Genomic DNA, 57372 nt, shown 5'->3' with positions numbered 1-57372 from the left:
GATCGGCAGCACAAAGTCACCGATATATTCCATGACGTCTGCATTGAAACCTTTCTTGAACTTGATGACCCCCGCATCTTCTGCCTCTTCACTGAAGTCACCGCTGATGCCGTAGAAGTTATAGCGGTTGATGCCATGATCAAGCGCGTAGTTGATCATCTTCCACTGTATAGCGTAGGAACCTGCGAAGTGTCTGAACTCATTCGCTGTCCCGCCTGCCAGGTATACGACTTCATATGGATTGATCAGGTAGAACGCGGCTGCTACAGGCAGTTCATCTCCGTGTTCAGCCTGCAGTTCTTTCGCTTCTGTCAGACGGTCTTCAATCGCTGCCAGCTGTTTCTCGAGATCTGCTTTTTTCTTGTCGTTCTTCTGGGTGTTCTCCGTCTGCAGGCTCCGTTTTACACCTTGCTTCTCCTCTTCTAGCTGAGGGATATATTCTGTAAAGTCTATATAGGCAAGTGGCATGAGCGCTCTGTCACCGAAATGACGCAGACGCAGCTTATAGAAGTTGTCATCACGGTCCTGGAACTCTTTCTTGGAGCTTGTATCTGCCATGAACTGTCTGAAGATAGGCATCTCATCCTCAGTCAGATAGCGGACTTTGATACCATTTTTGATGACTTTCTTGATATTCCGTTTACGCAGGCTGTCCATATCTTTCAAGACGGACTTGGCATCCTTGCCTTCAAGGTCCAGAACTGAGTGCCAGCGTATCTGGAAGTTGGTCTTCATACCCGTTGTATAGCCCTGATGGACATAACCGAGTGCTGCCATCTCTTCAATGACTGAAGCGGTCGGATATTTTTCCAGCACGTTACCGTCGTGATCCCGCTTCTGATAAGCAACATACGGATCAACACGTACATAGAGCGCTTTATGCTGTCTTAAATATTTCTTTAATTCTGTAAAGAAGAAGTGCAGCAGTTCTTTGTTGTTATAGTCCATCACTGGTCCACGGTTCGTGTAGAAATATTTAAAGACTTTCATGACGGGAATGGCCGTCAGAAGACAGGCTGCAATCACGTTTCCGTTCTCCTCTACCCCTACCAGGTGGACTTCAGCACCTTCTGCCTGTTTGACGTCATAGTTGACTGTCATCTGTGTGAAATGACTGCCTGTCTGATCACAGAATGTGCCGAATTGTTCTTTTGTCAGTGTAATAAACTTCATAGTTAACTCCTTCTTGTTCAGTAGATTAGTGATTATTTTATGCTATAATTCGCTTATATAAAAGAATTATTGAAAATTCGTTTATATAAGCGAACGGAGGGATAAAATGATCGGGTTATTCATTATGGACGTATCAGGAAGTACAGCCCATGGGAATACAGGTGAAATCAGCCAGAAACTCCGCCAGCTGGAGAGCGCAATCAACAGCTGGACACAGCCGCTGAATAGACGCTACGTCAATTTCAGAATGGGAGACGAACTGTTCTTTGTCTGCGATTCACCGGGTGATATGCTGATGCTAGCTTATTATATCAAATTATCATGGCCTTTAAAAAGTCAGACCCTTAAATTCGGGCTGTCGATTGGTGAAAGTGAACTGCCGGAAGCCGATTTTGAGCACTGGAATGCCCCTATCATCAAGGAAGCACGTCAGGCGCTGGAAAGCATCAAGACGAATGACCAGGTTGACCTCAGTCTCTCGGCAGAGAATGCATCGATGATCAATCATGTGCTCTTCTACTATATGACAGATATCCTGCGCCAGCATACAGATATCCAGCGGGAAATACTGCTGATGAGCCTCTCGATACCTGTACAGCGGGAACTAGCACTGGAGATGGATAAGAGCTTCTCTACAGTCTCCACCCATCTCAAAAAAGCACGCAGTAAGCAGCTTGACTTAATCGAGCAGGAACTGATTCATTACAGCTCAGGTATCAATGAAGCGATGAGAGCCGATATCAGACAGACACTGAAGGACCTCTACCGATGATGATGAATCTGACCCTCTATTTCCTGTGTATCGTACTTTATATCTTCAGCGGCCCTTTCATCCGGTCATTTCTGGCGTCCATGAGTTCAACTAAACTCCCGCAGACCGATAATGTCGGGCTTGTCATCGGCTACCTGGAAAGGTTTCTGATTATTATCTTTATCGTACTAAAGGAATATACCGCAATCGGGCTTGTCATCGCAAGTAAATCTATCTTAAGATTCAATGATGTGAAGCAGGACCCGGTTGATCATCAGCCTGATAAGATTGATAAACAGTCGGAGTATATCCTGCTTGGTACCATGCTTTCAATGACAGTCGGCATCTTGATCGGCCTGCTCGCTTCAATTGACTTCAGATAAAACAGAAAGTCCCGCTGAATGAGTTGCGGGACTTATCCTGTATTAGAACTGTTTATACCAGTGGACTCTGAACATAGGCGAGAAGAAGTGATTCAGTCGCCTGTATGGAGCGCTCATGTGTACGTTCCATCGCATGGGAAGACTCAATGCCGGCACCGAACAGCGCATGTTTGATATCATGACCTGCAGAGATGGCCGCACTGGCATCAGATCCGTAGTAAGGATAGATATCAATCTTATAGTCTATACCATTTTCTCGGCACAGTTCAACGAGATGCTGGCGGAGATGATAATGATACGGACCTGAGCTGTCTTTTGCACAGATAGAGACCGTATATTCATCTGACAGCTGACCGTCACCCAGTGCCCCCATATCTACCGCAAGATATTCTACGACTTCTGACGGGATATTGGAGTTACCACCGTAACCGATCTCTTCATTGTTGGAGAAGAAGAAATGGGTGGTATGCGGCAACTGAATCTCATTGTCCTTCAGATGTACAAGTAACTCCAGCATAATCGCGGCACTGACTTTATCATCAAGGTGACGTGATTTCACGAAGCCGCTCTCTGTATACTGGAAGCGGGGTTCAAAGCAGATGAAATCGCCGACGTTGATTCCGAGGGCATATGTTTCTTCTGCAGATGCCGTGATTTCATCGATACGGACCTCCATATGATCGTCATCGCGTTTGATGTCGTCATTGCCGCGATAGACATGGACACTGGTTTCATGAAGGCAGATAGTACCTGTAAAGACTTTACCGGCACTATGAATCTGACAGTATTCCCCTTCTGTCGCATGCCAGCTGAAACCCCCTATCTTCGTCATCTTCAGTCGTCCGCTTGGCAGAATATCCTTGACCATAGCGCCGAGCGTATCGACGTGCGCTGTGATGAAGCGGTGACGAGTATCATCAGCCCCCTTTACTGTGACACTGAGTCCCCCTTTATTGGTAAGAGTGCTGTCAATACCATGTGCCTGCAGGTAGTCCTGGCAGTACTGGATGGCAGCGTAGGCATAGCCGGACGGACCTGGAATATTCACTAGTGTCTCGACCTGCTTGATGGTTGCTTTTACATCTGGATAAGTCATTCTGTCCCCTTCTTTCTTGAATATTACATCTATTCAATCTTATACGATATCCGAAATTTTGACAATATGAGGGCATAGGGTCTCGCTAACTGAAAAAGATCTCGTCTTCTATCCCTTCAATCGTGTCACCTGGCTGATAATGTGCTTGATTGATACGGGTATCAACAGTGAGATCCTCAAATCCGATAGAAGATAATAAATTTCTAAACATCTGGCCCTCCTAAGAATAATTTTGTCTTTTGATTTAGGACTATCATCGCATATAATAGGGAAGAGAACAAACATATTAAAAAAAGGAGTTTATAATATGACAGGTTTGTTTAAATTACTCAAAAAAGGAAGCAAATCTTCCTTGATGGCTGCCATTGTTAACTTTGTTCTCGGTGCACTTAAATTCGGTGCCTACCTGATTACAGGAAACGTAGCGATGTTCGCTGAGATGATGCATTCTCTGGGTGATGCAGCCAATCAGCTGTTCGTCTGGGTCGGCTCTGCGGTATCTAAAAAAGACCCCAATGAGAAGTTTCCTTTCGGATACGGCCGTCTTGTTAATATTGTTTGTTTATTCGCGGTTATCATTGTAGCCATTCTTGCTTATGAAACGGTTCTTGAAGGGATTCATCATATCCAGCACCCTTCCCATGAAGCGCAGCCCTTTAATCATTTTCTGATCAATGCAGGCGTCCTGTTGATCGGTATTGTGCTTGAAGGTTCTGTTCTAGGAAAAGCCGGTAAAGAAGTACTGGAGGAAGCCCACTTACCTACAACAGGTCTTCATCCTTATACAACCAGCTACCTGAATCTGAACAAAGCTAAACCGGCTACTAAACTGGTATTCATGGAAGATACAGTGGCCACTTTAGGCGGTGCCTTGGCTTTGATCGCCATCATCATTGCGCGTCTCACTGGCTTCGGACAGATTGAAGGTATAGTGTCCGTTATCATCGGTCTGATGATGTTCTTCGTCGTAGCACGTGTCTTCCTTGAGAATGCAGCAGGCGCTATTGGTGTCTCTGATCAGGAGATGGAAGTCCAAGCTTCTCGTATCATTCTCGAAAACGAGCATATCACGGATATTAAACGTCTGACAGTGCTGAAAGAAGGAGAAGACCTTCACCTGGAAGCATTGCTCGAAACGCCGCGTGTGGATATGAATTTAAGACAACTGTCTGAAATCAAGAAACAGATTGCCCAGCGTCTTCTGGAGCAGCCCCATGTGGTCGATGTTAACTTAGAGTTTATGGAAGCGGATAATGTACATGACTGGAAAGATGGTCATGGTTCATCAACATATAGAATGTATACCAAGGAGGATAAATAATAATGCCATTTGTCACCATTGAATTGATTGAAGGCCGCACGGAAGAACAGCTCAAAGCGATGGTTGCTGAGGTCACTGAAGTGGTCAGCAGAACAACTCAGGCGCCTAAAGAGAACATCCATGTATTCGTAGAAGAATTGAAGAAAGAGCGCTACGCTGTTAACGGCAAACTTAAATCAGAAGAATAAAAAATAGACGTACTCGCGAAGAGTACGTCTATTTTATTCTGCTAAAAATTTCTTGATTGCCTGTTTGTTCGCTTCTTTATCGATATCCAGCACATTCCCTACTCCGTAGACGTCCTTGAAATTAAACGTTCCTTTGACAGGAATGACAAGCGTCTGAATATCCTTATTCCCTCTGATCGCGAAAGAGGCGCCTGTCTTGAAGATATCACTGTTTGTCATATTGGTGTCGACATATCCTCTGGCAATCCCGGCAAGCTTAGGCACTTTAGGTAACGTTGACAGAGAGACAAACTCATTTTCGAGTGCCTTAATGACCTGCTGCTGTCTTCTGACACGCCCGAAGTCAGATTCTTCATCATTTCTGAAACGCGCATAACCCAGAAGCTCTTTACCATTCAGATTATGCTGCCCTTTTTTCAGGGAAACGCCGATTTTTTCAGACATATCTTTTTCGACATTGATTGGAATGCCTTGAGGAGACAACTCATCCACCATCTGTTCAAAGCCTTTGAAGTCAATGATCGCATAATATTCAAGATCAATATCCAGGTTCTTCTTCAACGTCTGGCGCAGCAGTTCAGGTCCGCCGAGCGTATATGCTGTATTGATTTTATAGTTCTGATAGCCTGGAATCTCTGCATAGATATCACGCATCACAGACATCAGTTTCATTTTTTTGCTTAAATAATCATATTGCGCCACCATAATGGAGTCCGTACGTGCAGAACCATCAACGACCCGGTCCTGACCTAAGATTAGAATGTTGACTTTGGCATCCTTATTAATAGGTCCATTAAACTCATACTTTTTCTCCTGTTTGCCGTGATCTCTCGCAAACTGTATGCCATTATTATAGCTTGATTTCACCCAGAAACCGAGTAATACAAGTAGCGCTATAAGAGCCAGGATAATAAACGGCAGTTTGCGCAGTCTGGTTTTTTTCTTGCGTCTGTAAACATTTTTGGTACTCATGTCATCCCTCTTCCAATCTTCCGAAACTATAACTAACTTATCCAATAAACATCTAAAAAGCAAGGGATTTTAGAAAAGATACATCTCAAGCCTGATAACTTTATGGATGGGTTTCATATGGCCCAGAGTCCTCAGAGAAATAACGGTTATAACGTTTCTTAAACTTCTCAAACAGATGAGAGACCAGCACACGGATAATGGCATAGGTCGGAATCGCTAAGATCACGCCTAGTACACCTGCTAGATTACCTGCACAGAGCAGGACAAAGATAATGGTCAGCGGATGAATCTGCATCGTCTTGCCCATAATATTAGGAGAGATAAAATGGCCCTCCAGGAACTGCACAGCGACCCAGACGATAACGAGCTTTAATAAGGTGAATGGTGAGTCAACCAGTGCGATGACAATAGCGGGACTGATGGCAATGGTCGGACCTAGATACGGCACGACACTTGTGACAGCGGCTATAGAAGCGAGCACCAGCGCATATTCCAGACCGATAATATTGTAGCCGATATAAAGCAGTACACCGATACATAATGATACAATGAGCTGTCCCTGGATATAGGACCCCACCTGTAGATCCATTTTAAGCAGGATATCATGGACATCCTGTCGGTATTTGGGAGGCGTCAGCCTCAGCACATAATTCAGGAACTTATCGCCATCCTTCAACAAGAAGAAAAGAACAAATGGGAAAGTCCCTATCACGATGATGACACTCATCAAAGCATCGATAATAGAACGGACCTTAGAGGGCAGCTTATCCATATAGACATTCGCTTTGTCCTGCAGCGAAACAAGCTGCTGATTGAGCCAGTGCTGCATATCAGCCATATAAGGCTCGATAAACGAGTTCTTAGTCAATTTATTAAAAACATCCCCTAGATGGTCGACATAGGCTGGAAAATGATTAATAAACAGAACAAACTGCTCCTGGATTAAAGGCACAAGCAAAGTAACGATACCTACAAGTACACCGAGAATAATCAGTATAAGCAGGATAATGCCCCACAACCTTTTGATACGGTAGCGCTCCAGAAAATTGACAACCGGATTGAGCAGATAGAAAAAGATAAAAGCGACAATAATCGGACCGATAATAGTTTTAATAATGGTAATAACAGGCGTAAAAACAAAGGACACCTGCCGGGTAATAAAGATCAGAATACCAATCAAAATAGCCATAATCAGCGTATAAATAAGAGTTGACCCACCTAAGAAGGAAATAAACCGATTATTTTTGAACATTTGCAACACTCTCCTTAATGAAATTAATTGATAATATAACTTTATAAGTTGACATAATAAAGTTATATTATTAAAAACGATAAATTGAAGGCCCTGGTTTCCCAGAGCCTTCATTTTACTTGATTTCCATTAATTTGTCGCCATGATTAATGCGACCGTAGTGAACATCTATCATTTGCTTATTGCCGAGATTTGTGAAGACAAGCGGCGTGATATCGCTTTTAGCATGTTCTCTGATAAAGTTAAGGTCAGCTTTCAGTAACGGCTGTCCAATTACAATCGTATCACCTGGTTTAACCAGCACTTCAAATCCTTCACCTTTCAGACCGACTGTTTCAAGTCCAAAGTGAATCAGCATCTCAGTGCCAGCTTCAGATTCAAGACCGAGAGCATGTTTAGTCGGGAAGTCCATTTTCACCGTGCCATCGAATGGAGCGTAAACAACGCCTTCTGCAGGGATAACTGCGACCCCCTCACCCATCATTTTACCGGCAAATACTTCATCAGGCACTTTAGTAATATCTACCACTTCACCTGAAATCGGTGCAAACACTTCTGTCAGATCTTTATTTCCTGATGTCTCAATTACAACCTCATCAGGTGCATCTGCTGTTGCAGTCTGTTCAGGTCGCGTAATCTCGCCTGACATGATACGAGCCATATCATGCTTGATCTGGTCTGATTTAGGCCCGAATATCGCCTGCATGTTATTACCTACTTCAAGCACACCCGCTGCGCCTAAAGCTTTCAATTCATTCGTATCAACTTTAGATTTATCTTTAACTTCTACACGTAAACGTGTGATACAAGCATCCAGGTGCTTAATATTGTCTTTGCCACCCATCGCATCTAAAACGTTGAATGGTAATTCACTTGCTGTTGAAACTTTAGCAGTAGTTTCCTCTACTTCACGACCTGGCGTTTTTAAGTTGAACTTTTTAATCGCAAACGTAAACAGGAAGTAGTAGATCACTGCATAGACAAGACCTACCGGAATGACCATCAGTGCATTCGTACGATCCCAGTTCAGTAAACCGAATAATGTATAATCGATGAAACCGCCGGAGAACGTCATACCAATTTTAACATGCAGTAAATGCATGACCAGGAATGATGTACCCGCTAATAATACGTGGATCACATAGAGAATCGGTGCAACGAATAAGAATGAGAATTCAAGTGGTTCTGTAATACCCGTCAGGAATGACGTCAACGCAGCAGAAAGCATCAAGCCCCCTACTACTTTTTTACGTTCAGGACGTGCCTGGCGGTAGATAGCAAATGCGGCTGCAGGCAGACCGAACATCATAAATGGATATTTACCTGTTGTGAACATACCTGCTGTAAACGGAACGCCGTCTTTCATCTGTGCCATCCAGATTTTCTGGTCCCCACGAACCAGGTTACCGGCTGCATCTGTATAACTACCAAACTCGAACCAGAATGGTGCATAGAAAATGTGGTGCAGACCGAACGGAATTAATGCACGTTCAATGATACCGAAAATAAATGTCGTTAATACTAAGTTCTTATCGAGTAGGAACTGAGATAAACCATTCAGACCGTGCTGAATGAATGGCCATACTAACGCAAGGACGATACCTGTCAGAATTGCCATAACAGACGTGATGATAGGTACAAAACGTTTTCCTGCGAAGAAACCGAGGAATGCTGGCATCTGAATATTATAGAACTTATTGTAACACCATGCAGCAATGGCACCCATGATGATACCGCCGAATACACCCGTCTGCAGTGTCGGAATACCGAGCACTAATGCATAGGCCGGATCTTTTGCTGATTGACCCAGTGTTTTAGCCCCGTCCGCATATGAATAGATATCATCAATTGTAATGCCAAGATATTTACCCATTGTCGCATTCATAATTAAGAAGCCGACAAGTGCAGCCAGCGCAGCTACGCCGTCCCCACCTGCTAAACCAAGCGCCGTACCAATCGCAAATAATAAAGGCAGATTGTCAAAGATAACCTGACCGGCAGATTCCATAATACCTGATAGCATGACGAAGAAATCAGCTTTCAGCCAAGGTGCAAACTGCAGGAGCTGGTCATTGTGCATCGCATTACCAAAGGCCAGTAAGATACCTGCAGCCGGCAGGATCGCTACTGGCAGCATGAGCGCTTTACCGATTCGCTGCAGCTGACCGAACAACATTTTAAACATAGAAATACCCTCCTTTTATTGTTAAGACATTTTCAATGACGCAAAAAGGCATGAGTCTAGACTGGTCCCTATGTACCAGCCTTAGACTCATGCCTGCATAACCAGTTACACGTCTGTAGCTTCAGTATTGAACTGCTGTATATGCATTGTCAGATAAACCAGCTCAGATTCATAGACCGGTTTATTCAGCAATGTCTGCATCATTTTGACTATCTTAATAGCCACATTATAGCAGACAGGATACTGAATTTTCAATAGGTTTTCGAGATTTCTTTGTTCAGGCGCAGAATCATTGGCGATAACGCGTTGCACTGCAAAGCTGATATGTCTCACAAAGCGTGAATAGATGATCGAATTCTTATCCACCTGAATCTTCAGATCATGCTCAATAATCCTGACTGACCGCGTAATGACCTCAGCCATCAGGTTCATATCCCGGATACTCTGACGGCTGATTGAGGAATGGATATGTAGCGCAATAAAGCCGACCTCCGATTCCGGCAGCTTTACTTTCAGTCGTTCATTCAGCATATTGACGGCATTATAAGCGGCATTATACTCTCTTGGATAAAGGGCTTCTGTCTCATTGATGAATGGATTGGAAATAAAAATCTGGTCCTCTAAACGTTTGATGGCGAAGATAATATGATCAGTCAGTGAAAGAAGCAGACTATCATTGACGTCTTCTTCAATCAGATCTTTTATCTGGTCGACCACTTCTATGACGACTTTCATCACATCGTCATCGCCGATATCCATCAATGTCCGGTAACGCTGTTTATCCTGGAAGGTTTTCAGTTCATATATCTTTTCGATTTGATCGGTATCAATGACTTCTCCCGCCTTTTTGCCGAAACCGATACCCTTACCGATTAAAATCACTTCATCGCCGTAGTATGTGGCCACTAAAACATTGTTGTTAAGTGTCTTGTCTATAATGTAGTTGCCCATCTGTCACCTCGTACTTAAGTCTCATGGCAGAACGATTCTCGCATGCTATAATATTCGTAAGCTTATACATAGTATAGCGAATATCACTACAATTAAAAAGGAGATGACCCACTTGAAAAAGAAAATAAAATTACTTGCTGCTTTCCTGTCATTCATCATGATACTGACCTTCTCCAAACCTTCCTATGCTGTTACAGAGGAAGCCTGGCAGGAAGCTGTCACTGTATACGGTGCTGCCCTTCAGTCCAATGACAATCTGAGAAATACCACTCACGACCTGCTCGGTACGCAGGACAATGATAAAATCACTTATGTCACAGCAGCGGACCTCGGTAAATATTTAAACCTGCAGTCTTCTGATAATGTGCTTAAATCAAGTATCCGTATCACGAAGCTTGCCAAAGGTGCGGGCCTGACATTGACCATTGACCAATCCAAAGGGAAAATCACTAAAATCACTGAAGACACATATAAGAATGCGCTCTTGACTGCCGGTGTCACTGATGCTGACGTCAAGATTGCTGCTGCCGAAGACGTAACAGGTGAAAGTGCATTAGCGGGCGTCTATAAAGCCTTTGAAGCGCAAGGTGAGCCGATTGACCAGGCACAGACAAAAGCTGCACAGGACGAGCTCGATTCAATCACCAGCATCACGGAAGAAAATCAGAATAAAGACGGCTTCTCACAAGAGCAGCTGAATAAAGCAATTGCTGAAGCAAAAGCAGAAATCGCTAAACAAGGCGGCAACTTATCTGTGACTGAAATTAAAAATGTCGTGACTGAAAAAATCAATAACAACGGATTAAACAACGTCTTAAATGACAACCAGATCAATATTATCGTCAACTTCATCAATAACGCTCAGCAGCAAGGCGTCTTTACAGGTGAAAATGCCGATAAGATCATCAATAGTGCAACAGATTATGTCAATGACATCAAGAACTCCGATACTTTCAAGAACGCTGCCGAAAAAGCAAAAGAAGCCGGCAAAGATTTAAAGGATTCATTAGAAGAACAAGGCGTCTGGGATAAAATCGTCGAAGCAATCAAATCCTTCTTCACCGCTATCGGCAATTTCTTCAAGTCATTATTCGGATAGAAAAAAGACTATGCAGCTGCATAGTCTTTTCTATTTGTCTTCATGATGGTAAGGATTGTCGCCCCATGTCTCAACTGCTGATAAATCAGCCTTAACGTTCTTCGTTCTGAAGACCGGATTAAGGCCTTTCTTACGCTGTTCTGCATAGTCACCCGCAACTTCAAATACGACATGTGCGAGCCCGATGATCGCTGTTATGTTCAGGATAGCCATCAGACCCATGAACAAATCGGCTGTTGCCCAGACTGTCTCAACCTTGACAACTGCACCGAAGAATACCATGAATACCACGAGCAGACGGAAAATGAACATCACCGTCTTATTGGTCGTTAAATACTCAATGTTTGACTGCCCGTAATAGTAGTTACCGATAACAGACGAATAGGCGAACAGGAAGACAGCGACTGTCAGGAACATCCCACCGAACGCGCCGACATGGCTATTAAGTGCGGCCTGTGTCACCGCGACACCTTGAGGCGCTTTCTCTCCGAATTCTAGTCCCGAATAGAGCAGAATCATGATCGCTGTCGCTGTACATACGACCATCGTATCAAAGAATACGCCAAGAGACTGGATCAGCCCTTGTTTAACCGGGTGTGATACCGCAGCAGTAGCGGCCGCATTAGGGGCTGACCCCATCCCCGCTTCATTAGAGAAAAGACCCCGTTTGATTCCCTGCATGATAGTGAAACCGAGCGCCCCACTGAAGGCCTGTTCCATGCCGAATGCACCCTTCACGATAGAAGTCAGCATCGGGATGATCATATTCGCATGCGTGAGCAGAATGAACAGTACCAGTATAATATAAAAAATGGCCATGACAGGTACAATGGCAGAGGATATCCTAGCGATAGAACGCACGCCGCCGAAGATAACAATTGCTGTAATAACAGCAAGAATCAGACCGGTGATCCAAGGTGCTATTTTGTACTGTGCATTAAAGCTTTCAGCAATGGTATTCGACTGCACTGTGTTGAAGACAAAAGCAAACGTCACAGTGATGAGAATAGCAAACGTCACACCTAACCACTTCTGCCCGAGCCCTCTTTCCATGTAATAGGCAGGGCCGCCGCGGAAGCCGCCTTCTTTATCCGGTACTTTATAGACCTGTGCCAAAGTAGCCTCGAAGAATGCTGATGCTGCACCAAAAAACGCAATCACCCACATCCAGAAGACAGCACCGGGACCACCGAGCACAATCGCTGTTGCCACCCCGGCAATATTACCTGTGCCGACACGACTCGCCGCACTGATGGTAAATGCCTGGAATGAGGAAATCCCTTTCTGTCCATCATCAAGTGTCTCAGGTTTCTCCCCGATCACACGGAACATCTCACGCAGCCATCTCAGCTGGACAAAACGTGAGCTTAAACTGAAGAACAGTCCGGCCAGCAGTAACAGTCCGATCAGGAACTGCGTCCAGATTAAATCATTACCAGTCGATACAATGGTCTTGAACCAATCTGGTATCATAGCATCAAAATTTACTTTATTAAAATCCAACGAAAAATCCTCCTGTGAAAAATATACGTACATCATGTATATTATCACAAAAGGATTGCTCAAAGATATATTATTCCGTAATAAACATGTCCAGGACTTTGCCGAAGTCGCTTTCATCGACGACAAAGCTGCCGTTGGTATAGCGTTCTGTCAGACGGATGGATTTCACTGGCTGACTGACCGTCTGACCGGTGTCTGATAACAGATGGAAGTGCGCTTCAGGCTGGACTATCGCTGCTGCGACAATACGGTGAGGATTGGTTTTAAGTTCCTTGAGCAAGAGAAGCCCTCTGTTTGCTCTCTTAGCGACTTCGAAGTTCATCTTCATCCGCTTCACGGCCCCGCGCTGCGTCGCAATCAGCAGATCGCCGTCCGTCAGCATCATGGTCGCCGTCACTTCATCATCCTTCAGATTAATCGATTTAACACCCGCTGCCTTCAAGCCCTGCTCACTGACCTCAGCTAACGCATAGTTCAGTGCATAGCCATTCTGTGTCACAACTACGACCGTGCCATCATTAACCACATCGCTGTAGATGACTTCATCATCTGCCTTCAGCTTTATACCGACAATCGGACGGGTAAACCGTGATGTCTGATAATCTTTAAGCGGCGTCTTCTTAATCATACCGTGACGAGTCGCCGTCACCACAAAGCGCTCATCGAATGATTCCACTGCCACCAGGTTAAGGACGCGGTCCTGCTCTTTAAGCGGCACGATCTGCGAGATATGAGTCCCCAGGTCTTTCCACTTCACATCAGGCAGATTAACGACCGGAACGTAAAGGTAGTGACCCTGCGAGGTAAAGATGAGAAGCGTATGCTGCAGGTTGGTCTGCGTATGAATATGAAGTGCGTCGCCCTCTTTAACACCCACCTCACTCAGATCACTCGCGCCGTAACTTCTCAGTGAAGTCCGCTTGATATAACCGTCGCGGGTGATGCTGACCATTACCTCTTCATTCGGTACCGTGATGTCCTTGGAGATTTTCAGCTCGGCTACTTTCTCCTCAATCTGGCTGAGACGAGGCTCACCGTATTCCTTCTGCACCTGTTTCAGTTCTTTTCTGATGACCTGCTTCAGCTTTTTAGGATTTGCGAGAATCTCTGCAAGCTCCTTGATCTGTGCTTTCAGCTGGTCATGCTCCTTCTCAAGCGCCACGATATCCGTATTGGTCAGGCGGTACAGCTGAAGGCTGACAATGGCTTCTGCCTGTTCCATCGTGAAGTCAAATGAGTCGACGAGATTCTGTTTTGCATCCTGTTTATGGGCAGACTTTCTGATGACCGCAATGACATCGTCCAGAATAGAAACAGTCTTGATCAACCCTTCAACGATATGCATGCGGCGCTGTGCCTGCTGAAGCTGATAGTCACTGCGTCTCGTCACCACTTCATACTGATGTCGAATATAGCTGTTCAGCATCTCACGTACACCGAGCTGTTTAGGCCGGCGGTCACTGATAGCGACCATATTGAAATTATAGTTGATCTGCAGTTCTGTGTTCTTATACAGGTAATTCAGAATACCTTCTGCGTTGGCCTCTTTTTTTAGCTCGATTGCAATTCTCAGTCCTTCGCGGTCTGTCTCATCCCGGACTTCCAGTATACCGTCAACCTTCTTATCCGCACGGAGTTCATCGATCCGTTTGACCAGCACACCTTTATTGACTTCATAAGGAATCTCAGAGACGATGATCTGACTGCGACCGCCGCGCAGTGCTTCAATCGCCACCTTGCCCCGGACCACGATTTTCCCTTTACCTGTCTCATAGGCCTGTCTGATTCCCGCTTTCCCTTGGATGATGCCCCCGGTCGCGAAATCAGGACCCGGCATGACCGCCATGATACGGTCTAAATCTACGTTTTCGTTATCCATCACTAAAAGTGTGGCATCTATCACTTCTTTCAGGTTATGGGACGGGATATCTGTCGCGTAGCCCGCTGAAATACCCGTTGAGCCGTTGACCAGAAGGTTCGGATATTTAGCCGGGAGAACGACAGGTTCCATTGCTGTATCATCAAAGTTCTGGACATAGTCCACGGTCTGATACTGAATATCCTTCAGCAGAAGATCGGCTAACTTCGATAACTTGGCTTCTGTATAACGCATCGCTGCCGGTGGATCATTATCGATACTCCCGTTATTGCCGTGCATCTCAACCAGCACGTGGCGGAGCTTCCAGTCCTGACTCATACGGACCATTGCGTCATAGACTGATGTATCACCATGCGGATGGTAGTTACCGATCACATTACCGACAGTCTTCGCACTTTTTCTGAAGTTCTTATCAAATGTATTGCCTTCCTGATGCATCGCAAACAGGATACGACGTTGCACCGGCTTCAGACCGTCGCGCACATCCGGTATCGCCCGGTCCTGAATAATATATTTACTGTAGCGTGCAAAGCGGTCGCCAATGACATCTTCAAGCGGCAGTATCTGTATCTGTTCAGCCATTAAGCTTCATCTCCTAACTCGACATCTTCTATCACATGGATATCCTCTTCTTCTTTCATCAGCTGCACTTCATCATTCTCCAGGATGCCGACATCTTCCTGCATACCGAATTCAACGTGGCGTTCAATCCAGTCCCGACGCGGTTCAACCTTATCACCCATCAGGGTCGTCAGTCGTTTCGCGCTTCTCACCTCATCATTGATCTGCACACGGATCAGCGTCCGTGTCTCCGGATTCATGGTGGTCTCCCATAGTTGGTCAGGGTTCATTTCTCCTAGACCTTTGTACCGCTGCAGTGTAAAGCCTTTCCCGACTTTCTTCTGGACTGCCATGAGCTCATCATCTGTCCAGGCATACTCAATGACTTCTTTCTTTCCTTTTCCCTTAGAGACTTTATATAAAGGCGGCAGCGCGATGTAGACTCGTCCTGCTTCCAGCATCGGGCGCATATAGTTGAAGAAGAACGTCAGCAGCAGCACCTGGATATGGGCTCCGTCCGTATCAGCATCCGTCATAATAATGACTTTATTGTAGTTGCTGTCTTTCAAGTTGAAATCATTACCTACGCCGGCGCCGATGGTATGGATGATCGTATTGATTTCTTCGTTCTTGAAAATATCTTCAAGCTTCGCTTTCTCCGTATTGATGACTTTCCCTCTTAAAGGCAGAATCGCCTGAAACTTACGGTCACGACCTTGTTTAGCTGAACCGCCGGCAGAATCACCCTCCACAAGATAGAGTTCATTTTTCTCTGTATTCTTGCTCTGAGCAGGCGTGAGCTTACCTGATAAGAGTGTCTCCTTGCGCTTCTTCTTGCCATTACGGGCCTCTTCACGCGCCTTACGGGCAGCTTCACGTGCCTGTGATGCTTTGACGGCTTTTTTGACAAGACTCTGCGATAATTTCCCGTTTTCCTCCAGGAAGTAAGGCAGCTGATCAGCAATCACATTGTCCACAGCGCTCCGTGCCTCACTGGTACCGAGCTTCGATTTCGTCTGTCCTTCAAACTGCAGGAGCTCTTCAGGAATCTTGACCGATATGACGGCAGTCATGCCTTCACGGATATCATTGCCGTCGAGGTTCTTATCCTTCTGCTTCAGTTCCCCGGTCTTACGGGCATATTCGTTGAAGACACGGGTAAATGCGGTCTTCATGCCGACTTCATGTGTCCCGCCGTCCTTTGTACGGACATTGTTGACAAAGGACAGAATGGTCTCACTGTACTGGTCGTTATACTGAAAAGCAGCCTCTACTTCAATACCAGCTGACTCACCCTTGAACATGACGACATCGTGCAGCGTCTCCTTCCCCTCGTTGACGAAGGCGACAAATGCTTTCAGCCCCTCCTCAAAATGAAAGACATCCTGCTTCTCCTCGCTTCGTTTATCCGTCAACGTGATCTTCAGGTTCTGTAAGAGGAATGCCGATTCTCTGAGCCGTTCAGCCAGTGTGTCATAATTAAAATGGACGGTCTGCTTGAAAATCTTAGAATCCGGCATGAAGGTGACGGTCGTGCCCGTGCGTCTCGTCGTCCCCACTTCCTCGAGTGTCGTCACCGGCCGGCCGCCCTCTTCAAAACGCTGTTCATGAATCTTACCGTTGTTGTAGATCGTGACTTTCAGCCATGAACTCAGGGCATTGACGACTGAGGCACCGACACCGTGCAAACCGCCGCTCGTCTTATAGCCGCCCTGGCCGAACTTACCGCCTGCATGCAGGACAGTGAAAATGACCTCCGGCGTCGGTTTACCTGTCTTATGCAGACCGGTCGGCATACCGCGTCCATTATCTGCGACCGTCACGCTGCCGTCTTTATTCAGCGTGACATCTATCGCTGAACCATGGCCGTTCAGTGCTTCATCTATAGAGTTATCTAATATTTCATAGACGAGATGATGTAATCCCCGGCTGTCAGTCGAACCGATATACATACCCGGTCGTTTTCTTACAGCCTCAAGGCCTTCAAGCACCTGAATGGATTCATCATTATATTGAGTGTTTTGTACCAAATCGGACCCTCCCGCAAACATATGTTCGTTATTTTTTCATACAATCATTATTCTTCTACATTTTAATTAAAAAATCAAGTTTTATATTAGTTTACATAATAAATTTATATTAGTTAAATAAAATTGATAATAGCTACTTATCGATAATCAAGTGATATGGTAAACTATTAGTACCTGCTATTAAAAGGAGTGCTTGAATGACTATTATATGGATGTGTTTAATTGCTTATCTCGTCGGCAGCCTATCGCCCGGCCTACTGATCGGTAAAATATTTTTTCATAAAGATATCAGAAACTTCGGCAGCGGCAATCTGGGCGCTACCAATACATTCCGCGTACTCGGTCGCAATGCCGGTATCGTGGTGACACTGCTTGATATGGCAAAAGGCATTTTCGGTGCCCTGCTGCCCGTCCTGTTCCATAGTGAAGTGCACGGCATCATTGTCGGTCTCTTCGCGGTTTTAGGACATGTATTCTCCATCTTCCTGAAATTTAAAGGCGGCAAGGCTGTCGCGACATCAGCGGGCGTCGTTCTCGCAGTGAACCCTGTGCTGTTCACATTGACGGCTGTCGCTTTTTTCAGTGTCCTCTATGCATTTAAGTATGTCTCACTGGCAAGTATACTTGCCAGCATCATTAATTTTATTGCCGCCGTTCCTTTCGGCGACTGGATCATTACCGGTATCTCCTTTGTTATCATGGTGATTGTTATTGTTAGACATAAAGCCAACATCGGTCGTATAATGAATCACGAAGAGCCAAAAATTAAATGGATGTGATAAAATGAAAATCATTTTAGACGAAAACGCACAAACCTGGTTCAAAGAGGAACTTAATCTGTCAGATGACATGGCGGTCAAGTTCTATCCGAGATACGGGGGGGAATTCCAGCTGAAGCAAGGCTTTGGCATCGGCTTCACTGTTGAGCCATTACCCGCTGACAGTTATAACGAAACGATTAACGGCATCACGTACTTCGTTGATGCTAAAGATATCTGGTATTTTGAAGATGATACACTGCATGTGACCGTGCAGAACGACGAAGTCATATATACAAAGTAATACCACGTCCTCTGGACGTGGTATTTTTTATCGCTCGGAAAGCTCTATGTATTTGTCATGCCACTCCGGAAAATAGCGGTCAAGTCTGACAGGTCTGTCCGATCCTCTTTTCAGAAGGACATGCGTCGAGGTACCATCTGCGACCACCACTCCCGCCGCGTTAACGATTTCATAGCCGTAAATCGTTCTGAGCTTGCTGTAGGACTCAATCCAGCTCTTGACAATGACCTTCTCCGGATAGGTCACAGACTGTTTGTAGTTTAAGTTGATATTGATGACCGGTGAAATAATCCCTGCCGCTTCCATATCCGCATAATGAAACCCTGCCTTTTCTATGAAATCCGTCCGCGCGACTTCACACCATATCAGATAATTGGCATGATAGACCACACCCATCTTGTCTGTTTCAGCATATCTGACTGTTATTTCTGTCTCTGTCATAAACATATTCTCACTCCTTCGCTCCATTATATCAAAAAAACCGGCTATTCAGCCGGTTTTGCATTAAGCCAGTTTATTACGGAGCACCATTTGGAGAATGCCACCATGACGATAATAATCGATCTCGACTTCTGAATCGAAGCGTGCAAGCGCATCAAATGTCACTTGAGAGCCGTCTTCTTTAACAGCTGTCACTTTAACAATATCCCGAGGACGGATGCCTTCATGGATATCCACTGAAATCGCTTCGCGGCCAGTCAGGCCTAACGACTCTGCCGATTCGCCTTGCATGAACTGAAGCGGCAGCACACCCATCATGACAAGGTTCGAGCGGTGAATACGCTCATAACTCTGTGCGATGACTGTCTTAACGCCTAAAAGATTGGTTCCTTTAGCTGCCCAGTCACGTGATGAGCCCATACCGTAGTCATGGCCCGCCAGTACAGCGAGTCCGGTGCCGTCAGCTGCATACTTCATCGCAGCATCAAAAATCGGCATCACTTCGCCGGTCGGCCAGTAAGTTGTAAAGCCGCCTTCTGTGCCCGGGGCGATCTGGTTCTTGATACGGATATTGGCGAATGTACCGCGCATCATCACTTCATGGTTACCACGACGTGAACCATAAGAGTTGAAGTCACGGATATCAACACCGTGGTTTTTCAGATACAGGCCGGCTGGTGTATCTTTACCGATGGCGCCGGCTGGTGAGATATGGTCAGTTGTCACTGAATCACCGAACTTACCCATTACGCGTAAATCTTTAAGCGGCTGAATGATGCCAGGTTCCTTCGATAAGTTCTGGAAGAACGTCGGATTCTGGATGTAGGTTGAATTCGGATCAAAGTCATATAATGGCTGGTCTGTAGATTCAATCGCATTCCACAGGCTGTTTGAATCAAAGACGGATTCATATTCTTTACGGAATAATTCCGGCGTTACGACTGAGTGAACCGTATTTTTGACTTCCTCGATAGTCGGCCAGATATCTTTCAGGTAGACGTCCTGACCATCAGCCCCTTTACCGAGCGGGTCGTTCTGCAGGTCGATATTGACTGTACCGGCAAGCGCATATGCGACAACAAGCTGCGGAGAGGCTAAATAGTTCGCTTTAACAAGCGGATGAATACGTCCTTCAAAGTTACGGTTACCCGATAAGACGGATGTCACGAGAAGATCTTCACGCGAAATCGCTTCCTCTATTTCAGGCAATAAAGGTCCTGAGTTACCGATACATGTCGTACAGCCGTAGCCGACAGTGTTGAAGCCTAACTGATCTAAATAATCCTGAAGTCCGCTTGCTTCCAGGTAGCCTGTAACCACCTTAGAACCCGGCGCAAGTGAAGTCTTCACATACTCCGGCACATGCAGCCCCTTTTCGACAGCTTTCTTCGCGACGAGTCCTGCGCCGAGCATGACGTAAGGGTTGGACGTATTCGTACAAGACGTAATCGCCGCAATCGCGATATCACCTGTCTTGATCTCCCCTTGATGACCGTCGGCAAAGCTGATGACAGCTTTCTTATCAAACTCAGAGTCATCAAAGCCATGTCCCTGGTTACCGGCAGGTGCTGTGACAGATTGCACGAACTCTTTTTTCATGTCGCTCAGCTTGATCAAGTCCTGTGGACGTTTAGGACCTGATAGAGAAGCTTCAATTGTTGATAAGTCAAGGTTGACGATATCGGTATAAGTCGGTTCCGGCTTATCGACAGTGAAGAACATATCATTACGCACTAAATACTCTTTAACCACCTGAATATGCTGGTCGTCACGGCCTGTCAGACGTAGATATGCAAGAGATTCTTCATCAACCGGGAAGAAACCACAAGTTGCACCGTACTCAGGCGCCATATTGGCAATTGTTGCACGGTCAGCGAGCGGCAATTTTTCAACCCCCGGTCCGAAGAATTCAACAAATTTACCTACTACCCCTTTTTTGCGGAGTTCCTGCGTCACACGAAGAGCCAGGTCTGTCGCTGTCGCTCCTTCAGGCAGTTCACCTGTCAGTTTGACCCCGACGACTTCCGGAATCGGGAAGTACGAAGGCTGGCCGAGCATACCCGCTTCCGCTTCAATACCGCCGACGCCCCAGCCGAGCACACCGATACCATTGATCATCGTTGTATGAGAGTCAGTACCGACCAGTGTATCCGGGAACGCGACCTGCTCACCGTTGATTTCTCTTACATGAACCACATTCGCTAAGTATTCTAAGTTCACCTGGTGGACGATACCTGTTGCAGGCGGCACTGCACGATAATTATCAAATGCTTTCGTAGCCCAGTTCAGGAACTGGTAGCGCTCTTTATTACGAGCGAACTCAAGTTCGACATTGCGTTTAAGGGCTGACTCGTTCCCGTATTGATCGACCTGTACGGAATGGTCGATAACAAGGTCAACCGGTACTTCCGGATTGATCTTTGTGACGTCGCCACCGACATCATCCATCGCTTTACGCAGTGAAGCTAAATCAACGACAGCAGGTACCCCTGTGAAATCCTGCAGAATGACACGCGACGGCTTAAAAGGCACTTCTGCATTCGGATCATTTTTTTTACTCCATTTTGCTAAATGCTTGATGTGGTCCTCTGTAATCACTCGTCCGTCAAACTGTCGCAGGACTGATTCCAGTAACACACGGATAGAATAAGGTAATTGACTGATTTCACCGAGTCCGAGTTCTTCAAGTGATTTTAAGCTGTAAAATGTGTATGTCTTGCCGTTCAATTCAAATGTCTGCTTCGATGACTGCTGAAGATTTGAATTCATATGATTCCCCCCTATTAATTAAAAGCCCTTTCACTATCATTTTAATCAATTGCCAAAAAGAAGTAAACAGACTCTGATTTTGAATAACCAATAATAAATCATAAGTTTTGCTTATAAAAAAAAAGCCTGTTCGGCGTTTTTTAACCCGTCAGTATATCCTGTTTAGGGTAATGATAGAGTTGTTTCTTCGGTTTTGAGAAAGTGAAGACGATGGTCAGGACCCCGATTTTACCTATCATCATCATCAGGATGATCAACAGTTTGCCGGCAACAGACAGCTTCGCAGTAATACCCATCGTCAGTCCGACAGTCCCGAAGGCTGATACCACTTCAAAGAAGAGCGGCAGAAAAGGCAGGTCGGGTTCAACCTGGACGAGTAAAAAAGTGATCACAAATATAAGCGTGGAACTGAGAACCACAATCGCAAAGCTTCTCAGCAAGAACTTCATTTCAATTGCGCGTTCGAAAATGTTGATTTCCTCCCGCCCTCTGATATAGCTGATGGTACCAAAAATAATCATGGCTGCTGTTGTCAGCTTAATCCCTCCGGCAACCGAAGTGGAGCCTCCGCCGATGAACATCAGGAGCATCATCAGCAGCAGGGAATCCGTATTCATCGCTCCGATGTCGATGGAATTAAAGCCGGCAGTCCTTGTCGTCACAGCCTGAAAATAAGCCATCTGGAGCTGATCAAACCAGTGATAACCGCCTAAGGTCTTCTGGTTATGAATCTCCAGCAGAAAAATCACGGCAGTCGCGAAGAAGTTGACAAGGAGTGTTCCGATCAGCATGATTTTCGTATGCACGCGCAGGGCCTGGAAAGATTTCTTCTTGAAGAGGTCGATATAGACCGTAAAGCCCAGTCCGCCCATGATGATGAGTGATGTCACGATGAAGTTGATGACCGGATTTGTGCGATGTGACATCATATTGTCACTATGCAGTGCAAATCCTGCGTTGTTAAAGGCACTGATGGACGTGAACAGACTGCGATATAAGCCGTTCCAGAACCCATAGGCGGGAATCCACTTAAGCGCGAGCAGCAGCGTGCCGGCGAATTCAAAGCCAAGACTGATCAAGAGGACAAATTTGACGAGACGTAAGATGCCGCGATGCTCGTCTGATTGAGCGCCTCAGTAATCAGGAAGCGGTTCTTCAGACCGACCTTTCTGCCGATCAGGATAAAGATGACCATCCCGAGTGTGACAATACCGAGTCCACCGACCTGAATGAGCAGCATGATGACCGTCAGACCGAAATAAGTGTAGTCCGCTGTAATGTCTATTGTCGCAAGTCCTGTCACTGTAAAGGCGCTTGTCGCGATAAAGAAATGACCAATCAATGGCACCGGGTGCTTCTGTGCGATAGGCAGTGCCAGTAGCAATGTACCGAAACATAGTGTGATCAGAAAAGATAGCAGAATAATCGTATAGGGATTGGATTTCTTTTTGATAACGGCCCCCCTCCTCACTCATCTATTATCTGTTAAAACAGAAATTAATCAATAGAAAAAAGACGAATCGACCGATTCGTCTTTCATTTAATCCTTTTTCCTGAAACGTTTGTCCGGTTTCAAGGTCAGACCGAGATATAATCTTTCTTTATTCGCATCCTTGTACAAGGACACCATCATACCGATCAGAATGAACGAGAACGGGAAGGCCACAATGATAGCGGCACTCTGCAAGGCATTTAAACCGCCTGCATAGATCAGTACAAGTGCGATAAGAGATTGGGAGATTCCCCAGATGACTTTCACTGTATTCGGCGGATTCAATGAACCGTGTGTAGACTGCATACCCAGGACAAAAGTCGCGGAATCCGCAGAGGTGATGAAGAACGTACCGATCAGCAGTAACGCGAGAATCGATAAGCCGATACCGAGCGGCATCTCGTGGAAAATCCCGAATAACTGCGTCTCAACCGACATCTTACCGATGGCCGGGATTTTCTTGACGGCTTCTATTGCGGTAGTACCGAAGACACTGAACCAGAAGAAGCTTAACAGTGACGGCACAAGCAGGACCCCTAAAAGAAATTCTCTGATCGAACGGCCCTTAGAGACACGGGCAATAAAGATGCCGACGAACGGGCTCCAGCTCATCCACCAGCCCCAGTAATAGATGGTCCACGAACTCATCCATTCCCGTTTCGTTGCATTAAGCGGTGCTGCATCGAAACTCATAGAGATGAAATTCTGCAGCAGGTTACCGATAGACGTGGAGAACATATTCATGATCAGAATCGTCGGCCCGACAAAGAGAACTGCGAAGAGCAGCAGTGCCGCGAAAAAGATGTTTAAGTTACTCAAATACTGAATCCCTTTAGATAAGCCTGACCATGCACTCATCAGGAACAGAACTGTCACTATAATGACGATGATCACTTTCACGCCGAAGGTATTCGGCACGTTGAAAAGATAATGTAATCCACCATTGATCTGCTGAGCACCCATCCCTAAGGAAACTGCAACACCTACAATTGTCGCAAATACCGCAAGTACATCAATGATAGTACCTAATACACCTTCAACATGTTGTCCGAAAATAGGACGTAGCGTCCGTGATATAAGCCCCGGCTCTCCTTTTCGGAACTGAAAATAAGCAAGTCCAAGTGCAACAACCCCATAAATGGCCCACGCATGGAAGCCCCAGTGGAAGAACGTCATTCTGAGAGAATCTCTGAACGCCTGATCTGTACCGCTTTCGGCAGTAGGTGGCGTCAAGAAGTGACTGAGTGGTTCGGCAGCTCCGTAGAAGACCAGTCCAATACCCATGCCGGCACTGAATAGCATCGCAAACCATGAAACCAGGCTGAACTCAGGCTGATCTGACGGTTTGCCCAGCTTCAGTTTGCCGATCGGACTCAGAATGAGGAACACGCAGAAGATGACCATAACTGTCGAAATGATGACATAGTACCAGCTAAATTCCTTCGAGATCAGATTGTTGATGTGACCTGTCACCTTCTCAAAATGCGCCGGCCAGATGGCCCCGAGCAGCACCGTGATCAGTACAAGCACCATTGAGATATAAAATACTTTGGTAATTTTAGCTTTTTCCATTTTGCATCTCCTTTACTCTAGTATAAAAGCAATGTACATCATAACGCACTTAGAGTAAACTTTCAACTTTGCACGGTTGAGCAGTTGGATAGAGACGCTTTCATTAACTTCAATTAAGCGTTTATTTTATGTGCAATATCATATAAAATGTTCACACAGGAGGTGACTATACATGTCATTAATTAAAGAATTCAAAGAATTTGCTATTAAAGGTAACGTCCTTGAACTTGCAGTCGCTGTTGTCATCGGTGCTGCATTTGGTAAAATTGTTACAGCGTTAGTTGAAAGTGTCATCATGCCTATCATCGCACTCGTCTTCGGCGGCAAAACCGACTTCGCCAGCGACTGGGCATACATGGGTATCAAATACGGCGTATTCATTCAATCCATCATTGACTTCTTAATCGTTGCAATCTCCATCTTCTTATTTGTAAAGGTCTTCAATAAATTAACGAGAGCACAACCGAAAGAAGAAACGATTGAAGCGAATACTGCATTACTGACCGAGATCCGTGACTTACTGCGCAACAGAAATATCTAATTAAAAATACCGCCTGCACATCTGTGCAGCGCGGTATTATTTTTTATACGGTCCTTCTTTGATCATTGTCTTCACATCTTCTACAATTTCACCTTTCGGGAACTTCTGGTCGCCTGTATCTTTACCGATATAATCCTTGATGACGGTGCCATTTTGATCAATCAGATAGAAAGAAGTCCCGTGTGTAGCTTGATCATTTCCTGCGGTCGGCGGGACAGCGATGGTCTTGAAGTTCTCCTCACCGAACTGACGGATGAATTTTTCATCATAGCCAGTCATCAGTTTCCAGTTATCTGTCTTGGCGCCGTACTGCTCAGAATAGGCTTTCAGCTTGGCCGGCGTATCCCGTTTAGGGTCAACACTGAAACTGATGATACCGTAATCTTTGACGCCCTCTTTTTCGAGTTCATCCACGACTTGCGTCATGTTATAGGTCATCGGCGGACAGACAGTCTCACAGTTCGTGAAGATGAAATCCGCAAGCCAGACCTTGCCCTTCATATCCTGACTCGAGAACATTTTACCGTCTTCGTCTGTCGCCTTGAATTCTGAGACCTGATTGCCGTAACTCGGCTTAGGTTCGAGCCTCGAGTTACTGCAGGCCGCTAAAAATAAGATCATACCCATCAAAAAAACTAATTTCTTCATAACAGCATCCTCCTTGATATAAATAATATATCACAGAGTTTTTTAGTACATGATCAGAAATTTTGACTAAACTGTAACAATTTATTTGACCGCAAAACGTGTCGTGCTGATATAGCCGCTACTTTCAACATGAAGAATTGCCGGAATTCTTGACTTCAGCATCTCAACATGCGAGATCAGACCGACCATCTTACCGCTTCTTTCCAGCTCTATCAGTGATTCAATCGCCGTCTCGAGCGTCTCATTGTCCAGCGTGCCGAATCCTTCGTCAATGAAGACTGATTCCAGGCTGATGCCACCAGACAGCTGCGTCACATAGTCACTTAACCCAAGCGCCAGCGCGAGAGAGGCCAAAAACGTCTCGCCACCTGACAGTGTAGTGATATCCCTCACCTGATTGGAATAGCGATCAAATATCTCGATATCCAGTCCGCTATAGCCGAGCGACTTCTCCTTCTTACGTCTGAACTGATAACGATGATGGGTCATATCATTCAGCCTGACATTAGCGAGAAGAAGGGTCTGTTCCAAATAATAGGTCAGCACATAATTCTCCAATGTCAGGTTGTGCGGGTTCTTGCCGCTGAGGAGTCTCGACAGCTCAAGAGTATCCTGCTGCTTCAGCACCTTCGCCTCATATTCCTTCAGTCCTGCTTCAATCTGTTGCAGAAGTTTCTCATTGTCTTTCACTCTGATGAGCCGTGTATGCTTCTCTGCCTGGAGCATCGTCACTGTGTCCTCCAGATTTCTGACGGCCTCTTCCATCGGACGGATATCAGTGAAAGTACGCCCTGCAATCTGACCGTTCAGCTCATCTAGTTTGAACTGAACAGCCTGAACCGCTGACTGATACTCCTCAATCTCTGCCTGCAGAGTGTCCAGAAGGCTCATATCTACATTCAGTGCCAATGCTTCTTCCGTCAGCTTATTCTTCTCAAGGTCAGATTTGAGTTTTAACGTGAGTGCTTCATATTCTGTTTCACTGTCAGCCAGCAATGCCGTTAAATGGCTTACTTCATTTTCAAGCCGGGCTATGTCATGTTCTTTATCATGTACTTGACTGTTAAGTTCCGCTTCTGTTGTTTCATAGTCCTGAATCGCCTGATCGTATCGGTGCCAGGTTTCCTCAAACTGTCTGTAGTTCAGGGACCCTGTCCGCGACCTGAACTGATCATAGAGCTGTGTCTGCGTCAGTAATTCATGCTGCAGTTTTTCATCACGCTGCAGATGCGATTGATAAGTCTGCTCATTTTTCAGGTCTTCCTGATAACGAGCAGCTGATGCCTGGTAACGCATGTCACACTGATCTTTCGCCAGAGTAAGCGCTGATAACTCTGTCTGCAGGCTCTCAATACGCGCTGTCAGTTCAGCTGTCTCATGGAAACTGTATGCCTGTAAAGGTTCAATCAAGCTTTCCAGCCTGATCTTGCGGTGCTCTATTTTCCGGTAGGCTGCCAAGGCCTCTGGATCGGGTAACGGCGGCACTTCACTGACCTGCTGCAGACAGACGGGACATTCCTCACCACTATGCAGATGCTCTCTCATTTGAGCGATGGCAGCTATCAGCGGTTCTGTCTGGATAAGATTCAGCTCATTTAACTCTTTTTCATACGTCTCTTTGGCCATAGCCTGTTCATTCTGCTTGTCGTAGTCACTCTTTTCACGCTCAAGCTGTGAGATCATGAGCTGCTTGTCCTGTATCTGCTGGCTCAGCGCCTCACGTTCTTCCATCACTGTGGTCAGCTCGTTCAGAAGCGCCCCAGTATCGACTGGCCTGATGTTCTCCAGCTTCTGTCGATGCGCTTGAATCTCTTCGTCAATCAGCGCAATCCTTGATTCTAATTCTTGCCATTCTTCTTCAACGATATAATGCCGATGATGATCTCTGAAACGTCTCTTCTCATCAGCTGAAGACTTATCTTGTTCGAGTTGCGCTTGACTTTCCTTTAAGGATGCCAGCAGATTCTCCTCAGAGATTTTGTCGGCAGTCAACGCCTTCTGCTTGGCGTCCCACGCTGCACGTCTGTCCTGTAATTTGGCGAGCGCTTCCTTCTTCTCCTTCAGATAGTCCAGTACCTTCAGCTGGCTGACTTTGTCCCTCACTTCCTGAATATAGCCCTGCTTTGCTATTAAGTCACGCTGCTGTTCTTCTGTGGCCTTTAACTGCTGCAGCCAGTCATTGACTTGGGCGGCTTCTTCAAGTGTCCGCCGCTCAGCTGACAGCAGTTCGCTCTTCTCCTTCCAGTCAGCTTGTACGGCTTCAAGTGCCTGCTGCTGCCGCTGCACCTCTTCCTGGTAAGACAGGAACTGCTGTCTGACTGTCCCTTCAGACTTTGTTTCACTCTTGATCTGCTCCAGCAGAATGTACAGCCGTTCCTCCAATGAATGCACGCGTGCTTCCAGCGCTTTCGTCTCTGCTGTCAACTGATCTTCAAGCAATTTGAAGCGGACGGTGCCAAACAGCGTTCTTAAGACAGGCTGTTTTTCTTTACTCGATGATAGGAGGAAGCGCTTGAACTCCCCTTGCGGCAGGATAAGTATCTGTCTGAACTGATTCACATCCACTTTCATGATGTCATGCACGGCCTGTCTACCTTCTGCGGGTTTTGCTGCCAGTAATTTCTTGTTAGCCGTGATATCATGCAGCTGAAATTTAGTGTCTGTCATCGTCTTGTTGCCCGGCTTTCTGTAGGGCAGCTGGCGCTCAGCTACATAGATCGCGTCGTTTATCTTGAAGGTAAACGTCACGCTGGCAATGTCTTTGTCATCAGCAAACTGGCTGCGCAGCGCATTCTTGTCCCTGTCCTTAGTCGAGGCCTCACCGTACAATGCATAGGTCATCGCGTCAAACAGGATGGTTTTGCCTGACCCGGTCCGTCCGCTGATGAGAAAAAGCTGTTCTTCTTTCAGTTCATCAAAATGAACCGTTTCGTTGATAAAAGGGCCGAAGTTTTTCAGCTCCAGTTTAATAGGTTTCATCATTGACCTCCTTTAACAGACGCTCAAGTATCTGCTTCTGTTCAGCATTAACGCCGCCTTCAGAGACAGCCTCGATAAACTGTTCAATGATTTCAAGGTCATCCCGTTTATCGACCTCCGCTTTGAACGCTGTTGCAGGTGCAGTATCCTCAAGATAGCGCAGCTCCAGTACATGGGGAAAAACTGTTTTCAGGCGTGACATCGGATCCTTGATATGACGCATTTCACTCAGACGGAACTGATAGTAATCATCCTGCTTTAAAGCCAGTTCGTTATTCAGCACCTGGTCATAGCTGCTCTCAATCACGTGCATATCCCGGTACAGCTTAAGCGGCACAAAGACGCTGCGCACCTCGTCATCCACCGTCACCAGCCGGTAGCCTTTAGGCTGCTGCACTTCAGAAAAGGAATATTTCATCAGACTGCCACTGTAGAAGATGCGCTCGGACTGAATCGCAAAGGGATGATGAAGATGACCGAGTGCGACATAGTCGAAGTCATGGAAGACTTTCTCCGGCACGTATTCAACAGCACCGATAGATAAGGTGCGTTCAGAGTCACTTTCCTGTCCTCCCTGAATAAACAGATGACTGATTGCTATGGATTTTCGTTCGTGGTTCATGGTCCCTTTGATCTGCTCGACAATACGGCTGTAACTGTCACGATGGGACCGAATGTCGTCATCCTCAAAATACAGGCGGGCCTCAGCGGGCTCCACATAGGGAATCAGATAGAAATCTATATTCTGATAGGTCACCGGCTGAAAGCTGTCCGCAATATGAGTGCCGAGATGGAACTGATGCTGCCTGAACCATTCCTTGCCGTAGCCGAGCCGCGCAGCACCGTCATGGTTCCCGCTGACCGCCAGTACAGGGAGACCTCTCTCAATATTGACTTTATGAATGAATGATTCAAAGACCTGGACCGCTTCTTTCGATGGCAGCGCACGGTCGTAGATATCCCCTGCAATGATCACAAGCTCTATGCTTTCTTTGTCTATCTCAGCAATCAGCTGGTCGAGCATAAAAATCTGATCTTCAAGCAGGGGATGCTGATTTAACGTTCTGCCGATATGTAAGTCAGCAATATGCATGATTTTCATGACTTCACCTCAATGCTATTATACACAAAAAAGACATGCCCTTTTCGGGTCATGTCCTAGGTAGATGAAAAATTGATCAGTCTTTTTTAAGCAGGATATTCTCAACGCGGTCAACGATTTTTGCGCTTTTAATCGTCACTGGGCGGCCTGCCTTAGTTTCAAAGTACTGCTTATCAATAATCGTCTGCATCACATTTTCGACAGTCTGTGCATTCAGGTTCGCTTTAGGATTAGCAACTGAAAATTGATAGCTTTTACCGAAATCCGTCAGGAAAGTCATCTGAAGTGTTTTCATTATGGTATCCTCCTTTTTTTAATGGTCAGTTCTTTAGTTGACGACTTTCTGTTCTGTCAGTTCTGCAGTCACATAGGTCTCACCTGTCAGTTCACTGATCAATCCTTGCAGCTCAAGTGCCTGTGAATTCGTCAGATCAAGTCTGACCTGATTGAAACGCCGTGCTTTCTTGGTCTCTCTGCCATTTTCATCGACTGATGCAACGAATGTCAGGACTAAAGTCAGTTCTTTTAACATCTCTTCACCTCCTTTCACCCTATATATCGAATGAAGAGGGAGAAATAGACACAGCTCCATTTATTTTCTATAATGAGGCTTGAGGTGAAAGATTTGAACGACACGTTTATGTATTTAATCTTCTTATGGACACTTATTTTTATCGGTTTACTCGCAATCGGCGGCTTCTTCATGTTCCGGAAGTTCTTAAAGCGGATGCCAAAAGAAGACGGCAGAAGTGAACTGGACTGGCAGGATTATTATATCCGGCAGGCGCTGCCGCTCTGGCAGGAGGACAGCAGAGCCCTGCTCAATGAACTCGTCTCTCCTGTACCGGAACTCTTTCGGGATGTCGCTAAGGAAAGAATAGCAGGACGCATCTCAAAGATTGCGCTGGACGAGAAAGCAGAAAAAATTGAGCTCGATCATATGATGCGCGGCTATATTATTGCAACGCCTAAACGGGACCACGGCTTTATGAAGAAGAAGCTGAAGGAACTGAATATCGATTACAGCCCCTATATGAAATACTTTGAGTATGCAGATGATGAGAAGAAGAAGTTCTCCATCTTCGATCATTCAGAGCTGGCTCAAAAAAAATAAGACAGTCCATCAACGGACTGTCTTATTTATTTGCTGCTCGATTTTACGGTACTTCAGGTACATGGCAATACGCCAGGGTACGATCATGCTGAATGCCAGCAGGAAGAACATACCTGCGAGTTCGCCGGGATGAATCGTACTGCTGAGAAAGTATTTCATCACAGATCGTATCACCAGCAGCGTGATCAATATCACCGGAAACAGTTTTGAGCGCTTCATATAGATCTGCTTACCTTTTACCTCAAAATTAGAAGTATAGATCAGGAACAAGGAAAAGAACATCCCGACGACCACCGCTTCCAGCATCTCCATCGGTGTCAGTCTGAAATAAGGAAAGATATACATTAAAGCGCCTGTCGCCATAAAAAAGGGCGGTAAAATAATCTTCTTTACGTTGGTAGGATAGTTCTGAGCTTTCATTCTGACTACAATGACGATAAGCCCCATACATACCGCTACAACCATCGACAAAATGACATACATATTAAATCCCCCAGCTGAATAGTCTAGTAATTTCAACCAACAGGTCGAAGAAAAGCAGTATCCCCATCACCATCATAATGACACCGCCGATTTTCATCAGTACTTGGCTGTAAGTGCGAATGAACTTCAGCTTCGTAATGAAAAATGTCAGCAGGAAGAACGGAATGCAGAAACCAAGGACATAGAGAATCATATAAAACAGAGCAAGCGATTGATTCGAGAGAGCAAGCGAAATAATAGAGCCTACTATCGGTCCCATACACGGCGTCCAGCCGGCCGCAAATGCGATACCGATTACAAGAGAACCGATGTAACCTGACGGCCGGTTCTTGAAGTTGAACTTCCTGTCTGTCATGAGGAAGTCCGGTGTAAAGATGCCAAGCGTGATGAGTCCGAACACAATCATCAACAGACCGCCGACCATGCGTATCGTATCATCATAAGTCTGCAGCAATGTACTGACAAAACCTATTCCTATTCCAAATGAAATATAGACGATTGAAAAGCCGAGGAGGAATAACAGCGTATGCAGGATTGCCTTACGATTAATCTGCCCCTCCTGCAGATCATTGAACGATACCCCAGTTATATACGATAAAAATGCCGGATAGATCGGCAGTACACATGGTGAAATAAAGCTTAAAATACCTGCGCCGAACGCAAGCACCATTGTCACATCACCCATTTAGTCACCCCATTCTTTTCTATATTAGCAAAGAGACAGAGAGGATGAGCCATGATATTTTGAACACTTGATGACAAAAAAGCTCCTATCCAGCCAGGACAGGAACTCATCATTATTTCAGATTCTGATTCATGTTTTTGTTCATCATAGACATCATCTGATTGATTTTCTTCTGTGATGGTTTCTGACCCATCTGCATCATCATCATGCGTAACATTTCTTCGTTTATCGGCGGGTTCTTTTTAAGATAATCCATCATATATTGACGTGCGAAATAAAAACCAGCGGCTGCTCCAGCGGCTGCTGCAAGAATAATTAATAAAATCCAGATCCAAGTTGCCATTCTTTCACCCACTTTCTCATTCCTATCAAATTTTACTAAAATACAGTCCATTTTTCAACCATAAAAAAACTACCGGTCACCCGGTAGCTCTCTTAAAAATGACTCAGAATTTCCTGGACCACCTTTTCTTTCGTAAAGCCGTATTTCTCCATGACGATGTCTCCAGGCGCACTGGCACCGAAGCGGTCTATACCAATGACCAGACCATCCAGACCGACATATTTATACCAGCCGTCTGTCGCGCCCATCTCAATCGCCACCCGTTTAGTCAGATTGCGTGGCAGAACCTGTGCTCGGTAATCAGCGTCCTGCTGATCGAACATATTCAGGTTCGGCATAGAGACGACCTGAACCCCTTTACCTTGTGCTTCAAGCTGCTTTCCTGCCTCTAAAGCAAGCGAGACTTCTGAACCTGTCGCAATGATCAAGTATTCAGGTGTCTCAGACTGGTAGACGATGTAACCGCCTCGGCGCACCCCTTCTTCAAGGACCGATTCTTCTACATCGAGTACAGGCAGATTCTGACGAGTCAGCACCAATGCCGTCGGATCTTTCTTCGATTCCATCGCCACCTGCCATGCAACCCGCGTTTCGTTACCATCAGCCGGACGGAACAGATTCAGATACGGCATCGCACGCAGACCAGCCAGCTGTTCAATCGGTTCATGGGTAGGACCATCTTCACCGACAGCGATTGAATCATGGGTGAAGACATAAGTGGACGGCACACCCATTAACGCAGCTAAACGCAGCGCAGGTTTCAGGTAGTCACTGAAGACAAAGAATGTTGCACCGTAAGGTTTGACCCCGCCATGGGCAGCCATACCATTGATCATCGCTGCCATCGCAAATTCTCTGACCCCGAACCAGATATTACGTCCTTCAGGTGTATCAGCAGAGAAATCCGCCTCTTCCTTGATATTTGATTTATTAGAAGAAGCTAAGTCAGCAGAACCACCGAATAACTGCGGTACAGACTGAGATAATGCCTGAAGCACCTGACCGGAAGTACTCCGCGTTGCATCTGATGTCCCTACTTCAAATTTCGGCAGTGCAGCGGCATAATCTTCCGCGAGACGGTTCTCTATCGCTGCATCCAGCTCCTCACCGAGTTCAGGTAAAGCTTCTTTATATGCCTTGAATGCCTCATGCCAGGCAGCTTCTTTGTCATTCGCACGTTTCAGCATCGTATCCCGGAAGATTTCATAGACTTCTTCAGGTACGTTGAATGTCTGTTCCGGATCCAGGCCGTAGTTTTCAAAAACAAGCTTACGTTCGTCAGCGCCTAACGGAGAACCGTGGACCCCATTCGTGCCCTGCTTGTTCGGTGAACCATAACCGATCACGGTTTTAACTTCAATGATAGTCGGACGGTCAGCCTGTTTAGCCTGATTGATGGCTGCATCAATCGCACTCACATCATTGCCGTCTTCCACTAAGATATGCTGCCAGCCGTATGCTTCAAATCGGCCTTTAATCTGTTCTGAGAAGGCTTTATCCAAGTCACCATCCAAGGAGATGTCATTAGAATCATATAAAGCAATCAGTTTATTTAATTTCAAATGACCCGCAAGTGAAGCCGCTTCGTGCGAGATGCCTTCCATCAGGTCCCCATCAGACACAAGGACATAAGTAAAGTGATCAATGATATCATGGCCCTCTTTATTGAACTTAGCAGCTAGATGCTTTTCGGCCATGGCCATACCGACACTCATCGCAAACCCTTGACCGAGCGGTCCGGTTGTAATGTCCACCCCGTCTGTATGATTAAACTCCGGATGGCCCGGTGTCTTAGACTCCCACTGACGGAAATTCTTCAGTTCCTCAAGTTCAAGCGCACCTGAAACATGCAGCAGTGAATAAAGAAGCGCTGAGCCATGGCCCGCTGACAGAACAAAGCGGTCGCGGTCAAAGAAATATTTTGAGCTCGGATTAAATCTCAGATGCTTGGTCCACAGCGTATAAGCCATCGGTGCTGCACCCATCGGCAAGCCGGGATGGCCTGAGTTCGCCTTTTCAATCTGGTCAATACTTAACGCGCGTAATGTATCAATTGCTAACTGATCGTTTGTCATCATTATTCCCCTATTCTTCTCTGATATTATTCTGACGCTGAATTTCTTTTACTTTGTCCGGTGTCACATCATTGCCTTCCGGATCGATGATTTTAGTGTTTTCAATGGTCTTTTTAAAGCTGTTCCGGAAGTTGGCCAGGTATTCAGCCCGCAGGCCAGTCTGTTCCTTTCCTTCTTCTTCGGTTAAACCTGATTCCTTCTTTTTCTGTGAGAGTTCATTCAGTCTTTTAATTTTGTGTTCTTCTAACATAAACCTCATCCTTTCACTAATTAAGATATCAAAATTTATAGCCCAATGCTATCAGGAGTGCTTTTTCAGCACAAAAAAACGCCTGACTCCTGTCAGACGTTAAAATTACCGGACGATGCCCAGCACTTCGCCGTTCATGGTGGCGGAATGTGTGTTCGCAGTCGCTTGAACTTGAGGCTGGCCTCCGTCATGTGTCAGAGGTTTTTCGTAAAGGGTGTTAGATTGTGCCATATATATGATTCCGAACGTTGCCATCATTAAAAAGAAGAAGAAATACGCTAAAAATTCCTTAGAAATTCTAATAATCATGTGATTTTCCTCCAGAACATTTGTTTGTATTCCAACAATAACAGAACACGTGTTCGTTGTCAACAGAAATACGAACAAACGTTTGTGACACCCGAACAAGTATGCTATAATACACATAGAAAGTACACTAAGGAGTGTTCTCATGAAAGAATTAACTAAACGACAACAAGAAATTTATGAATATTTACAACATATTGTTTCAACTAAAGGTTATCCACCAAGTGTCAGAGAGATCGGGGAAGCAGTGGGTCTCGCCTCCAGTTCTACCGTTCATGGCCATCTCTCACGGCTAGAGGAAAAAGGGTATATCAAGCGTGACCCGACTAAACCGCGTGCCATTGAAATCGTCAATTCCACGCCAGCATCTGCATTTTTAGATGAGACGATCATGGTGCCGGTCGTCGGTAAAGTCACGGCTGGTTTGCCGATTACGGCTGTTGAGAATGTTGAGCAGTACTTCCCGCTGCCTTCCCACTTTACATCGAGTCATAATAGTGACGTCTTCATTCTGGAGGTCATCGGAGAAAGTATGATTGAAGCGGGTATTCTGGACGGGGATAAAGTCATCGTGCGCCGTCAGTCGATTGCAGAGAATGGGGATATCATTGTGGCGATGACTGAAGAGGATGAAGCCACCGTCAAACGCTTCTACAAGGAAAGTAACCGTTACCGCTTGCAGCCGGAAAATGCGACGATGGAACCGATCTACTTGAATAAAGTGACAGTACTCGGTAAAGTAGTCGGTCTTTTCCGTGAATTTTAAAATAGGTCACGCTGTTCAGCGTGACCTATTTACGTCCAAGTATTTCTTTGACTTGCTCTAAGATGTCTTTAGTTTCAGTTTTGTCTTGATTCATTGCCATTCCTCTTTTCTAGATTCTGGTTACCCGCTAATGAATATGGATAAACAAACATATTTCATAAAATTACGGGTATGAACAATGTAAATACATCTAAAGGAGAATGATTATGGCTATTGACTATAACTGGGTAAAATCTGAACGTCAGCAAGTACTGGATAAAGTAAAAAACTTAAGTGAATCAGAATTCGCCTTCAACTTCGGTTTCGGGGAAGGCAGTATCAAGAAATCTCTTCTGGCTATCGCCAATCTTTATCAGTCCTCACTCAGCAATAAAGACGGCTTCACCTCATCGCTCGAAAACTATCGGGACAACGAACAGACGCTTAACTTTGCGGATGTGCAGCATTATTTCAATGCGATAGATGCGCATGTGGATGCAGATCATCCTTCAACGGCACAATCAATCGGTGAGGAGTTCCGTCGTCTGGGGCATATCGATACGATGCTGCATATCATCGATCAGGAAGATTACCGGATTGCAGAGCGTACAAGCAGCCGTCAGAAAGTGACAGAACGACTCAATATGACGATTACCCGTCTCTCACAATAAAACCGATGGAAATGTCCATCGGTTTTTTAATGCAGATTGACAAGTGGCACACTTGACTTGATCACTTGATTCGAAATAATGATCTGTTTGAGTTCATCTGCGATATCCAGTTGGTCAAGATGATCGAATGACAGCCAGACATAAGGTTTCTTTACCTTGAATTCGTCATGGTTCCGCACATTAAAGACGAACGAGGTGGCATTGACGGTTGAAGCTGAGAAAAAGGTCTTCAGCAGCTTCTTGTCTTCCACTACAAACAGAATGCCTCCTACTTTCAGCTGTTTATGCAGACTTGCAGCAAAATTATTGGCACTCTGCTGAATCGATTGATTGCTTCTCTTCACTACAGATGGCAGTTTCATCTGTTTATTGCCAATGTCCTCTACTAAAATACTCTCTTCTGTCGTGATAAGTAATGATGAAAAAATTCTTTCTTTAGCCATATATTCTCCTAATTCTCAGTGATAAAATTTTCTGTATAATACGGAGCATTGTTCTCGTTAAAGGCAACCCCCGTCCCTACTTCACGGAAATGTCGGTTCAGTATATTCTGTCTATGCCCCTTTGAATTCATCAGCCCATGATGCGCTTCTATGGACGAGACCTGTCCATAGGCGATATTCTCTCCTGCTGTCTTATATTGCAGGCCGTCCTGTGTCATCCGGTCAAAGGGTGACTGTCCCTGCAGATTCGTATGACTGAAGAAGTGATGGTCAGCCATATCTTCTGAATGCCGCCGTGCAGTTCCACTTATTTTATCATTAAATTTCAGCGCTGATAACCCTCGTTTCACACGCGAGGCATTGATCAGCTCAAAATCCAGCTGTTCATTGCTTCTTGCGAGCTGTGCAGATGGCGTCCCGTAAAACTGATGCTTCTGGTTGAAATAGGCTGCTGACATCAGCATAAGCGCATCCACACGTCGATTAAACTGGTCATAATAAAATGTTGATCTTATGCCGGCTGATTGATACCTGAAGACATGCTCATCGCTGAACCTGACGCGGTAATTTGAACCCGCTTCTACCGTTAACGGTGTCCCTTTCAGTTTTATGAGCTCTGCGGGAGACATGGCAGTCAGCACACCCTGACTGTCCAGATAGCGCGGATCATTGGAGTAGAGTGCGGCTACACGGTTGTGCAGGTAACCAATTATGACAAAGTGCCGGTACTGCTGATGATAGAGGGTCCATTTTCCGTAAGGGTTGCTCAGTACGCGTTGTTCCTTCCCCAGCAGATGGTCCACCTGTTCTTTAGTCATATTCATCCTGATCCGTCCGACTGTTAGTGCCTCTGTCCTGTCAGGTTGTTTCGGCTCTGTCATCTGTCTCAGGCTGTCTTTTACGGTTAAAGTCAGCCGGTCGGGCAATGTCGAAAAGTTGACCGGTACCAAGAAGAGCAACAGGGCCAGCAAGCAGAATATTAGAAGTTTTTTCATGACCTCACTCCAGAAATAAATAAGATTATATCATAGTCGGTCACAAAATAAAAAACATGACCGAAGTCATGTTCTTAGCGATCTGTATCACCATTGAATATTGAGTTCTTAACAATGACATAATTGACTTTACGGATGGATTCCAGATCTTTACCGCCCGCATAGGAAATAGATGACTGCAGGTCCTGCTGCATCTCGATCAGTGTATCCTGTAATGAACCTTTATGCTCGACGAACATTTTTTTGCCTTCAACATTCTTTTTCTCACCCTTCTGGTATTCAGAAGCACTGCCGAAGTATTCTTTGTATAATTTTCCGTCAAGTTCCACAGTCTCACCAGGTGACTCTTCATGAGCTGCAAAGAGTGAACCGACCATGATCATGGAAGCACCGAAGCGGATTGATTTTGCGATATCGCCATGTGTCCGGATGCCACCGTCAGCGATGATCGGTTTACGGGCTGCCTTCGCACATTGTTTGACCGCTGCTAACTGCCAGCCGCCTGTCCCGAATCCAGTCTTGATCTTGGTGATGCAGACACGCCCCGGTCCAATCCCGACCTTCGTCGCGTCAGCGCCAGCATTTTCCAGTTCACGTACAGCTTCTGGTGTACCGACGTTCCCTGCGATCAGGAAAGTGCCCGGCAGATGCTTTTTAATATGTCTGATCATATTGATGACTTGATCGGAATGACCGTGCGCGATATCAATCGTCGTATATTCAGGAACAAGTCCTTCTGCTGCCAGCTGTTCGACAAAACGGTATTCACCTTCTTTGACACCGACAGAAATAGAGGCGAAAAGCCCTTTTTCCTGCATGCGTCTGATAAATGGGATACGTGCCGCCTCATCAAAACGGTGCATGATATAGAAATAATCATGCTGTGCAAACCATTCTGCCAGCTCTTCATTCATCACAGTCTGCATATTGGCAGGTACAACAGGAATCTTAAAGGTTTTAGGTCCAAATTCTATGGAAGTATCACATTCACTTCTGCTAGTTACGATACATTTGTTCGGAATCAATTGGATATCTTCATAATCAAATACTTCTTCCATTGTTACCCCTCTTTTCAAATACGAACTTTTATTGGACTTTTCATTAAATAATTCGTCCATAGGGTAATTTACAGGTTAATCAGCGATTTGTAAAGTAAAAAAATCAGTAATTTACCATTTTAATGGTTTAAAGCTTGATCCAGAGCAGTAATATTCTCTTTCATAAGAGATTGGTAAGTCACATCTTTGTTCTTCGCATCCTCATCTGTCAGCACCGACATATTGTGAAACTTAAGTGCCTCCGTGTTTGTCTTAGCCTTGATGACATCGGTAATCTTGGAAGGAATGTTCTGTTCATATAAAATATAAGGAATCTTCAGCTCATTGATATCATTGATCATCGTGACAATCTCCTGTTGCGAAGGTTCTTCATTGTTCATCCCTGAAACACCTTTTTCAGTAAAGTGATAACGATTAGCTAAATAGCCGATGGACTCATGAGAAATATAGACCGTATCTCGTTTCGGATTTTTAGTGATTGCTCTCAGTTTCATATCAATGTTATCAATATCTTTAATTAACTTTTCGTAGTTCTTGCTATAGTCCGATTTGTTGTCTGGATCGAGTTTAACAAGTTTATCTTTAATTTCTTTGGCAAATGTTTTATTCATCACAGGATCCAACCAGACATGCGGGTCATGTGCACTCTCTTCATGGCCATGCTCATGTTCATGTGCATGCTCACTTTCATGGCCATGCTCATGTTCATGTGCATGCTCACTTTCATGGTCATGGTGATGCTCAAGTAGCTGTTTTTCTTCAAGATTGGAGGCAACTGCTAAAGTTTCTTTGCTCTTAGCCGCTTTATTGATTTTCGCAGCAACTGAATCTAATTCATCACTTGAATAAATGAAAAGATCGCTTTTCGCAATATTCAGCGTATCTTGCTGAGTCGGTTCAAATGTATGAATATCTGTACCATTCGGGTAAATACTCTTTACTTCTACATGATCACCGCCAATTTGCTCGGTCATTGACTTAAAAGGAAAGACAGTGGTATAGACCTTTAGCTGTTCACCTTTATCATTGCTATTTTGACCGCATGCACCCAGCACAAGAGTGCCCATTAATAATAGTGTTGTAAGTCTTTTCATATTTACATCTCCTAATCGTAATCATTTCGATATATATACTAGCCTCCTTTTAGCAAGAATGCAAGGGCGAAAACATATTTTATTTCGCTTTAACGCGTTTAAGTTTTTAAGCGTTAAAACTTTTGCTTGATAAATCGTCTCTAACATTATACAATTTGAAACATAGTTGAAAGAAGGAAGTGAATGGAATGGAACAGAAACAAATGGATAGAGATTTAAAAACCCGCCATATTTCAATGATTGCCATTGGCGGATCGATCGGTACCGGCCTCTTTATGGCGAGCGGCGCCATTGTCAGCCAGGCAGGTCCTGGAGGTGCATTGATCGCCTACATGCTGATCGGTATCATGATTTATTTCTTGATGACCTCTCTCGGAGAACTCGCTACTTTTTATCCTGTCTCAGGTTCATTCAGTGCATATGCGCAGCGGTTTATCGATCCGGCAGCCGGCTTCACTGTCGGTTGGATGTACTGGATCATCTGGTCACTGGTAGCAAGTATAGATATCATCACAGCAGCGAAAGTCCTGTCATACTGGGATACATTCAGTGGCGTCAGCTCACTCGTCTGGTGTTTTGTCTTTTTAGCCCTGTTATTCCTGCTGAACGCCTTCTCCGTTAAATCATTCGGTGAGGCAGAATACTGGTTCTCATTTGTTAAAGTATTGACGATTATTCTCTTCCTGATCATGGGTGTCCTGATGATATTCGGTATCATCGGCGGAGAGCCGGTAGGTCTAAAGAATTTTACAGTCGGCGATGCACCGTTTGTCAACGGGACGCTTGGATTACTGGGTGTTCTGGTCGTTGCGGGCTTCTCGTTTGGCGGCACTGAAGTCGTCGCAGTGACGGCTGGGGAATCAGACAATCCACAGGAATCGATGCCTAAAGCGATCAAGCAAGTCTTCTGGCGTATCCTGATCTTCTACATCGGTTCGATTTTCGTTATCGGCGCCCTTCTTCCTTATACGGATCCGAGACTCCTAAACGAGGCATCTGATGTTGCCATGAGTCCGTTCACGCTGATATTCGAGAAAATCGGTATTTTATTTGCGGCATCTATCATGAACGCAGTCATCTTGACCGCCGTGCTTTCTGCCGGTAACTCCGGGCTGTATGCGACGAGCCGTCTGCTTTATTCTCTCAGTCAGGACAAACAGGCACCTGCTTTTCTCGGCAGACTGAATAAACGCAATATGCCGTTTAACGCGCTGCTGTTAACCACAGCCTTAATCATCATGACCATCATCTATGCACATATCGACATGGGCGGCTATTCCAAACTGCTGAACATGCTGGGTACGCTCGTACTCATCGTCTGGGCTATCAGTGTCCTCAGTCACTTCAGACTGCGTGCTGCCATTAAGGCGCAGCATAAAGATATCAATGGGCTGCTCAGTTACCAAGCACCGCTTCATCCTTTGGGCGATATCGTGGTCATCGGCACTGTGCTATTCCTGCTGATCGGTCAGTCATCCGCTGATATCATGGCGCGCAACTGGCCGAAACTGGTTGAGTCAGTCATCCCGATTCTTATTGCGGTCGGCTCATATCTCATCTATAAAGCGGTGCGTAAAACAAAAGTGATTCCGCTTCATGAAATTGACCTCTCTAAACATCATATGAATCAATAAAAGCAGGGAACTGATGTCAGTTCCCTGCTTTTCAGTTATAATAAAGAAAACGCTGACAAGGAGGATTCCTATGGCTATCGGACAGATTAATATTTTTGATGACGTGATGAAGGAGAATGAGACGTTTGTTATTGTTGTTCAAGGTGTCTACAACAAGAAGGGCCAGCTGATCAAGAAGATTCTGAGGGAATACCCGAGCCTTGATCATACAGCGATGAAACGTCTTTTTGAGCATCTTAAGGACCAGTACTTAAATGAACCGTTCGACACCGATCAGGCATTTTTTGATATCACCGTCTATACCAATGAAGATTATGCCGCTGATCACATTTATGCGCATACAAAACGTCATCGTCATCCTGGTGACGAATGGACCCATACGAGTAAATAAGAGGCCATGGCCTCTTATTTTCTTTATAGAATGATGGTTGCCTCTTTTTCTTCAATCATTTCAACAATCTGATTATGTTCATTCAGGACAGCGACTTTAGGATGATGTAGCCGCGCCTCTTCAGTCGTTAACTGGACATAATTCATGATGATGACAATATCGCCCACTTGAACGAGCCTTGCTGCAGCACCGTTCAGACAGATGACACCACTGCCTCTTTCTCCAGCTATCACATAGGTTTCAAGGCGGGCACCGTTATTGTTATTAACGATAGCGACCTTTTCATTCGGCAAGATATCCACTGCATCAAGTATATCTGCATCTATTGTAATGCTGCCGACATAGTTCAGATCTGCCTGTGTTACTCTTGCACGGTGGATTTTACCATGCATCATCGTTCTGTTCATTCTGATTCTCCTATTATTATATTGTCTATTAAACGTGCGTGACTGAATTTAACTGCAAGAGAGATAAAACACTGTCCGTCGATCTTCTCGGTCTCTGTCAGTTCAGGGTACCGGTAGACAGCTACTTCATCTACAATGCCGTTAGTGTGTTCATTCAAGTAACTTTCGATGGCTGCTTCAATTACTTTTGAATCTCTTGTACCTTCAGTGATTAGCTGTCGGGCCATTTCAAGACTTTCTGACAGATAAGCCGCTTCCTGCCGTTCGGTATCTGTCAGATAGACATTCCGTGAGCTTTTAGCTAGGCCGTCCTTCTCCCGGATAATCTCTACACCGACAATTTCTATATCATGATTGAAGTCTCTGACCATCGCTTCAATGATAGCAAGCTGCTGGGCATCCTTCCTGCCGAAGTAAGCAGCAGAAGGTCTAACTATATTGAAAAGTTTATTGACCACTGTGACCACACCGTCAAAATGGCCCGGACGTTTTGCACCTTCCAGGACATCGGCTAAAGCGCCTACATGCAGCGTGACCGCTGCCGGCTCTGGATACATCTCCTTGGCTTCGGGATGAAAAAGATAATCGATGCCAGCAGATTCTGCAACAGCGAGATCCAGGTCCAGCTGTCTCGGATAAGCATCATAATCCTCATTCGGTCCGAACTGCAGTGGATTAACGAAGACGCTGATCACAGCGATATCATTTTCATGACGCGCCTTTTTCATCAGTGCCTCATGACCTTCATGCAGAGCGCCCATCGTCGGCACAAAACCAATTGAACGCCCCTGCGCTCTGAGTCGACGACTGATGGCAGTCATGTCTTTAACTGTTCTAATTATTTCAGTCATTATTCTTCTCCATTATCTGTACTTTGTAAATATATTCTTCACTCGGAAATCTTTCTGCTCTTACTTCCTCATGGTAAGTCTTTAGTGCCTCAATACCTGGTCGGAAGTCTCCGTATATCTTGACAAATTTCGGCTTGCGTTCTGTACCATACTGCAGAACATCATGATAGACCAATACTTGACCATCCGTCTCTACTCCTGCCCCTATGCCAATCACTGGAATCTTCAGTCGTTCAGCGATATGAGCGGCGAGATCACTTGGTATCGCCTCTAAAACCAGCATTACAGCACCTGCACGCTCAACGGCCAGGGCATCCTGAATCAACTGCTCTGCTGCTTCTTTCGACTTCCCATGCACACTGTAGCCCGTGATGCCGACACTCTGCGGCGTCAGACCAAGATGAGAAACGACCGGTATGCCAATCAGCCTGCATTTCTCAATCAATTCCAGATGAGCGCCTTCTATCTTGATGGCCTCTGCCTTTGTCTCACTGTATAACGTGATGGCACACTTCATATCCTGTTCATCACTGATACCGACACTACCAAATGGCATGTCGACTACCATATAGGTATCAGGTGCACCTCGCCTTGCAGCTTTAGCGTGATGTATCATATCATCAAGTGTGACATAGACTGTACTGTCATAGCCGAGTACTGTCATCCCTAGACTGTCTCCGACGAGGATAATATCAATGCCCGCTTCCTCTACTTGTCTTGCACTCGGATAATCATAAGCTGTCATCATAGAGATTTTGATACTCTCTTGTTTCATTGTCATTAATTCTTTCAATTTTTTCAATATGACCACTTCCTTCTTACATGGATAATTTATTATAATCAAGTATAAGTGAAAAGACTATAACCATAAGGAGCTTATTATGACTAATTTCGCAGTCATCGGTAATGGCGCTGTCGGCAGTGTCATTGCACACGAGCTGAAAAGTGCCGGTAAAAATGTCCGTCTTTTTGGTCGCCAGGAACAGCAGATCATCCTCTCACTGCCGCAGCAGGTGAAACTGAATGTGACGTCACTCGTCGTCAACCAGGAGAAGTTTGACTACATTTTTGTAGCTGTCAAAGCAACTCGTATCGCTGAAATCAAAAGCGCGTTAAACAAAATGTGTCATGACCATACAGTCATCATCGTCTGTCAGAATGGTATCGGCCAGCTCTCTCAGTTCGATATGGCGCCCTCTTTCCAGGCTGCCGTCTATATCAGCGGAGAGAAAAACGGGCTACGAGTCAAGCATTTCCGTGACAAGAAACTGGTCCTGCCAGACCATCCGCTGATGCGCCAGCTTAAGCAGGCCCTCAGTGATACAGCACTTGTCATTGAGATCAGTTCCAGCCAGCTGACGATTATCTGGTATAAGATGCTCGTCAATCTGGGTATCAATACGGTGACTGCCCTGTCCAAGAATACCGCTCAGATCCTGGAATTATCACAGGTTAGAGATTTAGTGCAGACATTGCTGGAGGAAGGCATACTCATAGCCAATACCCACGGTGAATCATTCACACATGAGGTTGTTGATGAGATCATGGCTATCTACGACGGCTATCCGCCTGAAATGGGCACTAGTATGTACTATGACATGCTGGAGGGCCGCCAGCTGGAATATGACTTTATCCAGGGTGAATTCTACAGGCTGGCGCGTCTCTATCATCTGACGACACCAGTACTGGATACTTGCTGTACGCTCTTATCGGCCTATCAATATAAAAAACACTAGAATTCTCTAGTGTTTTAATATATATCGGTCAATGATATCTGCAATACCATCATGATTATGGTCGCCTGTGACAACATCTGCAATCTGCTTGATGCTGTCCTTGCCATTGCCCATCGCGACACCCAGCCCTGCAAACTCCAGCATATCCTTATCATTATCACTGTCTCCGAAAGCCATGACTTCGTGCGGTTGTATGCCCTGTGATTCAGCAAATGCATTCAATGCCACACCTTTAGAAACACCCATAGCCATAAACTCAAGGAAGAAGGGTTTAGAAGTCGTCGCATGAATATCGTTATTAAGACGACCATCAAGCTCACGGTCAGCAGCCGCAATCCTCTCCTCAAAATCCACCGCCATTGCTTTTGGCACATTGCCTTGTACATAATCCTTTAAGTTCTGAACTTCTTTCATCGGCAGACCGGTCAACTCATGCTCTACATTCATATAAGGATGGTGACCTTCATAGACAATCGTGTCATCCATATAGGTCAGAATAAAGAAGCCATGCTTTTTGCAGTAATCATAGACCGCGTCGAACTGAGACTTCGAAAGAGGTTTCTCCTTAACAACAGTCATATCCTTCATCCGGGTCAGAACAGCGCCGTTAAAGCTCAGAATAAATGATTCTCGTTTATCAAGCTCCAGTTCCTTCGCGGCTTTCGTCATACCTGAAGTCGGCCGGCCCGATGCCAGCATGACTTTGACACCTGCAGCCTGCGCTTGGATCAGCGCCTCTCTGGTCCGGTCAGAAATCACATTTTCTGAAGTCATCAGTGTGTCATCCATATCCAGTGCAATCAGTTTATACATTGTGTCACTCCTAGGGTTTTACCTTATCTTAGCACAGATGGCCCCGGTTGTATCAACCGAGACGGCCCTGACAATACAATGCGGCAGCGCAGCAGTCAATAATGCTTCCAGCTCCGGAGAGTCAGGTCTACCCATTACAAACAGCGTAGAACCTGCACCACTGATAAAGAGGCTGCCTTTATCCTGCACCACGCTTTTGACGGCCTGATAATCCTGGATCAGTGCGGCACGATAAGGTTCATGGAAGCGGTCCTGCATCATCAGCTGCCCTGCCAGCTGATAATCTTTCCGGGCAAGGGCGGCGACCAGGACATTGGAGATGGCACTTGCCTCTACCGCTTCAGCGAACGGAAGCGTGCGCGGCAGTACCTGTCTTGCCTCATCTGTCTTCAGTTCGTAGGGCGGTATAACAAGGTAGAGCGGCCACTCTATGGCAGGCAGTGTCATGTAGCGGCATGTCTCGCGGTCATAACAGCCGGCAATGACACCCCCTACTAATGACGGAACGACATTGTCAGGATGTCTCTCTTCCTCTGTAAGAATATCAACCAGCTGCTGCCTGCTTAAATTCAGCCGGCCGTAATGATTGACGAGAAGGAGGCTGGCGATCAGAGCCGTGCCAGAGCTGCCAAGCCCACGCGCCAGAGGAATCTCTGACGTCATCTTGACATGGAGACAGAACGGCTCCACGTTCAGCGTGCGACAGAACTGAGTGACCTGCCGGGCGATAAAATGGGTCTCATCTATTGGTAATGAGGCCAGTTTTTCCCCATGATGTTCAAAGTGCCAGTGCTCTGCTCGCTCAGCTGTGATATCGAGATAGAGGTTGAGTGCCATTCCTAACGAATCAAATCCAGGTCCGAGGTTCGCAGTCGATGCAGGCACACGTATCCGGATCATGATAACTGTCCTTCTATAAAGCGGATGATCGCTTCTTCGTCGTTCTCCAGGACAGCCGGCACTCGCTCGACCTGGTTGATTGCAGTCTGAGGATCTTTCAGGCCGTTTCCTGTCAGCACCGCTACGACTTTCTGACCGCCTGCAAGTTTACCTTGTTCATGAAGTTTAAGAAGGCCGGCGATAGATGCATTACTCGCAGGCTCTGCAAAAACGCCTTCTTTTGTTGTCATCAGCTGGTAGGCAGCTAATATCTCGTCATCCGTCACACTGTCGATCAGCCCTTCAGATGAATCACGCGCTTCAACAGCACGCTGCCAGCTTGCTGGGTTACCGATACGGATCGCTGTGGCTACTGTCTCCGGCTGTGCGATGACTTTATTCTGCACAATAGGTGATGCCCCCTCTGCCTGAAAGCCGTACATTTTCGGCAGCGCAGACCCTTTCTGCTCATGATATTCATTAAATCCTTGCCAGTAGGCCGTGATATTGCCGGCATTACCGACTGGAATGGCCAGCACATCCGGTGCGCTGCCGAGCTGGTCGACAATCTCGAATGCCGCTGTCTTCTGACCCTCAATACGGTAAGGATTGACTGAATTGACGAGCTCAATATCCTCACTCTTGTCCGCAACTCTACGCACAATATTCAGCGCTTCATCAAAGTTACCTTTTATAGAGACAATATCGGCCCCGTATATCATCGCCTGCGCCAGTTTACCGAGTGCTATCTTGCCTTCAGGAATAACGACTATCGTCTTCAGCCCAGCTCGTGCAGCATATGCAGCGGCAGCGGCAGACGTATTGCCGGTAGAGGCACAGATGACAACCTTGCGCCCTGCCTCCTTGGCTTTAGCTACAGCCATGACCATGCCGCGGTCTTTGAATGAACCCGTCGGATTGGCCCCCTCGTACTTCGCATACAGCTCAATATTCAGCTGTTCAGATAAATAAGGCAGATGAATCAGCGGGGTATTACCCTCATTCAGCGTCAGTAACGGTGTTTTTTCTGTAATTGGAAGAAATTCCTTATATGCGTGTAATAACCCTTGCCATCTCATTATTCTGCACCTTCAATCTGATAAATTTTCAACTCCGGCTGATTCAGCTGCTTCAGTTCAGCCTCATTCACTTCGTAGGCATAGTGATCCTCATACTGAGCGCATGGTCCGGACAGTCCGATCTTCCGCTTGCTGATGACCACATAACGTCTACCGGGTTGCTGCTGACATTTACCGAGCGTAAAATGCGGCGGCAGTGTATGTTTCTTCGTCTCCAGCTGGCTGATCACATACATGAGGTCACTGACTACAGCACTGCCCGTCGCAAGGCTCCCTGCCCCGCGTCCATAGAACATCGTATCGCCTACAGCATCCCCGTCGACATAGATCGCATTATATTCATTTTCAACATGCGCGAGCTGATGCTTGTCGCTCAGCAGACACGGCTTAACAGAGGCCTGGACATGTTCACCGTCATACGAGGCCTGCCCTATCAGTTTAATCCGGTAACCGAGTGCTTGAGCGAGCTTGATATCTCTGAGACTGACGTCACGTATGCCTGTGACGTCACAGTCCTCTAACCGGATAAATGCGTTGAAGGCGAGATAACTCGTAATCACCACTTTACGCTGTGCATCGATACCGTCGACATCAGCTGTTGGATCCGCTTCAGCAAAACCTTGTTCAGTTGCAAGCTGCAGCGCTTCTTCAAATGACAGATTATCGTGCGTCATTTTGCTTAGAATAAAGTTAGACGTCCCATTAAAGATGCCCATAAAATGATGGATGGCATTTGCATTCAGGCCGTTGTTGATGGCATTAACAATCGGGATGCCTCCCGCCACGCTTGCTTCATATTTCAAAGCGGCTTGCCGTTCAGCCGCCAAGGTCTCAAGCTCCTCCAGGTGCGCGGCCAGCATATCCTTGTTAGCGGTCACAACATGAACCCCCCTGTTCAGGAAATGACGGATATAGGAAATAGTCGGTTCTATGCCGCCCATGACCTCTATTACTATATCAAGATCATCGCCCAGGATATCATCAATATTATCTGTCAGATGATAAGGAGACAGGTCCACCTCACGTTGCTTATTGATATTCTTCACATAGATATGCTTAATATTCAGTTCTGTCTGCATGCAGTCCTTCAGTTGCTGCTGATTCTGCTCTAATATTCTGATGACACCACTGCCGACTGTACCCATTCCTAATATCGCTATATTAATCATCACAAAACTCCTTTGTACTTTCAGTAAAAACAATTGTCCGTTTGTAATGGATTATTAGTTATAGTATAACTGAAACTATAGACTAATCAAGTGGAAAGAAGGTTTCACATGAAAATATGTAAATTCGGCGGCTCTTCTGTCAGCAGTGCAGAGCAGATTAAAAAGATTTTGAATATCGTCAACCAGGATCTTGACAGGAATATCATCATCGTGTCAGCGCCAGGTAAAAGAAATGACAAAGACACGAAAGTGACTGACCTGCTGATCCAGATCTATCAGGCAGTGATGGCGGGCCGAGACTACTCAAGTCAGCTGGAAGCGGTGATAGAACGGTTTGAGGAAATTGCGGAAGAACTTAATCTCAGATACTCTATCAAGCATCAGATAAGGGCAGAACTGACTCACATCATCGCCTCGCTTCGTGACAGGCCTCTCTATCTTCTGGATGCGCTCAAATCATGCGGAGAAAATTTTAATGCACAGCTCATCGCTCAGTTTAATGTTGAGCAAGGCGTCCCTACCCGCTACTTATCACCGCTGGACATCGGACTCATGGTGACTGATCAACCCGGTAATGCCATGATACTGCCGGATAGCTACGAGACGATCCGTGAACGTCTAAGCAGCTATCATGAAAAAATTATTGTCCCCGGTTTCTTCGGCTATTCAGAGGCAAAAGAAATCATCACTTTCTCACGCGGCGGTTCAGATTTGACAGGTGCAATCATCTCACGGGCCATGAACGCTGAACTCTATGAAAACTTTACAGACGTCAGCGGCATCTACAGTGCAAGTCCGATGATTATCCGTCAGCCGAAAAAGATAGATGAACTCACCTATGATGAAATGCGGGAACTTTCCTATGCCGGTTTCAAGGTCTTTCATGATGAGGCTGTAGCGCCGCTCATTCACACCGGTATACCTGTCGTCATCAAAAATACAAATGACCCGGCAGCACCCGGCACCCGTATAGTGTCAGCCCATGCATCCACGGGGGTTGTAGGGGTCAGCTGTGATACGGGCTTTACGAGCATCAATATGAAGAAATATCTGATGAACAGAGAAATAGGCTTCACACGGAAATTACTGACGATACTGGAAGAGATGCAGCTCTCATATGATCATATGCCATCCGGTATTGATAACATCAGCATCGTCCTCAGAAGTCATCAGTTAACAGGCAAACTGACAGCGCTGATCAGCAGAATCCAGCAGGAACTCAGCGTCGATGAAATCGATGTGGAGGAAGATCTGGCCATTTTGATGATTGTCGGTGAAGGGATGAAGACGGCTGTCGGCACTGCTAACAAAGCGACTGCTGCCCTCAGCCGGCAGCAGGTCAACCTGAAGATGATCAATCAAGGTTCATCAGAGATTTCTATGATGTTCGGTCTAGATGCCAATCAGGCAGAGACAGCAGTCAAGGCTGTCTATGAGGCATTTTTCCATTAGAAAAGACACCTCGTGAGGTGTCTTAAAGTACGAGCGGCTGTCCGAGCAGCCACTCTATTTTCATTTTGTCCAGTTCAAGATGAGCCAGTTTCTCTCGTTTGATGACTTTATTATGTGTGTAATCTATAAAAATGTCCTGTCCGAACAGCTGATGATGAATATGATAGATCTCCTTCGTTGCTGAATAGCGCTGAATCAGCTCAAGGAGGGCTATTTTTTTCTCGTCAGACCAGTTCTTCGTATGATGGATATGAAATATGACGACCGGTTCATCATCCGGCATAATCATCAAAGTCTTCTCCAGTAAATCCAGCTCATCTCCTTCAAGCAGTTCGACAGGATGCGCCAGAAAGATATCACGTGCCTTCTTCAGATTATGGCGACGCTTGACTTCTTCCGGATAGAATAAACTCATCATCCAGTTAAAAGCCTCTTCCTCTTCTATCCGTATAACATCAGATGACAGGCCGTATTTCAGACGTGGATGTGTCAGCGGTCTTAATGTGTCATGCGGGTAGCCTTTGATCTTCATCTTGATATTAATATCTTCTGTGTGACCCACTTTATGGTTCTTGTTAAACGTATAACCATACCAGTCATAATTAAGGAGCAGCCCTGCTTTCGTCCCTAATTCAATCACGTTAAAACTCTCACGCTCAGATTGCTCCGTCATATAGTGAAAGATAGGAATCAACAGTGCAGAGCGTTCGACGATATTTTTCTTCAGATCACCGCTGCGGGCAAGAATCATGATTTCATCTAAATGCGAGGTGACAAATGACTTATAGACTTCAAAACCACGGGCATCCATTTCCAGAGGATGCTCCGAAAAGTTTAAGTAATAGTTTCTCAGCTCATGTTCTGTAGTGTATAAAGTGCTTAAGACGGCAGACATGAAGAGCGGGATGAACTGTTTATTGCCTGTAAACGGGCTAAGCAGCCCCTTCATCTCTTTATCTTCTGCCATATGCTGCCCCAGTTGGTGGTATAAAGGACTTTTCTCTTCAACAGCATTGCTGTAGGCTAGCATGATTTCCTTATATTTTAAAGCCATGATGGTTTGTTCTCCTATCGGCTGTTTATTGAAGAGTAATCATACTATAAAAACGTATTAAAATAAAGAAAAGTGGATTAAAAGAGTTGACAAAGTTGAGTTTTTAAGTCATATGAAAAATCATCGAAAAAACTTTCAGCCGCCTGTTCAATAATCGGCTCCATCTCCTCAATAAGACTGAGACCCATAGATGTTAAATAGACATTCTTCGCACGAGTGTCAGAACGTGAGTCCTGTCTTCTGATGAGTCGCCGACTTTCAAGATTTCGGAGAATCGTTGAAAGTGTCATTACATCTATCCCAGTCTGTTCACTGATCATGGACTGAGTCATTCTTCTGCCTGAAGCCTCTAATATATGCATGCCGTTTAATACTCTGAACTGGGGGTAGGTGATATCATAACCCTTCAATATTTGACGGCTTAAGGCCGTCCATTCAGACTGCAATGTCTGCAGATTTTTTATTGCCAATAATCCTTCACTCATCAAATCGACCTCTTCTTTTATATATCTACTTATATTATAAACACTTATAGAATATATTACAAATGCTATTAAATCAATACATTATAATTCATCCTGTTAACGAAAGTGAAATAAAAAAGCATACGAACGTATGCTTTAAATGAGTTTCTCCATAATTCTGACGTTATAGTATTGTCCGTTCTGGTACCCGTGGTTTTCAAAGATGCCAATATCTCTGAAGCCACATTTCAGATAGAGTTGATGCGCTGATTCATTAACCTCCAGCACCATCAGCATCATTTTATGAAAATGATTGGCCTGAGCACTTTTTTCGAGAGCGCTGAGCAGCTGGCGACCAATTCCTTTTCCTCTTTGATTGCGATCAATATAGATAGAAAGTTCTGCAACACCTTCATAGGCAGCCCGGTAACGATAAGGCTGTAAAGCTGTCCAGCCCACAACCACACCCTCCTCTTCAATCACTAATTTGGTATAGCGTTCCGAGCGGTCGAACAACCACAGACGCACTTCCTCTTCTGTTTTTCCTCTTACTTCAAGTGTCGCTATTCCATCCTCTATGCCTTGATTATATATAGCGGTAATAGCCGAAAGGTCTCTTAGTTCTCCTGGTCTGATATTCAATGATGTGCCTCACTTCATGTTAGATTACTGCTAAGATTATTTTATATCTCACACCTCATACTGTAAATTACAAAATAGAGTAAATATAAATCTTATTACTGCTTACAAAACTTTAATATTTTCATGAAGCAGATTGCTTGGTCATTTAAGATTCTGGTCTTATAATAGGACTATTCTTCTGGAAGACCCAGCTCTTTCAGAAATCATCTTATACAGAAAGCCGGAATTGATATGAACCATAAAATCATAGCAGGTTCAGTACTGACGTCAGCTCTCTTGCTGTCAGCACTCAGTCACACCACACAAGCTCATGCCTTTGAGAAATCCATCAACCATACTGTCTATAACATCGAACAGGAAATGGACAGCGTCATTAATGGACCCGAACAGTTACCTCACGAATCTCTGGCAGACGCGGCTGCGATCGGGGAAAGCAGAGCAATCCATAATCTGACTTTCACATTAACGAAAGTGAAAGCAGCACAGGAAGAGGATGCGAGTCTGCCTGATGATATTGTGACCGTCTACTATACCGTCAAAAACACATCAGCTGCACCCTACTATGCGGGTCAAAGCGCGACAATTTATTATCAAGGTAAAACGGCAGATGCCTATGCCCTTTCTTCTGATAAGTCAGCAATGATTCAACCGGGTGACACAGCTGAAGTGAGCCAGTCATTCAGATTGAATCCAGAGATTAAACAGTTTGACGTAGAAGTCGGTCCTCTATTTGATATAAACGGTCACAAAGCACTCTATAAAGCATCAGAACATTAACCGGACTGCAGATTAATCATCTGCGGTCTTTTTTTAATAGCATCTCAATCCTACGAGTAATTTGAGAGTCATGCTTTTCAACATGAATCCCGTTCCAGAAATTATCTTTCACATATCTGGGAATAAGATGAACATGAAAATGTGTGTTCTGATCCATCATTTTTCCATTGTTAAAAACGACCGTCACACCTACCCCTACTTCCCTTTCCAGCAGAGTGATTAATTCCTTCTGTAAATCTGCTATATCTGATACTTCTTCTGTTAAAAGGTCACAATAATTCATGACATGACGCTTGGATATAATCAGTAAATGCCCATACTGGATTGGATCAATATCAAAGACGACTTTAAAGTAATGTGATGTCATAAGAATTTGTTCTTTCTTAAGATGGTGACAGAAAATACATGTTTCTGAAGGCATATCATCCCTCCATTAATGACAGCCATAGAATCCTATACTTTAGAGGTAAGTGTCCCAGAAAAAGTCGTGGTCTGTCAACATAATATTGGACAGTTTTTATAGAACATTTCTTTATATTCCTTCGGAGTTAGATCATTCAACGCACCGTGCGGTCTGACATTGTTATACCAGTTCACATAATCAAAAGTTCAATATTCAAATGATTGAGAGAAAGAAAGTGAAATTGATTAATAAATTCGGTCTTCACCGCTTTAAAAGTTGTTTCAGCAACCGCATTACCATACGGACATCCTTTCATACTCAATGATCTCTGAATACCGAAGGTATCAAGCACTTCATTAATGAGATGATTATCAAATTCTTTTCCTCTGTCGGTATGAAACATCTGTACCTCCCTCAGATCATGCCTGATGGTGCTGAGAGCTGCTGAAACGAGACAACTATCTTTCCGGCGTCCTGCACTGTAGCCAACTATTTCACGGTTAAAGAGATCAATAAACAGACATATGTAATGCCATTTTCCTGCCACCTTTACATATGTCAGGTCGCTCACAAGCACTTCCATCGGCCTTTCTCTCTGATTGATACGTAATCCCCGTTTCCAATAACCACATGGTCTAGGACCTCTATGCCGAATAAGGTTCTACAGTTTATCAAACGGTTTGTCGCTTCGATATCTTCCTGGCTCGGAGTCGGGTCTCCTGATGGATGGTTATGAACTATAATGATATTCACTGTTGCATATCTAAGGGTTATCCTGAATATTTCTCTCGGATGGACAATTGAAGCATTCAATGACCCTTTGAACACCATTTCTCTATGGATGACCTGGTTTTTAGTATTCAGACATAACATATGAAGTTCTTCTTGTGATTTTCCTCTAAGTTCTGGCATCATTAAATCACTTACGTCTGTCGGTGACTTTATTCTATCAATTTCATCCGTTCGATTATATGCGATAAAATCCTCTGCGATTGTCAGTAGTTTTTTCTTGTCATTAGGCGTCAGTTTTTTATGACTGTTGATGAAATGTAAATCCAGTATTTCATGAATAGATAAATGTTTTGTGACCTCCTGACCACTTTTCGATAATAACTTCCATAAATTATTCTGTTTCATTTTCATCTTCTCCTTTTTTCTACAACACGGTCTTGAGTGTTTTCCGTGTGTGATTAAATTTTTACAGAATAGAAAGAGTATCAGAAGAAAAAGCGTGCAAGGCAGCTCGCTGAACGAAGTGATCCCTTGCACGCTTTTTTTAGTTGAATACCAGATTTATTTGGTAGTAAAACTCTGATGCTATTCTATGACGTGAAAAATTTGCACACGGACAAACACGACCGGGTTTGAAAAGGTTCAATCAAAGCTGTCGGGTGATTTTTCCCGACTGTTTACCTTAAAATACATTATTTTGATTCGCTCATTGCCTCTGAGAACATTCGAGAAACCTTTTGCGGGTAAGTGTGCACAAAAACCACTCAGAATCGTAATGATCTTAATCGTTTTATTTAATATGGTCTGCAATTAGATTTATCCTATCTAATTGCTCTAAAAATAATCATATCCTCATTTCAAACAAAACTGATTTATGATGTTGTTCTGTATAGACAGAACAGAGCCTTAAATTTACCTTAAAATAATATTATTTATAATTTTTTACAAATAAGTAATGCTATACTATGCGTGTAGCTGCAATAGTAATATATTATTTGAGAAAGGATTGAATTTAGATCATTAAATCTATTTATTCTAATTTACGAAAATGAAAAAAACTTTTTTCATCTCGATACTATCGTTACTTATCTTAATATCACTATCATTTCTAAATTTAAAAAATAGTGAACAAAAAAAATTACTAGTTATAAGGGATTTGAAAAGGTTTTGACACAAAAAGATGAGCAGGCTTTTATTTTTATAGGAAGGCCTTCCTGCGATTATTGTGTCGTACTAAAGCCACTATTTTATAAAGCAATTCAACAGACAAAATTTAAGGGATACGAGCTTAATACCGATTCCATTAAAAACAAAACTGATAGAGAAAAATTAGAAAAATTATTTGCAAAACTAAATATTGATAGCGTACCCATTATTATAAGTAATGAAAATCCAGAAAAACGTTATACAGGTGATAGCAAAGTAGAAAAAATCGTTCAATTTATGGAGGAAAAGAATCATGAATAAAAAATTCTATCAGTATCTTCAGTAATTGGTAATTCCTTCACTAGATATTTTTGAGCTGAGTTCATTTTAATCATCCCCCTATAATATAGTAATGCTATAGACTAACTGATTTCATTATTTATAATCAACTTAAAATACAGTTTCTATTTTGTGCAGACTCGTATCACTGAAAATCTCTCTTAAAGATAAATCATCTATTTTGACTTCATTTATAAAGATTTGATTATCTTTGAAAAATTTTGATATCTGTTTTCCATCATGCCACAATGTTCTGCCTTCTCCTTGATTAGATATAAAATAAATCTGATTATCATATAAAAACTCAACTTCACGCCCTGTTTCTAAATAATATAGAAAATGATTATATTCAATAGGATAACCTGCTGGCACGTCTTGAAAATCTTCATATTTATCTTTCATATAACTCCTCCTTAATGACCACTTCTTTTACCATTGATCCAAGTATGTCGATGAGGAAACTTTACTCCCGGCTGAGCTGCATGTCTGTAATCTATATCTACATCTGCATTGCCATTTTTGTCATAGTATCTGCGCTGCTTTACACCTTTACTATCTTTTAAATCTTTTGATGACCTTGCCTTACCTTTAATAGGTAAAGATGACTTTGTGGATGTTGACTGGGTAGAATGATTCTCAGTTTTAGTTCCTTTTTTCTTAGCATCTTGATATGATTTTTCTGCGAAGTATACAGTTATCTTGTTATATAAATAACTTCCTGCTTTGACTGTTACTCCTGCGACTACAATTGCTCCCGTTGCCAAGATTAAGACTTCACCTACGCCGGGTACAAAATAACCTGTACCTACTGCTATAGGTATCGCATAGGTAGTCACACCCGTCTGATTTTTTGGGGGTATATAAGTATTTGGAAGTGGTACTATTTCATTCTCTTTATAAAAATTCGTATTTAGCCATTCTTTTGGAATATCATTCTTTGACTTAAAAACATAAGTATTTTTATTTTTAAAAAGTTTATTTAAAAACAAAAAACTTATTGATGGAGAAAATATTCTGGATGAATTTTTATATTTATTGATTTATACTCTAAAAATTTATTGTTGTTGTCAATAACGCCTTAAAAATCCTCAAAAACAACGGAATAAAATTCCTCATTTATTGCTAAAGTTGAACCGGGATAATACCCGCCTGTTTCTTCTCTTTCATTCTGAAAGATTCCCCCTTGATGTTG

62 protein-coding genes and 1 pseudogene (1 of these 63 only partly in view) are annotated in these 57372 nt (G+C 44.7%); 17 read left to right on the top strand and 46 right to left on the bottom strand.

Going from position 1 to position 57372, the window contains the following annotated elements:
- A protein-coding gene (locus ERX55_RS00310) for an aminoacyltransferase (RefSeq protein ID WP_133450594.1) crosses the window boundary here: on the bottom strand, positions 1–1173 show its 5' portion. The gene continues 51 nt to the left of window position 1, outside the view; 1173 of the gene's 1224 nt are visible here — the first part of the coding sequence; it begins with the start codon at positions 1171–1173; the stop codon falls past the left edge of the window.
- Between the two features lie 106 nt (positions 1174–1279).
- Here ERX55_RS00310 and ERX55_RS00305 point away from each other — a divergent pair, with 106 nt between their 5' ends.
- Both ERX55_RS00305 and ERX55_RS00300 read left to right on the top strand, forming a co-directional pair.
- The gene (locus tag ERX55_RS00305; protein ID WP_133450593.1) at positions 1280–1945 is read left to right on the top strand and encodes a sigma-70 RNA polymerase sigma factor region 4 domain-containing protein; all 666 of its coding nucleotides are present in this window, start codon (positions 1280–1282) and stop codon (positions 1943–1945) included.
- Positions 1942–2307: a hypothetical protein gene (locus ERX55_RS00300; RefSeq protein ID WP_133450592.1), complete on the top strand. Its 366-nt coding sequence runs from the start codon at positions 1942–1944 to the stop codon at positions 2305–2307. The genes ERX55_RS00305 and ERX55_RS00300 overlap by 4 nt, the downstream gene beginning before the upstream one ends.
- A 52-nt stretch (positions 2308–2359) precedes the next feature.
- Here the strand turns inward: ERX55_RS00300 and ERX55_RS00295 are convergent, their stop codons facing one another.
- Both ERX55_RS00295 and ERX55_RS00290 read right to left on the bottom strand, forming a co-directional pair.
- Positions 2360–3403, bottom strand: a complete 1044-nt coding sequence (locus tag ERX55_RS00295) for a M42 family metallopeptidase (RefSeq protein WP_133450591.1) — start codon at positions 3401–3403, stop codon at positions 2360–2362.
- Positions 3404–3488: 85 nt separating this feature from the next.
- Positions 3489–3614 carry a sporulation protein gene (locus ERX55_RS00290; protein WP_133450590.1) on the bottom strand — a complete coding sequence of 42 codons (126 nt, stop codon included), beginning with the start codon at positions 3612–3614 and terminating at the stop codon, positions 3489–3491.
- Between the two features lie 96 nt (positions 3615–3710).
- Between ERX55_RS00290 and ERX55_RS00285 the strand changes: the two genes are divergently transcribed.
- Both ERX55_RS00285 and ERX55_RS00280 read left to right on the top strand, forming a co-directional pair.
- The gene (locus ERX55_RS00285; RefSeq protein WP_133450589.1) at positions 3711–4724 is read left to right on the top strand and encodes a cation diffusion facilitator family transporter; all 1014 of its coding nucleotides are present in this window, start codon (positions 3711–3713) and stop codon (positions 4722–4724) included.
- A gap of 2 nt (positions 4725–4726) precedes the next feature.
- Positions 4727–4912, top strand: a complete 186-nt coding sequence (locus ERX55_RS00280) for a 2-hydroxymuconate tautomerase (protein ID WP_133450588.1) — start codon at positions 4727–4729, stop codon at positions 4910–4912.
- 33 nt (positions 4913–4945) lie between these two features.
- On the opposite strand, the gene ERX55_RS00275 is transcribed toward ERX55_RS00280, so the two are convergent.
- The 4 genes from ERX55_RS00275 to glcT form a co-directional block, all read right to left on the bottom strand.
- Entirely contained in the window at positions 4946–5884 is a 939-nt protein-coding gene (locus ERX55_RS00275) for an LCP family protein (protein ID WP_133450587.1), read from the bottom strand.
- 100 nt (positions 5885–5984) lie between these two features.
- Complete coding sequence (locus ERX55_RS00270) at positions 5985–7136, bottom strand: AI-2E family transporter (RefSeq protein WP_208001487.1); 1152 nt, start codon at positions 7134–7136, stop codon at positions 5985–5987.
- 115 nt (positions 7137–7251) lie between these two features.
- On the bottom strand, positions 7252–9321 hold the full coding sequence (ptsG, locus tag ERX55_RS00265; protein WP_133450585.1) for a glucose-specific PTS transporter subunit IIBC: 2070 nt from the start codon (positions 9319–9321) through the stop codon (positions 7252–7254).
- 105 nt (positions 9322–9426) lie between these two features.
- A complete protein-coding gene (gene glcT, locus ERX55_RS00260) occupies positions 9427–10272 on the bottom strand; it encodes a glucose PTS transporter transcription antiterminator GlcT (RefSeq protein ID WP_133450584.1) in 846 nt (281 codons plus the stop codon).
- 112 nt (positions 10273–10384) lie between these two features.
- Here glcT and ERX55_RS00255 point away from each other — a divergent pair, with 112 nt between their 5' ends.
- Positions 10385–11371 carry a DUF1002 domain-containing protein gene (locus tag ERX55_RS00255; RefSeq protein ID WP_133450583.1) on the top strand — a complete coding sequence of 329 codons (987 nt, stop codon included), beginning with the start codon at positions 10385–10387 and terminating at the stop codon, positions 11369–11371.
- Positions 11372–11401: 30 nt separating this feature from the next.
- On the opposite strand, the gene alsT is transcribed toward ERX55_RS00255, so the two are convergent.
- The 3 genes from alsT to parE all read right to left on the bottom strand — a co-directional run bounded on the left by alsT (position 11402) and on the right by parE (position 17344).
- A complete protein-coding gene (alsT, locus tag ERX55_RS00250; protein WP_243721432.1) occupies positions 11402–12844 on the bottom strand; it encodes a glutamine transporter AlsT in 1443 nt (480 codons plus the stop codon).
- 100 nt (positions 12845–12944) lie between these two features.
- Positions 12945–15335, bottom strand: a complete 2391-nt coding sequence (gene parC, locus ERX55_RS00245; protein WP_133450581.1) for a DNA topoisomerase IV subunit A — start codon at positions 15333–15335, stop codon at positions 12945–12947.
- Complete coding sequence (parE, locus tag ERX55_RS00240) at positions 15335–17344, bottom strand: DNA topoisomerase IV subunit B (RefSeq protein WP_243721416.1); 2010 nt, start codon at positions 17342–17344, stop codon at positions 15335–15337. Before parE ends, parC begins: the two co-directional genes overlap by 1 nt.
- Positions 17345–17541: 197 nt before the next feature.
- Here parE and plsY point away from each other — a divergent pair, with 197 nt between their 5' ends.
- Both plsY and ERX55_RS00230 read left to right on the top strand, forming a co-directional pair.
- On the top strand, positions 17542–18123 hold the full coding sequence (plsY, locus tag ERX55_RS00235) for a glycerol-3-phosphate 1-O-acyltransferase PlsY (RefSeq protein ID WP_133450579.1): 582 nt from the start codon (positions 17542–17544) through the stop codon (positions 18121–18123).
- Between the two features lie 4 nt (positions 18124–18127).
- Entirely contained in the window at positions 18128–18406 is a 279-nt protein-coding gene (locus ERX55_RS00230; RefSeq protein ID WP_133450578.1) for a HesB/YadR/YfhF family protein, read from the top strand.
- A gap of 27 nt (positions 18407–18433) precedes the next feature.
- Here the strand turns inward: ERX55_RS00230 and ERX55_RS00225 are convergent, their stop codons facing one another.
- From ERX55_RS00225 to ERX55_RS00210, 5 genes are all read right to left on the bottom strand, one after another.
- Positions 18434–18853, bottom strand: coding sequence for an acyl-CoA thioesterase (locus tag ERX55_RS00225; RefSeq protein ID WP_133450577.1), 420 nt, complete (start codon positions 18851–18853; stop codon positions 18434–18436).
- A 57-nt stretch (positions 18854–18910) separates the two neighbouring features.
- A complete protein-coding gene (gene acnA, locus ERX55_RS00220; RefSeq protein ID WP_133450576.1) occupies positions 18911–21616 on the bottom strand; it encodes an aconitate hydratase AcnA in 2706 nt (901 codons plus the stop codon).
- A gap of 140 nt (positions 21617–21756) precedes the next feature.
- Positions 21757–22695, bottom strand: a complete 939-nt coding sequence (locus ERX55_RS00215) for a TrkH family potassium uptake protein (RefSeq protein WP_279512542.1) — start codon at positions 22693–22695, stop codon at positions 21757–21759.
- Positions 22692–23087, bottom strand: coding sequence for a potassium transporter TrkG (locus tag ERX55_RS11590; protein ID WP_279512541.1), 396 nt, complete (start codon positions 23085–23087; stop codon positions 22692–22694). The genes ERX55_RS00215 and ERX55_RS11590 overlap by 4 nt, the downstream gene beginning before the upstream one ends.
- A 69-nt stretch (positions 23088–23156) precedes the next feature.
- Positions 23157–24680 carry a glycine betaine uptake BCCT transporter gene (locus tag ERX55_RS00210; RefSeq protein WP_133450575.1) on the bottom strand — a complete coding sequence of 508 codons (1524 nt, stop codon included), beginning with the start codon at positions 24678–24680 and terminating at the stop codon, positions 23157–23159.
- Between the two features lie 172 nt (positions 24681–24852).
- On the opposite strand from ERX55_RS00210, the gene mscL reads away from it, so the two are divergent.
- Positions 24853–25221 carry a large conductance mechanosensitive channel protein MscL gene (gene mscL, locus ERX55_RS00205; RefSeq protein ID WP_133450574.1) on the top strand — a complete coding sequence of 123 codons (369 nt, stop codon included), beginning with the start codon at positions 24853–24855 and terminating at the stop codon, positions 25219–25221.
- Positions 25222–25257: 36 nt separating this feature from the next.
- Here mscL and ERX55_RS00200 read toward each other — a convergent pair whose 3' ends face one another.
- From ERX55_RS00200 to ERX55_RS00180, 5 genes are all read right to left on the bottom strand, one after another.
- Entirely contained in the window at positions 25258–25869 is a 612-nt protein-coding gene (locus ERX55_RS00200) for an SCO family protein (protein WP_133450573.1), read from the bottom strand.
- A gap of 81 nt (positions 25870–25950) precedes the next feature.
- Entirely contained in the window at positions 25951–28848 is a 2898-nt protein-coding gene (locus ERX55_RS00195) for an AAA family ATPase (RefSeq protein WP_165983658.1), read from the bottom strand.
- Positions 28835–29950 carry an exonuclease SbcCD subunit D gene (locus tag ERX55_RS00190; protein ID WP_133450571.1) on the bottom strand — a complete coding sequence of 372 codons (1116 nt, stop codon included), beginning with the start codon at positions 29948–29950 and terminating at the stop codon, positions 28835–28837. The genes ERX55_RS00195 and ERX55_RS00190 overlap by 14 nt, the downstream gene beginning before the upstream one ends.
- A 76-nt stretch (positions 29951–30026) precedes the next feature.
- Positions 30027–30245 carry a DUF2922 domain-containing protein gene (locus ERX55_RS00185; protein WP_133450570.1) on the bottom strand — a complete coding sequence of 73 codons (219 nt, stop codon included), beginning with the start codon at positions 30243–30245 and terminating at the stop codon, positions 30027–30029.
- A 33-nt stretch (positions 30246–30278) separates the two neighbouring features.
- Positions 30279–30482: a DUF1659 domain-containing protein gene (locus tag ERX55_RS00180; protein WP_165983657.1), complete on the bottom strand. Its 204-nt coding sequence runs from the start codon at positions 30480–30482 to the stop codon at positions 30279–30281.
- 93 nt (positions 30483–30575) lie between these two features.
- On the opposite strand from ERX55_RS00180, the gene ERX55_RS00175 reads away from it, so the two are divergent.
- Positions 30576–31064: a DUF2621 family protein gene (locus tag ERX55_RS00175; RefSeq protein ID WP_133451044.1), complete on the top strand. Its 489-nt coding sequence runs from the start codon at positions 30576–30578 to the stop codon at positions 31062–31064.
- A 9-nt stretch (positions 31065–31073) separates the two neighbouring features.
- On the opposite strand, the gene ERX55_RS00170 is transcribed toward ERX55_RS00175, so the two are convergent.
- The 6 genes from ERX55_RS00170 to ERX55_RS00145 form a co-directional block, all read right to left on the bottom strand.
- Positions 31074–31547: a CcdC family protein gene (locus ERX55_RS00170; RefSeq protein ID WP_133450568.1), complete on the bottom strand. Its 474-nt coding sequence runs from the start codon at positions 31545–31547 to the stop codon at positions 31074–31076.
- A 1-nt stretch (position 31548) separates the two neighbouring features.
- Complete coding sequence (locus tag ERX55_RS00165; protein ID WP_133450567.1) at positions 31549–32232, bottom strand: cytochrome c biogenesis CcdA family protein; 684 nt, start codon at positions 32230–32232, stop codon at positions 31549–31551.
- Between the two features lie 112 nt (positions 32233–32344).
- Positions 32345–32575 (bottom strand): YneF family protein, encoded by a 231-nt coding sequence (locus ERX55_RS00160; protein ID WP_133432703.1) that lies wholly within the window; start codon positions 32573–32575, stop codon positions 32345–32347.
- A gap of 92 nt (positions 32576–32667) precedes the next feature.
- Positions 32668–34653 carry a transketolase gene (gene tkt, locus ERX55_RS00155; RefSeq protein ID WP_133450566.1) on the bottom strand — a complete coding sequence of 662 codons (1986 nt, stop codon included), beginning with the start codon at positions 34651–34653 and terminating at the stop codon, positions 32668–32670.
- 7 nt (positions 34654–34660) lie between these two features.
- Positions 34661–34900, bottom strand: coding sequence for a DUF896 domain-containing protein (locus tag ERX55_RS00150; protein ID WP_133450565.1), 240 nt, complete (start codon positions 34898–34900; stop codon positions 34661–34663).
- 105 nt (positions 34901–35005) lie between these two features.
- Positions 35006–35209, bottom strand: a complete 204-nt coding sequence (locus tag ERX55_RS00145) for a hypothetical protein (RefSeq protein ID WP_133450564.1) — start codon at positions 35207–35209, stop codon at positions 35006–35008.
- 142 nt (positions 35210–35351) lie between these two features.
- Between ERX55_RS00145 and lexA the strand changes: the two genes are divergently transcribed.
- Together lexA and ERX55_RS00135 are read left to right on the top strand one after the other, a co-directional pair.
- Positions 35352–35972, top strand: a complete 621-nt coding sequence (gene lexA, locus ERX55_RS00140; RefSeq protein WP_133450563.1) for a transcriptional repressor LexA — start codon at positions 35352–35354, stop codon at positions 35970–35972.
- A 206-nt stretch (positions 35973–36178) separates the two neighbouring features.
- On the top strand, positions 36179–36622 hold the full coding sequence (locus tag ERX55_RS00135) for a hypothetical protein (RefSeq protein ID WP_133450562.1): 444 nt from the start codon (positions 36179–36181) through the stop codon (positions 36620–36622).
- 26 nt (positions 36623–36648) lie between these two features.
- Here the strand turns inward: ERX55_RS00135 and ERX55_RS00130 are convergent, their stop codons facing one another.
- From ERX55_RS00130 to ERX55_RS00115, 4 genes are all read right to left on the bottom strand, one after another.
- The gene (locus ERX55_RS00130) at positions 36649–37065 is read right to left on the bottom strand and encodes a hypothetical protein (RefSeq protein ID WP_133450561.1); all 417 of its coding nucleotides are present in this window, start codon (positions 37063–37065) and stop codon (positions 36649–36651) included.
- A gap of 8 nt (positions 37066–37073) precedes the next feature.
- Complete coding sequence (locus ERX55_RS00125) at positions 37074–38060, bottom strand: CAP domain-containing protein (protein WP_133450560.1); 987 nt, start codon at positions 38058–38060, stop codon at positions 37074–37076.
- A 74-nt stretch (positions 38061–38134) separates the two neighbouring features.
- Entirely contained in the window at positions 38135–39118 is a 984-nt protein-coding gene (gene guaC, locus ERX55_RS00120) for a GMP reductase (protein WP_133450559.1), read from the bottom strand.
- 119 nt (positions 39119–39237) lie between these two features.
- Entirely contained in the window at positions 39238–40212 is a 975-nt protein-coding gene (locus ERX55_RS00115) for a metal ABC transporter solute-binding protein, Zn/Mn family (RefSeq protein WP_133450558.1), read from the bottom strand.
- A gap of 188 nt (positions 40213–40400) precedes the next feature.
- Here ERX55_RS00115 and ERX55_RS00110 point away from each other — a divergent pair, with 188 nt between their 5' ends.
- Together ERX55_RS00110 and ERX55_RS00105 are read left to right on the top strand one after the other, a co-directional pair.
- Positions 40401–41846, top strand: coding sequence for an amino acid permease (locus ERX55_RS00110; protein ID WP_133450557.1), 1446 nt, complete (start codon positions 40401–40403; stop codon positions 41844–41846).
- A gap of 70 nt (positions 41847–41916) precedes the next feature.
- A complete protein-coding gene (locus ERX55_RS00105; protein WP_133450556.1) occupies positions 41917–42237 on the top strand; it encodes a hypothetical protein in 321 nt (106 codons plus the stop codon).
- Between the two features lie 23 nt (positions 42238–42260).
- Here the strand turns inward: ERX55_RS00105 and panD are convergent, their stop codons facing one another.
- From panD to panB, 3 genes are read right to left on the bottom strand one after another with little or no spacing between them, the layout of a single operon-like run.
- A complete protein-coding gene (gene panD, locus ERX55_RS00100) occupies positions 42261–42644 on the bottom strand; it encodes an aspartate 1-decarboxylase (protein ID WP_133450555.1) in 384 nt (127 codons plus the stop codon).
- On the bottom strand, positions 42641–43495 hold the full coding sequence (gene panC / locus ERX55_RS00095; protein WP_133450554.1) for a pantoate--beta-alanine ligase: 855 nt from the start codon (positions 43493–43495) through the stop codon (positions 42641–42643). The genes panD and panC overlap by 4 nt, the downstream gene beginning before the upstream one ends.
- Entirely contained in the window at positions 43488–44297 is an 810-nt protein-coding gene (gene panB / locus ERX55_RS00090) for a 3-methyl-2-oxobutanoate hydroxymethyltransferase (protein WP_133450553.1), read from the bottom strand. Before panB ends, panC begins: the two co-directional genes overlap by 8 nt.
- 79 nt (positions 44298–44376) lie before the next feature.
- Here panB and ERX55_RS00085 point away from each other — a divergent pair, with 79 nt between their 5' ends.
- The gene (locus ERX55_RS00085) at positions 44377–45231 is read left to right on the top strand and encodes an oxidoreductase (protein WP_133450552.1); all 855 of its coding nucleotides are present in this window, start codon (positions 44377–44379) and stop codon (positions 45229–45231) included.
- 6 nt (positions 45232–45237) lie between these two features.
- Here the strand turns inward: ERX55_RS00085 and ERX55_RS00080 are convergent, their stop codons facing one another.
- Genes ERX55_RS00080 through ERX55_RS00065 form a run of 4 tightly spaced genes read right to left on the bottom strand, consistent with a single transcriptional unit; the run spans position 45238 to position 49171 of the window.
- Entirely contained in the window at positions 45238–46044 is an 807-nt protein-coding gene (locus ERX55_RS00080; RefSeq protein WP_133450551.1) for a Cof-type HAD-IIB family hydrolase, read from the bottom strand.
- An 18-nt stretch (positions 46045–46062) separates the two neighbouring features.
- Positions 46063–46944: a homoserine kinase gene (gene thrB, locus ERX55_RS00075; RefSeq protein WP_133450550.1), complete on the bottom strand. Its 882-nt coding sequence runs from the start codon at positions 46942–46944 to the stop codon at positions 46063–46065.
- Positions 46941–48005, bottom strand: a complete 1065-nt coding sequence (thrC, locus tag ERX55_RS00070; protein WP_133450549.1) for a threonine synthase — start codon at positions 48003–48005, stop codon at positions 46941–46943. The genes thrB and thrC overlap by 4 nt, the downstream gene beginning before the upstream one ends.
- On the bottom strand, positions 48002–49171 hold the full coding sequence (locus ERX55_RS00065; RefSeq protein ID WP_133450548.1) for a homoserine dehydrogenase: 1170 nt from the start codon (positions 49169–49171) through the stop codon (positions 48002–48004). Before ERX55_RS00065 ends, thrC begins: the two co-directional genes overlap by 4 nt.
- 108 nt (positions 49172–49279) lie before the next feature.
- Between ERX55_RS00065 and ERX55_RS00060 the strand changes: the two genes are divergently transcribed.
- Positions 49280–50623 (top strand): aspartate kinase, encoded by a 1344-nt coding sequence (locus ERX55_RS00060; RefSeq protein WP_133450547.1) that lies wholly within the window; start codon positions 49280–49282, stop codon positions 50621–50623.
- 22 nt (positions 50624–50645) lie between these two features.
- On the opposite strand, the gene ERX55_RS00055 is transcribed toward ERX55_RS00060, so the two are convergent.
- From ERX55_RS00055 to ERX55_RS00045, 3 genes are all read right to left on the bottom strand, one after another.
- Positions 50646–51677, bottom strand: a complete 1032-nt coding sequence (locus tag ERX55_RS00055; RefSeq protein ID WP_133450546.1) for a DUF2332 family protein — start codon at positions 51675–51677, stop codon at positions 50646–50648.
- A 77-nt stretch (positions 51678–51754) separates the two neighbouring features.
- Positions 51755–52162, bottom strand: a complete 408-nt coding sequence (locus ERX55_RS00050; protein ID WP_133450545.1) for a MarR family winged helix-turn-helix transcriptional regulator — start codon at positions 52160–52162, stop codon at positions 51755–51757.
- 135 nt (positions 52163–52297) lie between these two features.
- On the bottom strand, positions 52298–52783 hold the full coding sequence (locus ERX55_RS00045; protein ID WP_133450544.1) for an arsinothricin resistance N-acetyltransferase ArsN1 family A: 486 nt from the start codon (positions 52781–52783) through the stop codon (positions 52298–52300).
- 231 nt (positions 52784–53014) lie between these two features.
- Between ERX55_RS00045 and ERX55_RS00040 the strand changes: the two genes are divergently transcribed.
- Complete coding sequence (locus ERX55_RS00040; protein ID WP_133450543.1) at positions 53015–53560, top strand: hypothetical protein; 546 nt, start codon at positions 53015–53017, stop codon at positions 53558–53560.
- 16 nt (positions 53561–53576) lie between these two features.
- On the opposite strand, the gene ERX55_RS00035 is transcribed toward ERX55_RS00040, so the two are convergent.
- From ERX55_RS00035 to ERX55_RS00020, 4 genes and pseudogenes are all read right to left on the bottom strand, one after another.
- Entirely contained in the window at positions 53577–53981 is a 405-nt protein-coding gene (locus ERX55_RS00035; protein ID WP_133450542.1) for an HIT family protein, read from the bottom strand.
- Between the two features lie 74 nt (positions 53982–54055).
- Positions 54056–54157 carry a hypothetical protein gene (locus ERX55_RS11670; protein WP_133450541.1) on the bottom strand — a complete coding sequence of 34 codons (102 nt, stop codon included), beginning with the start codon at positions 54155–54157 and terminating at the stop codon, positions 54056–54058.
- Positions 54154–54546, bottom strand: a complete 393-nt coding sequence (locus tag ERX55_RS00025; RefSeq protein ID WP_133450540.1) for a DDE-type integrase/transposase/recombinase — start codon at positions 54544–54546, stop codon at positions 54154–54156. Before ERX55_RS00025 ends, ERX55_RS11670 begins: the two co-directional genes overlap by 4 nt.
- Positions 54531–54920, bottom strand: a pseudogene (locus ERX55_RS00020) (JAB domain-containing protein); the annotation flags it as partial. The pseudogene ERX55_RS00020 and the gene ERX55_RS00025, both read right to left, overlap by 16 nt.
- Before the next feature lie 912 nt (positions 54921–55832).
- On the opposite strand from ERX55_RS00020, the gene ERX55_RS00015 reads away from it, so the two are divergent.
- A complete protein-coding gene (locus tag ERX55_RS00015; RefSeq protein ID WP_133450538.1) occupies positions 55833–56162 on the top strand; it encodes a DUF6568 family protein in 330 nt (109 codons plus the stop codon).
- Between the two features lie 129 nt (positions 56163–56291).
- Here the strand turns inward: ERX55_RS00015 and ERX55_RS00010 are convergent, their stop codons facing one another.
- Entirely contained in the window at positions 56292–56582 is a 291-nt protein-coding gene (locus tag ERX55_RS00010; protein WP_133450537.1) for a hypothetical protein, read from the bottom strand.
- Positions 56583–56593: 11 nt separating this feature from the next.
- Positions 56594–57169 (bottom strand): hypothetical protein, encoded by a 576-nt coding sequence (locus tag ERX55_RS00005; protein WP_133450536.1) that lies wholly within the window; start codon positions 57167–57169, stop codon positions 56594–56596.
- Between the last annotated feature and the right edge of the window lie 203 nt (positions 57170–57372).

Origin of the sequence: Macrococcus bovicus (assembly GCF_004359575.1) — a bacterium.
GTDB lineage: Bacteria > Bacillota > Bacilli > Staphylococcales > Staphylococcaceae > Macrococcus > Macrococcus bovicus.
This window is presented reverse-complemented; position numbering and strand designations above follow the sequence as displayed.

Coding starts and splice junctions, on each gene's coding strand:
- glcT (WP_133450584.1), bottom strand. CDS start 10,272: ATGGGCAACTACATTATAGACAAGACACTTAACAACAATGTTTTAGTG.
- ERX55_RS00065 (WP_133450548.1), bottom strand. CDS start 49,171: ATGATTAATATAGCGATATTAGGAATGGGTACAGTCGGCAGTGGTGTC.
- ERX55_RS00305 (WP_133450593.1), top strand. CDS start 1,280: ATGATCGGGTTATTCATTATGGACGTATCAGGAAGTACAGCCCATGGG.
- tkt (WP_133450566.1), bottom strand. CDS start 34,653: ATGATGACAAACGATCAGTTAGCAATTGATACATTACGCGCGTTAAGT.
- mscL (WP_133450574.1), top strand. CDS start 24,853: ATGTCATTAATTAAAGAATTCAAAGAATTTGCTATTAAAGGTAACGTC.
- ERX55_RS00130 (WP_133450561.1), bottom strand. CDS start 37,065: ATGGCTAAAGAAAGAATTTTTTCATCATTACTTATCACGACAGAAGAG.
- ERX55_RS00035 (WP_133450542.1), bottom strand. CDS start 53,981: ATGCCTTCAGAAACATGTATTTTCTGTCACCATCTTAAGAAAGAACAA.
- ERX55_RS00230 (WP_133450578.1), top strand. CDS start 18,128: ATGAAAATCATTTTAGACGAAAACGCACAAACCTGGTTCAAAGAGGAA.
- thrB (WP_133450550.1), bottom strand. CDS start 46,944: ATGATCCGGATACGTGTGCCTGCATCGACTGCGAACCTCGGACCTGGA.
- ERX55_RS00115 (WP_133450558.1), bottom strand. CDS start 40,212: ATGAAAAGACTTACAACACTATTATTAATGGGCACTCTTGTGCTGGGT.
- lexA (WP_133450563.1), top strand. CDS start 35,352: ATGAAAGAATTAACTAAACGACAACAAGAAATTTATGAATATTTACAA.
- ERX55_RS00200 (WP_133450573.1), bottom strand. CDS start 25,869: ATGAAGAAATTAGTTTTTTTGATGGGTATGATCTTATTTTTAGCGGCC.
- ERX55_RS00280 (WP_133450588.1), top strand. CDS start 4,727: ATGCCATTTGTCACCATTGAATTGATTGAAGGCCGCACGGAAGAACAG.
- ERX55_RS00190 (WP_133450571.1), bottom strand. CDS start 29,950: ATGAAAATCATGCATATTGCTGACTTACATATCGGCAGAACGTTAAAT.
- ERX55_RS00210 (WP_133450575.1), bottom strand. CDS start 24,680: ATGGAAAAAGCTAAAATTACCAAAGTATTTTATATCTCAATGGTGCTT.
- ERX55_RS00105 (WP_133450556.1), top strand. CDS start 41,917: ATGGCTATCGGACAGATTAATATTTTTGATGACGTGATGAAGGAGAAT.
- ERX55_RS00185 (WP_133450570.1), bottom strand. CDS start 30,245: ATGAAAACACTTCAGATGACTTTCCTGACGGATTTCGGTAAAAGCTAT.
- ERX55_RS00285 (WP_133450589.1), top strand. CDS start 3,711: ATGACAGGTTTGTTTAAATTACTCAAAAAAGGAAGCAAATCTTCCTTG.
- ERX55_RS00275 (WP_133450587.1), bottom strand. CDS start 5,884: ATGAGTACCAAAAATGTTTACAGACGCAAGAAAAAAACCAGACTGCGC.
- acnA (WP_133450576.1), bottom strand. CDS start 21,616: ATGAATTCAAATCTTCAGCAGTCATCGAAGCAGACATTTGAATTGAAC.
- ERX55_RS00180 (WP_165983657.1), bottom strand. CDS start 30,482: ATGTTAAAAGAACTGACTTTAGTCCTGACATTCGTTGCATCAGTCGAT.
- ERX55_RS00295 (WP_133450591.1), bottom strand. CDS start 3,403: ATGACTTATCCAGATGTAAAAGCAACCATCAAGCAGGTCGAGACACTA.
- ERX55_RS00040 (WP_133450543.1), top strand. CDS start 53,015: ATGAACCATAAAATCATAGCAGGTTCAGTACTGACGTCAGCTCTCTTG.
- ERX55_RS00055 (WP_133450546.1), bottom strand. CDS start 51,677: ATGGCTTTAAAATATAAGGAAATCATGCTAGCCTACAGCAATGCTGTT.
- ERX55_RS00025 (WP_133450540.1), bottom strand. CDS start 54,546: ATGGAAGTGCTTGTGAGCGACCTGACATATGTAAAGGTGGCAGGAAAA.
- ERX55_RS00225 (WP_133450577.1), bottom strand. CDS start 18,853: ATGTTTATGACAGAGACAGAAATAACAGTCAGATATGCTGAAACAGAC.
- ERX55_RS00050 (WP_133450545.1), bottom strand. CDS start 52,162: ATGAGTGAAGGATTATTGGCAATAAAAAATCTGCAGACATTGCAGTCT.
- ERX55_RS00270 (WP_208001487.1), bottom strand. CDS start 7,136: ATGTTCAAAAATAATCGGTTTATTTCCTTCTTAGGTGGGTCAACTCTT.
- panC (WP_133450554.1), bottom strand. CDS start 43,495: ATGACTGAAATAATTAGAACAGTTAAAGACATGACTGCCATCAGTCGT.
- ERX55_RS00125 (WP_133450560.1), bottom strand. CDS start 38,060: ATGAAAAAACTTCTAATATTCTGCTTGCTGGCCCTGTTGCTCTTCTTG.
- ERX55_RS00300 (WP_133450592.1), top strand. CDS start 1,942: ATGATGATGAATCTGACCCTCTATTTCCTGTGTATCGTACTTTATATC.
- guaC (WP_133450559.1), bottom strand. CDS start 39,118: ATGGAAGAAGTATTTGATTATGAAGATATCCAATTGATTCCGAACAAA.
- ERX55_RS00150 (WP_133450565.1), bottom strand. CDS start 34,900: ATGTTAGAAGAACACAAAATTAAAAGACTGAATGAACTCTCACAGAAA.
- parC (WP_133450581.1), bottom strand. CDS start 15,335: ATGGCTGAACAGATACAGATACTGCCGCTTGAAGATGTCATTGGCGAC.
- ptsG (WP_133450585.1), bottom strand. CDS start 9,321: ATGTTTAAAATGTTGTTCGGTCAGCTGCAGCGAATCGGTAAAGCGCTC.
- plsY (WP_133450579.1), top strand. CDS start 17,542: ATGACTATTATATGGATGTGTTTAATTGCTTATCTCGTCGGCAGCCTA.
- alsT (WP_243721432.1), bottom strand. CDS start 12,844: ATGATACCAGATTGGTTCAAGACCATTGTATCGACTGGTAATGATTTA.
- ERX55_RS00195 (WP_165983658.1), bottom strand. CDS start 28,848: ATGAAACCTATTAAACTGGAGCTGAAAAACTTCGGCCCTTTTATCAAC.
- panD (WP_133450555.1), bottom strand. CDS start 42,644: ATGAACAGAACGATGATGCATGGTAAAATCCACCGTGCAAGAGTAACA.
- ERX55_RS00085 (WP_133450552.1), top strand. CDS start 44,377: ATGACTAATTTCGCAGTCATCGGTAATGGCGCTGTCGGCAGTGTCATT.
- ERX55_RS00145 (WP_133450564.1), bottom strand. CDS start 35,209: ATGATTATTAGAATTTCTAAGGAATTTTTAGCGTATTTCTTCTTCTTT.
- ERX55_RS00080 (WP_133450551.1), bottom strand. CDS start 46,044: ATGTATAAACTGATTGCACTGGATATGGATGACACACTGATGACTTCA.
- ERX55_RS00010 (WP_133450537.1), bottom strand. CDS start 56,582: ATGAAAGATAAATATGAAGATTTTCAAGACGTGCCAGCAGGTTATCCT.
- ERX55_RS00290 (WP_133450590.1), bottom strand. CDS start 3,614: ATGTTTAGAAATTTATTATCTTCTATCGGATTTGAGGATCTCACTGTT.
- ERX55_RS00160 (WP_133432703.1), bottom strand. CDS start 32,575: ATGGCAACTTGGATCTGGATTTTATTAATTATTCTTGCAGCAGCCGCT.
- ERX55_RS00135 (WP_133450562.1), top strand. CDS start 36,179: ATGGCTATTGACTATAACTGGGTAAAATCTGAACGTCAGCAAGTACTG.
- ERX55_RS00060 (WP_133450547.1), top strand. CDS start 49,280: ATGAAAATATGTAAATTCGGCGGCTCTTCTGTCAGCAGTGCAGAGCAG.
- ERX55_RS00165 (WP_133450567.1), bottom strand. CDS start 32,232: ATGGGTGATGTGACAATGGTGCTTGCGTTCGGCGCAGGTATTTTAAGC.
- ERX55_RS00110 (WP_133450557.1), top strand. CDS start 40,401: ATGGAACAGAAACAAATGGATAGAGATTTAAAAACCCGCCATATTTCA.
- ERX55_RS00170 (WP_133450568.1), bottom strand. CDS start 31,547: ATGTATGTCATTTTGTCGATGGTTGTAGCGGTATGTATGGGGCTTATC.